Genomic DNA, 57,671 nt, shown 5'->3' with positions numbered 1-57,671 from the left:
GCGCTCCTGGTCGGCCTGGTCGACTACCGGCTGCTGTACGGGGTGATCGGCGCGCTGCTGGTGGCCGCGGCCAGCTACCTGCTCACCGGCCGCCGCCTCACCCCGCCCGCCGCCACGCCGCAAGGGGCGACGCCCACGCCGGTCACCGTCGGCTCGCCGTCCGGGGCCGCGGGCTAGCTAGCTCCACTGCGGGTCGGCGAGATGGCGGTGCCCGGACGGCCTGGACACCGCCACCTCGGCGATTCCGCGCCGGCCACCTCGCGGCGGCCTGCGGGGCGGCGGCGTCAGCCGCCGAAGCCGACCCGGTGGCCGTTGGTGGCGTCGAGGCCGCGGATGGCCAGGGCGGCGTCCAACGCCGCGACCGTGGCCGCCCAGCCCTTGTCCTCCGCCGAGCCGGGCAGCCCGGCCCGATCCCGGGCCTGCTCGATGGTCTCCACGGTGAGCACCCCGTGCGCCACCGGCCTGCCCTCGTCGAGCGCGACCCGGGTCAGCCCCTCCGTCACCGACTTGCAGACGTAGTCGAAGTGCGCCGTGGCGCCCCGGACCACCACGCCGAGGGCGACCACCACGTCGTACCGGCGGGCCATCGCCTGGGCCACCACGGGCAGCTCCACCGATCCGGCCACCCGGGCCACCACGGCCCGCGCGCCGCACGCCTCGGCGGCGGCGACCGCCCGGTCGACCATGTGGTCGGTGAGGTCGCCGTGCCAGCGCGCGGCCACGATGCCGACGGTGAGCCCGGCCGCGTCCACCGAGGTGACGCCCGGTTCCCCGAAACCCGCCATGCCTACGCTCCGATCTCGTCACCGGCGACCGGGCGGCCCATCGGCGCCTCGGTCACCTCGTCCAGCCCCTCCAGGAGGTGGCCCATCCGGTCCCGCTTGGTCCGCAGGTAACGCACGTTCTCCGGGTTGGACCGCACGGGCAGCCCCTCGCGGCCGCTCACCGTGAGGCCGTACCCCTCCAGGCCGGCCCGCTTGGCCGGGTTGTTGGTCAGCAGCCGCATCGAGCGGACGCCGAGGTCGTAGAGGATCTGCGCGCCGGTCCCGTAATCTCGGGCATCGGCGGGCAACCCCAGCTCGAGGTTCGCGTCCACGGTGTCCCGGCCCTGGTCCTGGAGCTGGTACGCGCGCAGCTTGTGCAGCAGGCCGATGCCGCGCCCCTCGTGCCCGCGCACGTAGAGCACCACCCCGCGGCCCTCCTGGGCCACCCGGGCCAGGGCAGCCTGCAACTGCGGGCCGCAGTCGCAGCGCAGCGAGCCGAAGACGTCCCCGGTGAGGCACTCGGAGTGCACCCGGACCAGCACGTCCCGCCCGTCGCCGAGGTCGCCCATGACCAGCGCGACATGCTCGGCCGGGTCGTGCTCGCTGCGGTAGCCGTACGCCCGGAACACCCCGTACGGGGTGGGCATCCGCGCCACGGCAACCTGCTCTACCTGCTTCTCGGTACGCCGCCGGTGGGCGATCAGGTCGGCGATGGTGACCAGGGCCAGCCCGTGCTCGGCGCAGAACTTCTCCAGGTCGGGCAGGCGCATCATGGTGCCGTCGTCGTTGACCAGCTCGCACAGCACCCCGGCCGGGCGCAGCCCGGCGAGCCGGGTCAGGTCGACCGCCGCCTCGGTGTGCCCGGCCCGGCGCAGCACCCCGCCTTCGCGGGCCCGCAGCGGCACCACGTGCCCCGGACGGGCCAGGTCGGTCGGGTCGGTCGCCGCGTCGGCGAGCAGGCGGATGGTGTGCGACCGGTCGGCCGCGGAGATCCCCGTGCTGACCCCCTCCCGGGCGTCCACGGTCACCGTGTACGCGGTGCCCCGCCGGTCCTGGTTGGTGTGGTGCATGGGCGGCAGGTCCAGCCGGTCGCACTCGCTCTCGGTCAGCGGTACGCAGATGTAACCGGACGTGTAACGGACCATGAACGCGACCAGCTCCGGCGTGGCCAGCTCGGCCGCGAAGATCAGGTCGCCCTCGTTCTCCCGGTCCTCGTCGTCGACCACGACGACCGGCCGGCCGGCGGCGATGTCCGCCACCGCCTGCTCGATGCTCCCAAAGCTGGTCATGCGACGGCCTCCGAATACCTCGGCGGGATCGGGGTGCGGGCGGGCGGGGCGGCCCGGGAGGCGCGCCACCAGGCGGCCAGGCCGGCCACGCAGAACCCGCCGTAGACCAGGTACATGGCGGCCGACGGGTAGAAGCCGCCGCGCAGCAGCAGCGGTACGCCGACCGCGTCGACGGCGATCCAGACCAGCCAGAACTCCACCCAGCCGCGGGCCATGCCGTACGTGGCGAGCAGGCTGCCGACCAGGATCCAGGCGTCCGGCAGCGGCCCCCACGAGCCGAGCGCGGCCAGCACCGGGTACGCGGCTGCCGTGCCGACCAGCGCGGCGGCGAGCAGACCGAGCCGCTCCCGGCCGGTGGCCCAACGCGGGGCGACCGCCGGCTGCTCCCCGCCGCCGGCCCGGCGGTTGCGCGACCAGCGCCACCAGCCGTACAGGCTCACCGCGAAGAAGAAGACCTGCCGGCCGGCCTGGCCGTAGAGGTCGTGCGCCTGCGGCGTGACGAAGACCCCGCCGAGGAAGACGGTGAACAGCAGGGCGTTGCCGATCATGCCGATCGGCCAGGCCCATACCAGCCGGCGCAGCCCGAGCAGCGCCGAGGCGAGGCCGAAGACGTTGCCGACGATCTCCCGGACCAGCACCGGCGAACCGGCGACCTGGAGCTGCGCGTCGAGCAGCCAGCCGAGCGGGCCCATCAGCGGTCACCGCCCGGGCCGGGCGCGCCACCGGCGAGCAGCCGCTCGACGTACTTGGCCAGCACGTCCACCTCGAGGTTCACCGGGTCGCCAGGCCCCTTGGCGCCGAGCGTGGTGAGTTTGAGGGTGGTGGGGATCAGCCCGACCGCGAACCAGTCCTCACCGACGTCGGCGACGGTCAGCGAGACCCCGTCGACGGTGATCGAGCCCTTCTCCACCACGTACTGGGAGAGCGCGGCGGGGAGCCGGAAGCGGACCGTCTCCCACTGGGCGGCCGGCTCCCGGGAGACGATCTCGCCCACCCCGTCGACGTGCCCCTGCACCAGGTGTCCGCCGAGCCGGCTGCCGAGCGCGGCGGCCCGCTCCAGGTTGACCGGGTCGCCCGGGCGCAACGCGCCGAGCGCGGTGCGCCGCAGGGTCTCCCCCATCACGTCGGCGGTGAAGACGCCGCCGTCGACGTCGACCACGGTCAGACAGACGCCGTTGACGGCGATGGAGTCGCCGTGCCGGGCGTCCGAGGTGACCAGCGGGCCACGGATGGCGACCAGTGCGGAGTCGCCCCCGGTCTCGGTGGTCCGGACCACCTCACCCAGCTCCTCGACGATGCCGGTGAACATTCAGCCCTCCCTCTTTCGGGGCAGCGCGGTGATCCGCAGGTCGGGGCCGACCTGCGTAACGTCGGTGATCTCCAGATCGATGGCGTCGGCGATGGTCGTCACGCCCGCGTCGAGCAACGCGGTCGGCCCGGCGCCGAGCAGCTTCGGCGCGACGTACCCGACGACCTTGTCGACCAGGCCGGCGGCGAGGAACGCGCCGGCCAGCCGTGGACCGCCCTCCAGCAGGGCGGCCCGCACGCCGCGGTGGTGCAGCTCGGCGAGCAGCGCCGGCAGGTCGACCCGGCCGTCCGGGCCGGCCCCGACCTCCGCGGCGGTGGCGATCCAGGTCCGGGCGGCGCCGTCGCGGACCCGGGAGTCGGCCGGGGTACGCCCCGAGCTGTCCACCACCACGCGCAGCGGCTGCCGGATGGCGAGGGTGCCGTCGCGCAGGTTGCGGGCGGTGAGCCGGGGGTCGTCGGCGAGCACGGTGCCCACTCCGGCGATCACCGCGTCGACGGTGCCGCGCAGCGCGTGAACGTCGATCCGGGCCGCCTCGGAGGTGATCCACATGCTGGTGCCGTCGGCCGCCGCCGAGCGCCCGTCCAACGTGGCGGCGTACTTCCAGATCAGGTAGGGCCAGCCGCGGCGCATCGAGGTGAGCCAGGCGACGTTGCCGGCCTCGGCCTCCTCTGCGCGTACCCTCATCTCGACCTGGATCCCGGCGGCGCGCAGGCTGGCCGCGCCGCCGGAGGCGACCGGGTTGGGGTCCGGGACGGCGACCACCACCCGGGCGACCCCGGCGGCGATGAGCGCGTGGCTGCACGGGCCGGTGCGGCCGGTGTGGTCGCAGGGTTCCAGGGTGACCACGGCGGTGCCGCCGCGGGCCCGCGTGCCGGCCTGGGCGAGGGCGACGATCTCGGCGTGCGGGCCGCCCGCGTACGCGTGGAATCCCTCGCCGACGATCTCGCCGTCCGCGTCGAGGAGCACGCAGCCGACGACCGGGTTGGGGCTGGTGGTGCCGAGACCGCGGGCGGCCAGCACGATCGCACGACGCATCGCCTCGTCGACGGAGACGCTCGCCATCGCCTGCCCCTGCCCTCTCGCTCGCCGGTCGCGCGCGGGCGGGGCTGGGAGTCGGCACGGATGCCGCGGACAGGCGGCGGCGAGGATCCGGGGACGGCAGCGCCGACCCCGGGAAGCCCACGCGCCGGCTGAAGGTGTCAGCGGCCGGCAGGGGCCTCCCCGTCCCGCGCGCTGTCTCCCATCCGGACTGTCTGGGGGCGGACGAGCCGCGCCCCAACCGTCGGCCCCGGATTCTCACCAGGTCCACCGGGCGGCAGAGCCGTCCGGGTCGCGGGCTTACCACGGTCGGACCGTGGATCACCGCCGGTTCGGAATTTCACCGAGCCCCGCCAGCGCGTGGTGGGTACATCGGAAGTCTTACACGGCGGGTGGGGGGCCGCGCCACATAGGCGAGGTACCTCACAGGGAAGACCGCACGATCACGTAACGCCGCGCCTGCGGTCGACCGCGACGTACGACCCGGGTTGGCTCTTGGCGACCGTCTTCATCTCCGAGGCGACGGCGATCGCCTCCAGGGGGTTGGTGAAGCGCTTCCCGGGATCGGAGAGGGAGACGCCGATGGAGAGGGTGACCAGGGCGGCCCGGCGGATGTTGCCCCGCCGGTCCTTCAGCTCGACGAAGCCGCGCTCCCGGTCGATCGGGTCGTAGAGGGCGTCGGCGCCCTTCTCGAAGTCCTCCACCGCCCGGAAGGTCAGCGGGCGGACCTGCTCGGGGGTGCAGACGATGACGAAGTCGTCACCGCCGACGTGGCCGAGGAAGGCCGGCGGCAGGCCGATCGACACCACCGCCCGGTGCAGGCTGCGGGCCAGCGCCGAGATGAACTCGTCGCCGCGGACGAAGCCGTACCGGTCGTTGACGCTCTTGAACCGGTCGATGTCGATGTACCCGACGGCGTAGTCGGCGCCGTTGCGCACCCGGTCGCTGATCTCCCGCCGGATCCGGCTGTTGCCGGGCAGCCCGGTCAGCGGGGAGACCTCGCGGAACTCCTTGTTGCGGCGCAGCGTGGAGCTCACCCGGGCGACCAGTTCAGCGGTGTCGAAGGGTTTGACCAGGTAGTCGTCGGCGCCCGCGCTGAGGCCGTTGACCTTGTCGGAGGTCATTCCCTTGGCGGTCAGCATGATCACCGGGAGGGCCGAGGTCATCGGGTCGGCGCGTAGCCGCCGGGTCAGCTCCAGGCCGTCGATCCGGGGCATCATGAGATCCACCACGGCCAGGTCCGGCCGCTGCTGCTCGATGACGTCCAGGGCCTCCTGGCCGTCGCTGGCGTGCAGCACCTCGAAACCGTGCAGGCGCAGGTTGAATTCGACGAAACGGGCGATGTCCTCGTCGTCGTCGACGACCAGGATGACGTCGGGTCGCTCGCCGGCCGGGTCCACGTCAGGCCCCGGGGACCGCGCGTTCCGCCAGGGCGCGCAGGCGGCGTACCGCCTCCGCGGGATCGTCGGCGCCGTAGACCGCGGTGCCCGCGACGAAGGCGTCGGCACCCGCCGCGGCGGCCTGCTCGATGGTGTCGGCGGCGATCCCGCCGTCGACCTCGATCCGCAGCTCCAGGTGGCCGCTGTCGACGTGCTGCCGGGCGGTGCGCACCTTGTCGAGCAGTTGCGGGATGAACCGCTGGCCGCCGAAGCCGGCCTTGATCGTCATGATCAGCAACGTGTCGAAGCTGGGCAGCAGCTCCAGGTACGGCTCGATCGGGGTGTCCCGGTCGATGGCCAGCCCCGCCTTCGCGCCGGCCGAGCGGAGGTCCTTGGCCAGCGCCACCGGGTCGTCGCACGCCTCGGCGTGGAAGGTGACGTTGTACGCGCCGGCGTCGGCGTACCCGGGGGCCCAGCGGCGCGGGTCCTCGATCATCAGGTGCACGTCGAAGGGCAGCTCGGTCACCGCGCGCAGGCTCTGCACCACCGGCAGCCCGATGGTCAGGTTCGGCACGAAGTGGTTGTCCATCACGTCCACGTGCAACCAGTCGGCGGCGTGCTCGACGGCGCGGACCTCGTCGGCGAGGCGGGCGAAATCGGCGGCCAGGATGCTGGGCGCGACGATCGGCGGCGGTACGGTCACGGGGCCAGTGTACGAACGCGGTCACCCGCCGTTCGCAGCGCGGCACCGACGGAGACACGCTGTGATCCAGCCGTGACCCCTGGTGCGGCACCAACGCGTCGAATGCGGGAACTTGGCACGAAAGCCATCCGCCACTGGCCGAACGACCGGAAGCCGGCAACACTCCAACAGGGACGGTCACGACTGCCGGCCCGGAGGGATTCCCCGTGAGCTGAGCGCCGGTGCCGTATGCTGCACCGCCGTGGCAGTCGACCGTTCCGGGGTCGCGGCGCGGCGCGCGCCGAGCCGGAAACGGTCGAAGCAGGCGGTCGGCGACGGGGAGGTCGGTGCGCGATGCGGCGATGGGGGACGGCGCTCGCCGTCGGCATGACGGTGGCACTGGCGCTCGCCGGATGCGGCGCGCCGGCGGGGGTGGACCGGGACCTGACCGACGACTGGCCCGCCGTTCCGGCGGCCAAGGCCTTCGTGCCGGAGGCCGGGGTCTGCCATCCCACGATCCAGGACATCGGCTACCTCAGCGGCTACAACCCGGTCGACTGCACCGCGTCGCACCGCGGCGAGACGCTGCACGTGGGCACGCTGACCGGCCCGGACGCCGACCGGGGGGCACCCCCACGCGCCGGGTCCACCGGGATGCGGACCGCGCACGCGGAGTGTGACGGGCGGGTCAGCAAGGTGGTCGGGGCCGACTGGCGGTCGGGACGGCTGCAACTCTCCGTCGTCTTCCCGTCGCCGCCGGCCTGGGCCGGCGGGTCCCGCTGGTTCCGCTGCGACCTCTCCGAGGTGACCAGCCTGGACGACCGCAGCGTGACCGCCCGCTCCGCCAGCCTGCGCGGCGCCCTGGCGCCGGGATCCCCGCTGACCCTCGGCTGCTACAACCCGAAGCTCAAGAAGGACGACATCGAGCAGATGCAGCCGGTCGCCTGCACGGCCAAGCACCACGCCGAGTTCGTCGGGGTCTACCAGTTCCCCGACATCACGTACGCCGAGTTCGAGCGCACCTCGCTGCGGGCGCACAAGGCGTGCCAGGGGCTGATCGCGAAGTACGTCAAGGTGCCGAACAACAGCGACATGCGGTACCGGTCCGGCACGATCATCTACCACCCCTTCGAGGAGGAGTGGACGAACGGCGACCGGGGCGTGCAGTGCTTCCTCTGGGTGTCGGACCGCACGCTGACGAAATCGCTGAAGGGCGCCGGCAGCAAGGCCCTGCCGGTCCGGTGAGCCGCGCGGGGCGGGGCCGACCCCGGTCGGTCCCGCCCCGTCGACCGGTCAGCCGACCTGCAGCGTCACGTCGTCCACGACGAAGCTGGTCTGCAGGGAGGCATCCTCCACGCCGGTCCACTTCAGCGTCACCGTCTGCCCGGCGTACCCGGCCAGGTTGAAAGTCCGCTGCTGGTAGCCGCCGGCGGCGTTCAGGTTCGAGTACGTCGCCAGCGTGGTCGTGCCGACCTGCACGGTCAGCTTGTCGTACGCCGTGGTCGTGGTGGTCTCGGCGGTGTCGATGTGCAGCCAGAAGGCCAGCGTGTAGCTGGCGCAGCCGGTCGGGAGGGTCACCGACTGCGAGAGCGTGTCGGTGTGGCTGGTGCCGTACCCGTCCAGCCACGCCTTGTACGACCCGGTGCGCGCCGGCTGGCTCGACGAGCTGGTGATCACGCCCGAGCTGGCGGTCCACGGGGTGGTGCCCGACTCGAAGCTGCTGTTGCCGATGAGCTGCCCGCCGGCGCAGCCGCCGGTGCCGGTCACGGTGAGGGTGTAGCTGGCGCTGTGGGTGACCGAGCCGGTGCCGGTCACCGTGATGGTCCAGGTGCCGGTGGCGGCGGTCGACGAGGCGGAGACCGTCATCGTGGCCGAGCCGCCCGAGGTCACCGAGGACGGGCTGAACGAGACGGTGACCCCGCTCGGTGCGCCGGTGGCGGAGAGGCCGACCGTCTGGGCGCCGCCGCTGGTGGTGGCGGTGCTGACGGTCGCGGTGGTGGTACCGCCCCGGGCCACGCTGCCCGAGGTCGGGCTCACCGCGACGGAGAAGTCGTTGGTCGGGGTGCCGCCGACCGCGAGCTGCCAGATCGCGTACGCGACCCCGTCCGCGGCGCGGTTGAGGATGGTCGCGTTGATGTTGCTCGTGGTGTCGCAGGAGCGGTGGTAGCAGCCGTCGTACGCCGCCCCCGCGGTGCCGCCCCACTTGCTGGCCTGCGCCGCGGTCTTGGTGTAGCTGGCGCCCGCCGCGTAGCCGGAGGTGGGGATGCCGGCGTTGGCGAACGAGTAGTCGTCGGACCGGCCCTGCCCCTCGGTGTTCTCCTCCGGCTGGAGGTTGAGCGAGTCCCAGTACGCCTTCAGCGGGGCGGCCGTGGTGGAGGTGACCCGGTTGATGAAGTAGCCGCCGTTGGGCGAGGCGACCATGTCGAAGTTGTAGTAGCCCTTGATGTAGCCCCGCTGGGTGGTGGTCAACTGGTTGACGTAGTGCTTCGAGCCCTGCAGGCCCTGCTCCTCGCCGTTCCACCAGGCGAACCGGACCCGCTTGGTCATGGTCGGGTTCTGCGCGGCGAGCACCAGCGCGTTCTCCAGCAGGGTCGCCGAGCCGGAGCCGTTGTCGTTGATCCCCGGGCCGGCGGAGACGCCGTCCAGGTGGGCGCCGAACATGACCACCTGGTCGGTGGGGCCCTGCGGCCACTCGGCGATCAGGTTGCTGCCGGGGTAGGTGCAGGTGGTGCAGGTCTGCTCGGTGACGGTGTAGCCGGCGGCCTGGAGCTTGCCCTTCACGTAGCCGACCGAGGCGGTGTAGCCGGCCGAGCCGGCCCGCCGGTTGCCCCCGTTGCTGGTGGCGATGGTGTTGAACTGGGTGAGGTGGGCCTGCACGTTGGTCACCGAGATGTCCGGCGCGGCGAGGGCGAGGGCCGGCGCGGCGGCCATCGGCGCAGCGGCCACCGGCGCGGGGGCGGCGGAGGCGGGGGCACCGGCCAGGGTCGCCGTCACGGCGGCGAAGAGGGCGAGCGTGAGGCCCGCGGTCGGGGTGCGGCGTCTCATGTGGACTCCTCGTGGGGGTCGGCGGGGCGGGGTGGGCGCGACGCGTGGGCTCCGGTGCGACCCTCAGCGTCGACGGACCGGTGATCGGAACAGTTACATGTGTCGATCAGATAGTCAACGGGGTGTCACATCCCGCATGCCCACTCCCCCAGCCGGGATGCCCCACCCCCGCGCGGCGGGTGGGGGCCCGCGCCGACGGACGACAACCGCAGTCCGCCTTTGGCGCTGACATCACAACGACTCACCGGCCAGGCCACGTCCGGCACCCCACCTGACGAACCGGCTGAGCCGTTGACGACATCAGCTCCCAGAGCCCGTCAAGGAACTGCCGCCCGGCACGGCCAGATGGCTTCGCCGTGCGTACGAACTTGATGACGCAGATGACTCACGTCAGCCGCCAGCCCGCGTCACACCGCCCTGAATCGTTCACGTCATCAAGTTCGTAGCGCGCAAAAGAGACACGCGACCGGGCAGCCGGCGGGTGGCACCGCGCCGGTCCAGCAGCCAACAGCTGCCGGGCCGCAGCGGCCCTGCGGGTGGCAGGCACGGGGCAGAGGTCGGTCAGGGCCTGCTCCAGGCGGCACCAGACGTGGCTGCTCAACCCCGCCGCAGCACCGCCAGGAACATCGCGTCGGTGCCGTGCCGCTGCGGCCACAGCTGCACGGTCGGCCCGTCCCCGAGCCCCGGCATACCCGCCGGCAGCAGCGGCCGGGCGTCGACGAAGTCGACCGGGAACCCCGCCCGGCGGGACGCCTCGGTCACCGTCACGTGGGTCTCCACGATGTGCGGCGAGCAGGTCACGTACGCGACCAGCCCGCCTGGACGGACCGCGCGCAGCGCCGCGGTGAGCAGTTCCCGCTGCAGGCGGGTCAGCGGCGGCAGGTCGGACGGCTGCCGGCGCCAGCGGGACTCGGGTCGCCGGCGCAGCGAACCGAGCCCGGTGCACGGGGCGTCGACCAGCACCCGGTCGAAGTGGTCCTCGGGCAGCTTCGGATCCGAGCCGACCGTCCGCCCGTCGGTGTTCAGCACGTTCACCGGCAGGCCCCGGGTGGCCTGCGCGACCAGCCGCGCCCGGTGCTCGGCCACCTCGACCGCGGTGAGCCGGGCGCCGCGCTGCGCGGCGAGGGCGCCGAGCAGGCCGGCCTTGCCGCCGGGCCCGGCGCACAGGTCCAGCCAGCGGCCGTCCGGGCCGTCCAGCGGCGCGACCGCCAGGGCGTTCGCCACCAGCTGGGAGCCCTCGTCCTGGACGTGGGCGCGTCCCTCGGCCACGGCCGGCAGCTCCCCCGGCGCACCGCCGGGCAGATAGACGGCGTACGGCGAGAAGGCACCCGGCGCCCCGCCGACCTCGTCGGCCAGCTCGATCGGATCGATCAGGCCGGGCCGGGCGCACAGGTGCACAGGGGGACGCTCGTTGTCCTCGATGAGCAGCCGCCTCGTCTCACCCAGATCACCGCCGAGCGCCTCGGCGAAGGCCCGGACGATCCACTGCGGATGGCTGTACGCCAGTGCCAGGTGCCCGATCGGGTCGGTCTGCTCCGACGGGGCGAGCTTCGCCACCCAGCCGTCGAGGTCGCGGGTGGCCACCTCACGGAGCACCGCGTTGGCGAAGCCGGTGGCACCCGGGCCGACCGCCCGGACCAGGTCCACGGTCGAGGAGACCGCCGCGTGCGCCGGGACCCGGGTGTGCAGCAGCTGGTACGCCCCGAGCCGCAGCGCGTCCCGCACCGGCGGGTCGATCCGCTGCACGTCCCGGCCGGCGGCGTCGGTGATGATCGCGTCCAGGGTGCCGGTGTGCCGCAGCGTGCCGTAGGTCAACTCGGTGGCGAAGGCGGCGTCCCGGCCGGCCATCCCCTCGTCGCGCAGCATGGCCGGCAGCACCAGGTTGGCGTACGCGTCGTCCCGGTGCACCGCCGCGATCGCCTGGTACGCCACGTGCCGCGGCAGGTCGACGGCTGGCCGGCCGGGCCGGCGACCGGCGCCGAAGCGCCCCTCACGAGGCGACCGCTCCCCCGGCCGGGCCGGGCGCTCGGCCCGCTCCCCGCCGACGGGCCGGCGGCCCTCTCGGGAGCGCTCGGGACCGGCGTACCGCCCCGCGCCGCGCCCACCGCCGGAGCGGCCGGCGTCGTCGGACGCGTACCGCGGACCGCCGGCGGAGAAGCGCTCGTCCCGGGGCTCGGACGGCCCCGTCACGCGAACTCCTCGCCGGCGACGACCCGGGCACCGCGCGCCCAGTCGCTCGCCGACATGGCCTTCTTGCCGGCCGCCCGCACCTCATCGAGCCGCACCGGGACGGTGGCCGTGCCGGCCAACACGCGGGACTTCTCGACCAGCAGTTCGCCGGGCTTCAGCTCCGGGCCACCGGCCACCGGGGTGACCGGGCCGAGCTTCACCCGGTCGCCGCGGAAGGTCGTCCACGGGCCGGGGGCCGGGGTGCAGGCGCGGATCCGCCGGTCCACGGCGAACGCCGGGTCGGCCCAGCGGATCCGAGCGTCCTCGACAGTCAGCTTCGGCGCGAGGGACACCCCATCGGCGGGCTGCGGCTCGGCCCGGGCGGTCCCGTCCTCGAGCGCGTCGAGGACGGCCACCAGCAGACCCGCGCCCGTGTGGGCGAGCCGCTCCAGCAGATCCCCGGAGGTGTCGGTGGGGCGGATCTCGTCGGTAAGCGTGCCGTACACCGGGCCGGTGTCCAGCCCCGCCTCCAACTGGAACACGCTGGCGCCGGTCACCTCGTCGCCGTGCAGCACCGCGTGCTGTACGGGGGCCGCGCCCCGCCAGGCGGGGAGCAGCGAGAAGTGCAGGTTGATCCAGCCGTGCCGGGGGATCTCCAGCGCCACCGGCGGCACCAGCGCCCCGTACGCGACCACCGGCACGCAGTCCGGGGCCAGTTCGCGGAGCCGGTCCAGGAACTCGGGCTCGCGCGGCTTCGCCGGGGTGAGCACCTCGACGCCGTGCGCGTCGGCCCAGGCGCCGACCGGCGAGCGGACCAGGCCGCGGCCACGGCCGGCGGGCGCGTCGGGACGGGTCACCACGGCCAGCAGCTCGTGACGGGACGCGGCGACGGCGTCCAGGGCGGGAACGGCGACGGCCGGCGTGCCGGCGAAGATCAGACGCACCCGGTCACCGCCCGAGGCCGAACGGGTTGCCGGCGGCGTGCGGGCTGAGCTTGACGGTCGGCGGGGCACCCGCGTCATACCACTCGGCCTGGCGGATCGCCTTCATGGCCGCCTTCCGGCCGGCCGGGTCGAGGCGGTCGACGAAGAGCACCCCGTCGAGGTGGTCGGTCTCGTGCTGCACACACCGGGCCATCAGGCCGGTGCCGACGATCTGCAGCGGATCCCCGTAGCCGTTGAAGCCCTTGGCGATGACGTTCTGCCGGCGCTTCGTGTCGAAGTAGAGCCCGGGGATGGACAGGCAGCCCTCCGGGCCGTCCTGCTCCTCCTCGTCGGGAAACTCCAGCACCGGGTTCACCAGGTGCCCGAGGACGTCGTCGACGTCGAAGGTGAACACCCGCAGGCCCACCCCGAGCTGCGGCGCGGCCAGGCCGGCACCGTTCTGCTCGCGCATCGTGTCGGTCAGGTCGGCGATCAGCTTGCGCAGCTCGGCGTCGAAGTCGACGACCCGGTCGGCCGGCGTGCGCAGCACCGGATCCCCGAACAGACGGATGGGCTGAACGGTCACGCGGAGTGGCTCCTTGTTTGAAACGAGTGGTGCCGTACCAGTCTACGGAGTCGTTCCTGCCGCCCCAGCCGGCTCACCCGGGGCGCCCGGGCGGCCCGGCCAGGACGTCCCCTGCTCAGGCGCCGGCGCCCGGCTCCCCGGCCAGCACCGCGTCCCCGCCGAGCAGGGCGTGCTCGGGCAGCGGCAGCGCGATCCCGTGGGCGGCCGCCCAGTCGTGGATCAGGCTGGGGTTGACCTGGGCGGCGAAGTAGTCGACCGCGCTCATCCCGCCGACCACCGGCTCGTCGACCTCGGCGACCAGCTTGGCGGGCACCAGCGGAAAGCCGTTCTGCAGGGCGGCGCTGAGCCGGCGGTGTCCGTCGACCACGAAGAAGTACTCCCCGGTGTAGCCGATGGTGAGCGGCTCCAGGGCCTCGTCGCCGGCCTCGGCCACGTCACCGACGAACTCGGAGTCCCAGAGGCCCCGCAGTGTGGCGATGTCCTCGGTCGGGTAGACCCGGGCCGGGTCCAGCAGCAGCAACGGCTGGCCCTCACGCAGCACGTTCTCGCCGAGCCGTCCCTCGAACACGTCGATGACGCGCTGGATCACCTGCTCCGGGGTGGCCCGGGTGGTGTCGCAGATCAGGTCGTAGTTGCGCAGCCGCGCCTTGTCGACGCCGTACCGGACCAGGAACCGGCCGCGCTCGCTCTCGCTGCGCTCCCGGAGCTTGGCCCGGGCCTCCTCCAGCGAGGTGTAGCTCTCGGCCGGGCCGGACGGGCGGGCCAGCACCCGCCGGGCCGCCTCGGTCGGCTCGGTGATCATGTGCACCTTGAGCGCCTCGGTGAAGAAGTGCCAGGCCAGCCGGGAGTCCATCACTAGGCGCTCGCCGGAGGCGGCGATGTCCCGCTGGAGCTGGTCGACGTACCCGTCGACGGCCTGGTCCAGCTCGGCGTGCAGGTTGAGTTGGAGGGCGGTCATCTGCCGCTCCTGGGCCATCTGCCGGTAGAGGTCACCGACGCTGACCCGGCGCAGCCCCAGCCGCTTGGCGATCTCGACGGAGACGGTGCTCTTGCCGCTGCCGAGGTCACCGTTGAAGACGATCGATTGACGGACGGTCACGACTGGTCCACCCCTGCTCACCGGCTGATTGACATCATCGATTTGGCGTCGCCCCCGACAACCCCAAGCTCGGCACGCCTGACGCCGCGCCGCGACCTGGCTCCGTCGTCAACGCGCTCCCGCCTGCGTCGCGCCCCTGGGCATGACGGGCGATGCTATCACGCAGTCTCTACCCATTTGCCGGACGAGGTGTGCGGCACGCCTTCCCGGACCTGCCGAAACACCCGAAGATTCCCGGAAAGCGTGGCCATCCGACGCCGGACGGCCACGCTTCCCCCTGGAGGCGTGCCTCGGTCTGCCTCGTGGCGAGCGGCGCGGCCGGCGGCGCGCGGGGCGGTGGGAGGCGGGGTGCGGGGTGATCAGAAGAGGCTGAGGGGGTCGACCTGGAGGCGGACCGGGTCGGCGGCCTTGCGGGCGCTGCGTTGTCCGGCCGCCGCGTGCAGCGCCTCGGCGAGCGCGGCCGCCCGGGCCCGGGGCACCCGGACCAGCATCCGCTCCCGCCCCTCGTCGGCGGGGACCGGACCGAGCACCTCCGCGCCGTCCGGCAGCCGGGCTCCGGCGAGCAGGTCCGCCACCGCGTCCGCCACACCGGTGACGCTGGCCATCCGCACCGCCGGGGGGAAACCCAGCTCACGGCGCTCGGCCAGTTCCCGGACGGCGAACCAGGCCGCGTCCCAGCGCAGCAGGGCCTGCACCGGGGCGAGGGCGCCGTCAGCGACCACCACCACCCGGCCGCCGGTCGCGCCCGGGCGGGCCAGCGCGGCCGCGGCCAGCCAGCGGCGCAGCGCCTCCTCCCCGGCCCGCAGGTCGGCCCGGGTGAGCAGCGCCCACGAGTCGAGCAGCAGCACCGCCCCGTAGCCACCCTCGGCGGCCGGCTCCGCGCCCGGCGTGGCGACCACCAGGCCCGCCCCGCCCGGCACCGTGCTCAGCACCTCCTCCCGCCCGGAGGTGCGGACCGGCACCCCCGGGAAGGCGCGCCCCAGCTCCTCGGCGGTCCGCCGGGCGCCGGTGACCGCGGCGCGCAGCCGCCGTCCACCGCACTCCGGGCAGGCGTACGCGGCGGCGACCCGGCCGCACCAGCGGCAGGCGGGCAGCCCGTCGGCGGCCGGCAACGCGAGCGGCCCGGCGCAGTGCGGGCAGCGGGCCGGCGTCCGGCAGTCGGCACAGGCGACCGAGGGCAGGTAGCCCCGGCGGGGCACCTGGACCAGCACCGGCAGGTCGGCGCGGAGCGCGTCCCGGGCGGTGGTCCAGGCCAGGCTGGGCAGCCGGGCGGAGGCCGCGCCGGGGTCCCGGGCCAGCTGCGGGTCGTCCCCGGTCGGCGCGATCGCCGGCACCCGGGCGCGTACGGTCGCCCGGTCGGCGACCACCTCACGGGCCCAGCCGGTCTCCACCAGCTGCTGCGCCTCCGCGGTGCGCGCGTACCCGCCGACCAGCGCCGCCGCCGCGCCGAACTGGGCCCGGGTGAGCAGCACCTCCCGGGCGTGCGGGTACGGCGCCCGGGGCTCGGCGTGCAGGTCGTCGCCGTCGTCCCAGATCGCCACGAGGCCGAGCCGGCCGGCCGGGGCGAACATCGCCGCCCGGGTGCCGATCACCACGGGCACGTCGCCCCGCAGGGCGGCGAGGAAGGCCCGGTAGCGCCGGGCCGGGCCGAGCGCGGCGGAGAGACAGACGTGCCGGCCCGGCCCGAGGGTGCCGGTCAGGGCGGCGTCGAGGCGGTCCTGGTCCCGGGCGTCGGCCACCACGACCAGCGCGCCCCGGCCACCGGCCACGGTGGCGGCGACCGCGTCCGCGTACCGGGCCGCCCAGTCCTCCCCGGGCAGCGCGGACCAGACCGCGCGCGGCGCCCGCCCGTCGGTGAGCGCCCGCAGGAAGGCCGGCCCGGCCGGGTAGTCCCGCCACCCGCGCGGGTCCACGCTGGTCCGGTCGCCGCCGGCCGGGTGTCCGGCGTCGCCGGGCGGCGCGCTTGCGGTGACCTCCTTCTCGACCCGGGCGTGCCGGGGCGGCACGGCGAGCCGGAGCACGTCGGCGAGGCTGCCGGCGTACCGGTCGGCGACCGCGCGGGCCAGCCGGGCGACCTCCGGTGCCAGCACCGGCACCGGCGAGACCACCTTCTCCAGGTACGCCAGCCGGGGGTGGTCGGACTCCGCCACCCGGTCCAGCAGCCAGCCGTCGACGAGCTGGCCGGCGAAGCGCACCTTTACCCGCACCCCCGGCCGCGCCTGGGTGTCCAGCTCGGCGGGGACCAGGTAGTCGAACGGCCGGTCGAGATGGGCCAGGGGCAGGTCCACGCAGACGCGAGCGACCGGCGACCCGTCGGCGGGTCGCCGGTCGCTGCGCCTGGTCGCGGTCAGGCTCCCGCAGCCGACTTGAGGTCGGCGGCCCGGTCGGTGCTCTCCCAGGTCAGGTCCGGCAGCTCCCGGCCGAAGTGGCCGTACGCGGCGGTCTGCTGGTAGATCGGGCGGAGCAGGTTGAGGTCCCGGATGATCGCGGCCGGACGCAGGTCGAACACCTCGGCGACGGCCTTCTCGATCGAGGCGACCGGCACGGTCTCGGTGCCGAAGGTCTCGATGAAGAGGCTGACCGGGTGGGCCTTGCCGATCGCGTACGCGACCTGCGCCTCGCAGCGCTCGGCGAGGCCGGCGGCGACCACGTTCTTGGCCACCCAGCGCATCGCGTACGCGGCCGAGCGGTCCACCTTGGACGGGTCCTTGCCGGAGAAGGCGCCACCACCGTGCCGGGCGTAGCCGCCGTACGTGTCGACAATGATCTTGCGGCCGGTGAGGCCGGCGTCACCCATCGGGCCGCCGATCTCGAAGCGCCCGGTCGGGTTGACCAGCAGCCGGTAGCCGTCGATGTCGAGACCGAGGCCCTCCAGCTCGGGAGTGATCACGTGGTCCCGGATGTCCGGGGTGAGCAGCGAGTCGAGTGAGATGTCGGCCGCGTGCTGGCTGGAGACCACGACGGTGTCGAGCCGGACCGGGCGCAGCCCGTCGTACTCGATGGTCACCTGGGTCTTGCCGTCCGGTCGCAGGTACGGGATCGTGCCGTCCTTGCGCACCGTGGCGAGGCGGCGGGCCAGCCGGTGGGCGAGCGCGATCGGCAGCGGCATCAGCTCGGGCGTCTCCGAGCAGGCGAAGCCGAACATCATGCCCTGGTCGCCGGCGCCCTGCGCGTCGAGCGCGCTCTCCGACGAGCCGGTACGCAGCTCGAACGCGTTGTCCACGCCCTGCGCGATGTCCGGCGACTGGGCGCCGATGGAGACGCTGACACCGCAGGAGGCGCCGTCGAAGCCCTTCTTCGACGAGTCGTACCCGATCTCCAGGATGGTGTCCCGGACGATGGTCGGGATGTCCGCGTACGCCTTGGTGGTCACCTCGCCGGCGACGTGGACCTGGCCCGTGGTGATCAGGGTCTCGACCGCGACCCGGCTGTGCGGGTCCTGGGTGAGCAGCGCGTCGAGAATGCCGTCACTGATCTGGTCGGCGATCTTGTCCGGGTGGCCTTCCGTGACCGATTCGGACGTGAAGAGACGTGTCACGGCACTCCTAAGCATGTGAAAACTCTTTGAAAAGGTCGCTCGGCGGCAGTTTAGTCACCTGTCTCCCAGGGTGACCCCTGGAATGCGCGGTGACCAACCGTCAGGATTGCTCAATCAGCCGGGCGACCACGAGCTCCCAGACCGCGTCGGCCAGGTCCTCCTTGGGCTGCTCGGGCAGTCGGTGCACCGCACCGTCCGCCCCGATCACCGTGGCGGCGTTGGTCTCGGCGCCGAAGACCTTGTCCACGCCCACCTCGTTGATGACGATCAGGTCGGCCCGCTTGCGGGCGAGCTTGGCCCGGCCGTTCGCCTCGGCGTCGCCGGTCTCGGCGGCGAAGACGACCAGCACCTGCTCCGGCCGGCGACGCCGGCCCAGCTCCGCCGCGATGTCGGGGTTGGTGACCAGCTCGATGGTGGGGGCGCTGCCGTCGTCCGCCTTCTTGATCTTTCCGGGCGCGTAGGTCGCCGGCCGGAAGTCGGCGGGGGCGGCGGCCATCACCACGGCGTCCGCGTCCGCGGCCGCCTCGAGGGTCGCCTTGCGCAGCTCCTCGGTGGTGCCGACCCGGACCAGGTCCACGCCGGCCGGCTCGGCGAGCGTGACGTTGGCCGAGACCAGGGTGACCCGGGCGCCCCGGGCGACGGCGGCGCGGGCGAACGCGTAGCCCTGCTTGCCGGAGGAGCGGTTGCCGAGGAAGCGGACCGGGTCGAGCGGCTCGCGGGTGCCGCCGGCGGTGACCACCACGTGCCGGCCGGCCAGGTCGGCCGGGGCGGCGACGCCCCGGGCGAGGGCCCGCCGGGCGACCGCGAAGATCTCCGCCGGGTCGGGCAGCCGGCCCTTGCCGGTGTCCTTGCCGGTCAGCCGGCCGACCGCCGGCTCGATCACCCGCACGCCCCGCGACCGCAGGGTCGCCACGTTGGCGACGGTGGCCGGGTGCTCCCACATCTCGGTGTGCATGGCCGGGGCGAGCACCACCGGGCAGCGGGCGGTCAGCAGGGTGTTGGTGAGCAGGTCGTCGGCGAGCCCGTGGGCGGCCTTGGCGAGCAGGTCGGCGGTGGCGGGAGCCACGACGACCAGATCGGCGTGCTGACCGAGGCGCACGTGCGGCACCTCGTGCACGTCCGACCAGACGTCGTCGGCGACCGGCTGGCCGGAGAGCGCGGCCCAGGTCGGCGCCCCGACGAACCGGAGCGCCGACGCGGTCGGCACGACGCGGACCCGGTGACCCGACTCGGTGAAGAGCCGGAGCAGCTCACACGCCTTGTAGGCGGCGATGCCGCCGCCGACCCCGAGGACGATCTCGGCGGACATCGACGCGGGCGGGTGCTACGGCTGGTCGGTCGGCTCGGCGGTGAGCAGGCCCGCGTTGATCTCGCGCATGGCGATGGAGAGCGGCTTCTCCTGGGGGGTGGTCTCCACGAGCGGGCCGACGTACTCCAGCAGGCCCTCACCGAGCTGGCTGTAGTAGGCGTTGACCTGGCGTGCGCGCTTGGCGGCGAAGATCACCAGCGCGTACTTCGAGGTCGTCTTCTCGAGGAGCTCGTCGATCGGCGGGTTGGTGATGCCCTCGGGGTTGGTGGCGATGGATCCCACGAATAAACCTCTGCGTCTTGATGCACCGCCCGGAGGCGGTGGCCTCTCAACCGCTCGGGCGCGGTTGGGCCGGAGCCAGGAAGGAAGAACCGAGCAAGCCTACCAGCTCGTTCGCCGCACGCTCGGTCCGGTCGTGCGCCACGGCGTGTGTGAGGGCGGCGGCCACGGCCGGGTCTGGCCGGTGTCCGGGCGGGGCGAGGAGCACCAGCTGCGGGTCCGGCACGGCGGCCCGGACGGCGAGCGCACCGGGCAGGTCCAGCGGGAGCAGCACCGGCCGGCCCTCGGCGAGCCGGGACCGGACACCCTCCCGCGGCACGCCCCGCCGGTACGGCCCGATCCGGCTCCACTCCAGCAGTTCGTCCGCGGCGATCATCCGGTCGAACCCGGCCGGGTCGAGGAAGAGCCGGTCGACGCCGTCCACCTCACCGGGGCACGGGGGGCGGGTGGTGGCGACCACCGGCACCCACACCAACGGAAAGCGCGCCCGGACCTGCTCGACGACACTGCACCGCCCGGCACCCGAAGGTCCGGTCAGGACAGTGAGCCGAGCCGCCGGGCGCGCCTCGTCATCCGTGCTCACCGCTTGTTTCTACACGCCTACGGCGTTCAGTTGGCGGCGAACTCTCCAAGCAGAGCCTTGCGCTGCTGCTCGCCCAGGCCGCGCAGGCGACGGCTGTCGGCGATCTTGAGCTTCTCCATGATCTGGGTGGCCCGGATCTTGCCGATGCCCGGCATCGCCTGGAGGACGGCCGACACCTTCAGCTTGCCGACGACGTCGTTGGACTCGGCCTGCTCGAGGACGGTGGCGAGGCTGGTCTTGCCCTGCTTGAGGTCCTCCTTCAGCTTCGCACGGGCCTTGCGGATCTCCGCGGCCTTCTCCAGCGCGGCAGCGCGCTGCTCGGGGGTCAGTGACGGGAGCGGCACCAGTTCTCCTCAGGTCCCTAGCGCGACGGGCGGAGCGCACCGTCGCTTCTGTGAAACGTGGTGTCGCTGGCAACCAAAGGGGTCCGTGGTTCCCAGCGCGGGGAAAACTAGCGGGCAACGGAGTTTTCGGCAACGTGGGCGCGCGAAGATCAACGTAAAGTGACCGAGCCGTCAGTCAGTCATGAGGTGGCGAGGGTCGTCCGGCACTCCGCCAGCACCCGCTCGGCGGCGGCCCGCAGGGCGGCCACCTCGGGCCCGGCGTGCAGCACCTCGCGGGAGTACGACGGCAGCACCGAGGGCAGGCTGGACCCGAACACGGTGCGCAGGTCGGCGGCCGTGGCACCCTGCGCGCCGAGCCCCGGGGCGAGCAGGGGACCGTGCACGGCGGAGAGGTCGTGACCGGTGTCCCCGATGGTCGCGCCGACCACCAGCCCGAGGCTGCCGAGCGGCTCGGCACCCCGGTTGAGCTGGGAAATCTCGTCGATCACGGTCTGCGCCACGGTGCGCCCGTCGGCCGCGACGGCCCGCTGCACGGCGGCGCCCTCGGGATTCGAGGTGAGCGCCAGGACGAAGACGCCGCCACCGTGCGCGGCGGCCAGCTCGAACATCGGCGCGAGTGACCCCACCCCCAGGTACGGGCTCGCCGTGACCGCATCGACATACATCGGGCTGGATGGATCGAGGTACGCCGCGGCGTACGCGCTGACCGTGGAACCGATGTCGCCCCGCTTGACGTCGAGGAGGACGAGCGCGCCCGCCTCCCGCAACTGTCGGATAGTTGACTCAAGCACGGCGATCCCGCGGGACCCGAAACGCTCGAAGAAGGCGGACTGCGGCTTGACCACCGCGACCCGGTCACCGATCGCCTCCACCACCGTCCGGCTGAACCGGTCGAGGCCCGCGACGTCGTCAGACAGCCCCCAGCGGGCCAGCAGCCCGGGGTGCGGGTCGATACCCACGCAGAGCGGTCCCCGCTCGGCCACGGCCCGGTACAGGCGGGCGCCGAAGGTCTCCATCGCGTCTCTCCCTCTCCGTCGCGCGGCATTGCGCCGCGGCGTGCGTCGGTGTCACCCTGTCGCCGCCCGTCCCCGGGTCGGCCGTCCGTGCTGTGCGCCGCCGCCGGGCCGCCCACGCGTCCCGTCGAGGGCCGCCCGAGATGTGCCGGCGCGTGTCCTTGGCGGGCCGCCGGGGCGCGGCCAGCGGGCCGGCTCAGCCCGCCTTGACCGCCGCCTCGATGCCGGCCACGATCCGCGCCACGTCCGCGTCGTCGGTGACGTACGGCGGCATGGTGTAGACGAGGTCCCGGAACGGCCGCAGCCACACGCCCTGCGCCACCGCGGCGGCGGTCGCCCGGGGGATGTCCACCTCGTGGTCGAGCTGGACCACGCCGATCGCGCCGAGCACCCGGACGTCGGCCACGCCCGGGGCGTCGCGCAGCGGGGCCAGGCCGGCCCGCAGCCCGGCGGAGATCCTCGCCACCTGCCCGGCCCAGTCCCCGGCCGCCAGCAGGCCCAGGGAGGCGTTGGCGACCGCGCAGGCGAGCGGGTTGCCCATGAACGTCGGACCGTGCGCCAGCACCCCGTCGGCCGAGATGCCGTGGGCCACCTCGGGGGTGCAGAGCGCGGCGGCCAGGGTGAGGTAGCCGCCGGTGAGCGCCTTGCCGACGCAGAGCACGTCCGGAGCGACCCCGGCGTGCTCGGCGGCGAACATCGTCCCGGTCCGGCCGAACCCGGTGGCGATCTCGTCGAAGACCAGCAGGATGCCGTGCGCCCGGGTCACCTCGCGCAGCACCCGCAGGTAGTGCGGGTGGTGGAAGCGCATCCCGCCGGCCCCCTGCACCACCGGCTCCACGATCACCGCGGCCAGTTCGTCGGCGTGCCGTTCCACCGCGTCGACCAGGGCCGCCTCGTACGCCGGGTCGGGCGGGGTGTCGAAGCCACCCGGCGGCACCGGCGCGAAGACCTGCCGGGGCAGCACGTCCCCCCAGAGGTGGTGCATGCCGCCCTCCGGGTCGCAGACGCTCATCGGGTGGAACGTGTCGCCGTGGTAGCCGCCCCGCCAGGTGCCCAGCCGGCGGCGCCGCGGCCGCCCGGTGGCCCGCTGGTACTGGAGGCACATCTTCACCGCCACTTCCACGCTGACCGAGCCGGAATCGGCCAGGAAGACGTGCTCCAGGCCGTCCGGGGCCAGCTCGACCAGGGTCCGCGCGAGGCGTACCGCGGGCTCGTGGGTGAGGCCGCCGAACATCACGTGGCTCATCCGGCCGAGTTGGTCGGTGACGGCCGCGTCCAGCACCGGGTGCCGGTAGCCGTGGATCGCCGCCCACCAGGACGACATCCCGTCCACCAGCTCCCGGCCGTCGGCCAGCCGCAGCCGTACGCCCCGGGCGCTCTCCACCAAGTAGGGCGGGCTGGCCGGCGGCAGCGCCGCGTACGGGTGCCAGACGTGCCTGCGGTCGGTGGCGAGGATCTCCTCGGGCGTCATCGGCCTCTCCTTCGTCTCCGCGCGGCCGGGCCGCGCGTCGGGCCGGGCGCAGCTTCCCCCGCCCGGCCTGCGCCTCACCGGTGGCCGGCCGGCACCGTCGCCGGCCCGGCTGCCCGAGCGACCGACCGGACCAAGGCCGGACCCCGGTAGATGAAACCGGTGTAGAGCTGGACCAGGCTCGCGCCGGCGTCGAACATCCGGGTCGCGTCGTCCGGGTCGAGGACGCCGCCGACCCCGATCACCGGCAGCCGGCCGCCGGTCTCCCGGTGCACGAAGGCGACCACCTCGCGGGCCCGCCCGGCCAGTGGCCGGCCGGACAGGCCGCCGGTCTCCGCACCCCGCGCCCGGTCGGCCGGGGCGAGCCCGCCGCGGGCCAGGGTGGTGTTGGTGGCGATCACCCCGGCCGCGCCCCGCTCGAGACAGACCCCCAGCAACTCGGCGATGGCCGGCTCGGTCAGGTCGGGGGCGATCTTCACCAGCACCGGCTTCTCCCCCACCAGCGCCGCCAGCAGCGCGTCCAGGTGGGACCGGTCCTGCAGGGACCGCAGGCCGGGGGTGTTCGGCGAGGACACGTTGACCGCGAAGTAGTCGCCGTGCTCCCGCAACGCCCGGTAGGACGCCAGGTAGTCCTCGACCGCCTCGTCCAGCGGGGTCACCTTGGACTTCCCGAGCGAGATCCCCAGGGGTACGCCGATCGGGCGCGGCAGCGCCGCCAGCCGGGCCGCGAGGGCCGCCGCGCCGGCGTTGTTGAAGCCCATCCGGTTGACCACGGCCTCGCTGTCCCGCAGCCGGAACAGCCGGGGTCGGGGGTTGCCCGGCTGGGCGTGCGCGGTGACGGTGCCGACCTCGACGAAGCCGAAGCCGAGTGCCGGCCAGGCCGGCAACGCGACTCCATTCTTGTCCATTCCGGCCGCCAGCCCGACCGGGTTCGGGAAGTCCACTCCGAACACGGTGCGTGGCGCGGACCGGAGGTAGCGGGCCCGCAGCGCCGCCAGCACGGCCGGCCGCCGCGACACGGAGGCCAGCCGTTCCAACGTCCACTCGTGCGCCCGCTCGGCGTCCCCACCCCCGATCCGGAACAACCGCGGCCGCACCACCCGCTCGAAGATCACCCCGCGCCTCCCCGGCCCCGGGCCCCGTCGATCATGAGGTTGACGGCGATGTCGATCTCCCCGACCGCCGCCACCCTCATGATCACCGCGAGGGTGCCGGCGGTCACTGGGCGGCTCGCAGGGTGGCGTGGAGGTCCTGCAGGGGGCGGACGCGCATGTCGCCCCGGATGCGGGCCTCGATGCCCATGACCGCGGCCGCGGCGCCGGGGACCGTGGTGATGCAGGGGATGTCCGCGGTCACCGCGGCGCTGCGGATCTCGTACCCGTCGGAGCGGGCGCTCGCGCCCGAGCCCTGCGGGGTGTTCACCACCAGAGCCACGTCGCCGCCGAGGATCAGCGACACCGCGTCCTCGCCCGCACCGGCCTCGAAATGCTTGCGGATCTGCTCGCAGGCGATCCCGTGCCGGCGCAGCACCTCGGCGGTGCCGGTGGTGGCGACGATCTCGAAGCCCAGGTCGGCCAGGCGCTTGATCGGGAAGACCATCCCGCGCTTGTCCCGGTTCGCCACCGAGACGAAGATCTTGCCGGCGGTCGGCAGCGACCCGTACGCGGCGGACTGCGACTTGGCGAAGGCGTGCCCGAAGTTGGTGTCGATGCCCATCACCTCGCCGGTGGACTTCATCTCCGGACCGAGCAGCACATCGATCCCCTTGCCGGCCGGCGTACGGAACCGCTTGAACGGCAGCACCGCCTCCTTGACCGCGATCGGGGCGTCGGCCGGCATGGTGCCGCCGTCCCCGGTCGGCGGGAGCATCCCCTCGGCGCGCAGCTCGGCGATGGTGGCGCCGAGCGCGATCCGGGCCGCCGCCTTGGCCAGCGGCACCGCGGTCGCCTTGGAGACGAACGGGACCGTCCGGGACGCCCGCGGGTTCGCCTCCAGCACGTAGAGCATGTCGCCCTGCAGGGCGTACTGGACGTTCAGCAGGCCGCGCACGCCGACCCCGCGGGCGATCGCCTCGGTGTAGCGGCGTACCTGGGCCAGGTGCGATCCGGCCAGGGTGATCGGCGGCAGCGCGCAGGACGAGTCGCCGGAGTGGATGCCGGCCTCCTCGATGTGCTCCATCACGCCGCCCAGGTAGACTTCGCCGTCGGCGTCGCAGAGCGCGTCCACGTCGATCTCGATGGCGTCGTCGAGGAAGCGGTCCACCAGCACCGGGTGGTCGGGCGAGATGTCGGTGGCCCGGCCGATGTAGTCGCGCAGGGTGGCGTCGTCGTAGACGATCTCCATGCCCCGCCCGCCGAGCACGTACGACGGGCGGACCAGCACCGGGTAGCCGATCTCGTCGGCGATCGCCTTCGCCTCGTCGTAGGAGGTGGCCGTGCCGTGCGCCGGAGCGCGCAGCCCGGCCCGGGCCAGCACCGCGCCGAACGCGCCCCGCTCCTCGGCCAGGTGGATCGATTCCGGCGAGGTGCCGACCACCGGGACCCCGGCGTTCTTGAGCCGCCGGGCCAGGCCGAGCGGGGTCTGCCCGCCGAGCTGCACGATCACGCCGACCACGCCAGGGCCGCCGGCCGCCCGGCCGGACGAGTCCTCGGCGTGCCAGACCTCCAGGACGTCCTCGAAGGTCAGCGGCTCGAAGTAGAGCCGGTCGGCGGTGTCGTAGTCGGTGGAGACGGTCTCCGGGTTGCAGTTGACCATCACGGTCTCGTAGCCGGCGCCTTCTGCGCTGGAACCGGATGCGGGGGCGGTGCCGATGGGCGCGCTGCGCAGCGCCTGGACGGCGTGCACGCAGGAGTAGTCGAACTCGATACCCTGCCCGATCCGGTTCGGCCCGGAGCCCAGGATGATCACCTTGGGCCGGTCCGAGGGCGCGACCTCGGTCTCCTGGTCGTACGTCGAGTAGTGGTAGGGCGTGGTCGCCTCGAACTCGGCGGCGCAGGTGTCGACCGTCTTGTAGACCGGGCGTACCTCCAGGCGGTGGCGCAGGGCCCGGACGCCGTCCTCGCCGGCCAGCTCGGGGCGGAGCGCGGCGAGCTGCCGGTCGGACAGCCCGGCCCGCTTGGCCCGGCGCAGCAGGTTGGCGTCGAGCACCGGGGCGTCGACGATCTCGGCGCGCAGCTCGACCAGCGCCGCGATCTGGTCCAGGAACCAGGGGTCCATCCCGCCGGACGCCTCGGCGACCTCCGCGATCGAGGCGCCGAGCCGCAGCGCCCGCTCCACCGTGTAGAGCCGGCCGTCGTGCGGCATGCGCAGCGCGGCGAGCGTGCTCTCCCGGGTCGCGTCGGCCGGGTCGGGTCGGGTCCAGAATCCGGCTGCTTTTGTCTCCATCGAGCGCATCGCCTTGTTCAGCGCCTCGGTGAAGTTGCGGCCGAGGCTCATCGCCTCGCCGACCGACTTCATGGTGGTGGTCAGCTCCTGGTCCGCGCCGGGGAACTTCTCGAACGCGAACCGGGGGATCTTCACCACCACGTAGTCCAGCGTCGGCTCGAACGCCGCCGGGGTCTTCAGGGTGATGTCGTTGGGAATCTCGTCCAGGGTGTAGCCGATGGCCAGCTTCGCCGCGATCTTGGCGATCGGGAAGCCGGTGGCCTTCGAGGCCAGCGCCGAGGAACGGGACACCCGGGGATTCATCTCGATCACGACGATCCGGCCGTCGGCCGGGTTCACCGCGAACTGGATGTTGCAGCCGCCGGTTTCCACCCCGACCTCGCGCAGCACCGCGATGCCGAGGTCGCGCAGCCGCTGGTACTCCCGGTCGGTCAGGGTCATCGCCGGGGCCACGGTGACGCTGTCGCCGGTGTGCACACCCATCGGGTCGAGGTTCTCGATCGAGCAGACCACCACCACGTTGTCGTGGCGGTCGCGCATCAGCTCGAGCTCGTACTCCTTCCAGCCGAGCACGCTCTCCTCGATGAGCACCTCGTGCACCGGGCTGGCGGCCAGGCCGGCCCCGGCGATCCGCCGCAGGTCCTCGTCGGTGTGCGCCATGCCGGAGCCGAGGCCGCCCATGGTGAACGACGGCCGGATCACCACCGGCAGGCCCAGCTCGGCGGCGGTCTCCTCGACCTCGGCCATGGAGTGGCAGACCCGGGAACGGGGCACCAGCGAGGACGGGTCGTCGAGGCCGATCCGGACGCCGGCCTTGGCGACGATGTCCTTGAACAGCTGCCGGTCCTCACCACGCCGGATCGCCTCGATGTCGGCGCCGATCAGCTCGACGCCGTACTTCTCCAGGACCCCGGCCTCGTGCAGGGCGACCGCGGTGTTCAGCGCGGTCTGGCCGCCCAGGGTGGGCAGCAGCGCGTCGGGACGCTCCTTGGCGATGACCAGCTCGACGAACTCCGGGGTGATCGGCTCGACGTACGTGGCGTCGGCGAACTCGGGGTCCGTCATGATCGTCGCCGGGTTTGAGTTGACCAGGCTGACCCGGATCCCCTCGCTGCGCAGCACCCGGCAGGCCTGGGTGCCGGAGTAGTCGAACTCGCAGGCCTGCCCGATCACGATCGGCCCGGAGCCGATCACCAGGACGTGCTTGAGGTCGGTCCGCTTAGGCATTCTTTCCGCCTTCGATGAGCTCGGCGAAGCGGTCGAAGAGGTAGTCCGCGTCGTGCGGGCCGGCCGCCGCCTCCGGGTGGTACTGGACGGTGAAGGCGGGCACATCCTTGGCCCGCAGCCCCTCGACCACGTTGTCATTGAGGCAGACGTGCGACACCTGGACGCCGCCGAAGGCGGTGTCGATCACCTGGTCGGGGACCACCGCCCCGGCCCGCGCACCGGGCACCTCGACGGCGAAGCCGTGGTTGTGGCTGGTCACCTCGACCTTGCCGGTGGCCCGGTCGAGCACCGGCTGGTTGATGCCGCGGTGCCCGTAGCCCAGCTTGTAGGTGCCGAAGCCGAGTGCCCGACCCAGGATCTGGCTGCCGAAGCAGATGCCGAAGAGCGGGATCCGCCGGGTCAGCACCTCCCGGGCCAGCGCCACCGGACCGTCGGCGGTGGCCGGGTCGCCCGGGCCCGGGGAGAAGAACACCGCGTCCGCGCCGGTGGCGAGCAGGTCCTCGATGCTGGCGGTGGCGGGCAGCACGTGGGTGGTCACCCCGCGCGCCGCCAGCCGGCGGGGCACGTTGCGCTTGATGCCCAGGTCCAGCGCGGCGACGGTGAACCGGTGCGGGCCCTGCGCCTCGACCACGTACGGCTTGGCGGTGGTCACCTCGGCGGAGAGGTCCGCGCCGACCATCTGCGGCGACCGGCGCACCCGGTCGAGGAGGGCGGCCGGGTCGTCGTCGACGCTGGAGATGCCCACCCGCATGGCGCCCCGCTCGCGCAGGTGCCGGGTGAGCGCCCGGGTGTCCACGCCGCTGATGCCGACCACGCCCTCGGCGGCGAGCCGGTCCTCCAGGCCACCGGTGGCCCGCCAGTTGGAGCCGATCCGGGCCGGGTCCCGCACCACGTACCCGGCGACCCAGATCCGGCCGGACTCGTCGTCCTCGTCGTTGACGCCGGTGTTACCGATGTGCGGCGCGGTCTGCACCACCACCTGCCGGTGGTACGAGGGGTCGGTCAGGGTCTCCTGATAGCCGGTCATACCGGTGTTGAAGACCGCCTCACCGAAGGTCTCCCCGACGCTGCCGTACGCCTCGCCGTGGAAGGTGCGCCCGTCCTCGAGGACGAGGATCGCGGGCCTGCGCTTGGTCACTTGACTGCCTTTCCGTCCAGGACCGTCGGCTCGCCGCGCAGGAAGGTCGCCACGATGCGACCTGGCAGCGTCATGCGGGCGTACGGGGTGTTGCGACTGCGACTGGCCAGCTCCGCCGGTTCGATGACGCGGCGGACCGCCGGGTCGACCAGGGTCAGGTTGGCCGGCACGCCGGGGGCCGGATCGAGGCCGTGTCCGTCCAGCCCGGCGATCCGGGCCGGGGCGCGGGACATCCGCTCGGCGATCAGGTCCCACTGCGGGCCGACCACGTCGAGGGCGATCGACAGCGCCGTCTCCAGGCCGAGCATGCCCGGCCGGGCGTACGCCCACTCGCACTCCTTGTCCTCCACCGCGTGCGGGGCGTGGTCGGTGGCGATGATGTCGATCACGCCCTCGGCCAGCGCGGCCCGCAGCGCGGCGACGTCGGCTGCGGTCCGCAGCGGCGGGTTGACCTTGTAGACCGGGTCGTAGGGAGCCACGGGGCTCCAGTTGTTCGCGAGTGCGGGGCTCGCAAGCTCACTCCGCCCGCTCACGACCTCGTCGGTGAGCAGCAGGTGATGCGGGGTTACCTCGGCGGTCACCTTCACCCCACGCGCCTTGGCGTGCCGCAGCACCTCCACGCTGCCGGCGGTGGAGACGTGGCAGACGTGCAGCCGGCTGCCGACGTGCTCGGCCAGCAGCACGTCCCGGGCGATGATCGCCTCCTCGGCGACCGCGGGCCAGCCGGTCAGCCCGAGCCGGGTGGAGACCTCGCCCTCGTGCATCTGCGCGCCCTCGGTGAGCCGCGGCTCCTCGGCGTGCTGGGCGATCACCCCGTCGAACGCCTTGACGTACTCCAGGGCCCGGCGCATCAGCTTCGGGTCGGCGACGCAGTGCCCGTCGTCGGAGAAGATCCGGACCCGGGCCGCCGAGTCGGCCATCGCGCCCAGCTCGGCCAGGCGCTCGCCGGCCAGGCCGACGGTGACCGCGCCGATCGGCTGCACGTCGACCAGCCCGGCCTCCCGGCCGAGCCGCCAGACCTGCTCGACCACGCCGGCCGTGTCGGCGACCGGCGAGGTGTTGGCCATCGCGCAGACCGCGGTGTAGCCGCCGAGGGCCGCGGCCCGGGACCCGGACTCGACGGTCTCGGCGTCCTCCCGGCCGGGCTCGCGCAGGTGGGTGTGCAGGTCGACCAGGCCGGGCAGGGCGACCAGGCCGGTGGCGTCGATCACCGTGGCGTCCGGGGCGGTCAGCCCCGCGCCGGTCTCCGCCACGACGCCGTCGCGGATCAGCAGGTCGGTCGGCGCGCTGCCGACCACACTCACGTTCCGGATCAGGTACGCGGTCACCGGTTGTTCCCTCCGAGCAGCAGGTAGAGGACGGCCATCCGCACGGAGACCCCGTTGGCGACCTGTTCGACGATGGTGGAGCGGGGTGAGTCGGCGACCTCGGGTGTGATCTCCATGCCCCGGTTCATCGGGCCGGGGTGCATGACGATCGCGTGCTCGGGCAGCCGGCGCAGGCGTGGCCCGTCGAGCCCGTAACGGCGGGCGTACTCGCGGGCCGAGGGGAAGTAGGAGTCGTTCATCCGCTCCCGCTGCACCCGCAGCATCATCACCACGTCCACACCGGGTAGAACGGCGTCGAGGTCGTAGGAGACGTCGGTGCCTGGCGCGAGCGCCGGCGAGATGTCGACCGGGATGAGGGTGGGCGGGCCGACCAGGGTGACCTTGGCGCCGAGGGTGGAGAGCAGCAGCACGTTGGAGCGGGCCACCCGGGAGTGCAGCACGTCGCCGACGATCGCCACGTGCAGGCCGGCGAGCCGGCCAAGCCGGGAGCGCATCGTGTACGCGTCGAGCAACGCCTGGGTGGGGTGCTCGTGGGTGCCGTCGCCGGCGTTGACCACCGACCCGTCCACCCAGTTCGCCAGCCGGTGCGGGGCGCCGGAGGCCGGGTGCCGGACGACCACCGCGTCGGCCCCCATGGCCTGCAGGGTGAGGGCGGTGTCCTTCAGGCTCTCGCCCTTGGTGACGCTGGAACCCTTCGCGGAAAAGTTGATCACATCGGCGCTGAGCCGCTTGGCGGCCGCCTCGAACGAGATCCGGGTCCGGGTGGAGTCCTCGTAGAAGAGGTTCACCACGGTCCGGCCGCGCAGCGCGGGTAGCTTCTTGACCTCGCGACCGGCGACGGTGGCCATCTCGGTCGCGGTGTCCAGAATCTGGGTGGCGGTGGCCGCGTCCAGGTCGCCGCCGGAGAGCAGGTGCCTGATCATGCGACGAGCCACCCTTCGTTCGCGACTGCGGGGCTCCGCTTCGCTGCACTCCTCGCGCTCACTGGCCACCCCCGTAGAGCTTGACCTCGTCGGCGCCGTCGGTCTCGGCGAGGGTGACTTTGACGCTCTCGGCGAGCGCGGTCGGGATGTTCTTGCCGACGTAGTCGGCGCGGATCGGTAGTTGCCGGTGGCCGCGGTCGACCAGGACAGCGAGCTGCACGGAGGCCGGGCGGCCGACGTCGCTCAGCGCGTCGAGGGCGGCCCGCACGGTACGGCCGGAGAAGAGCACGTCGTCGACGAGGATCACCCGTCGGCCGTCGATCCCGCCCGGGGGCAGGTCGGTCGGGCCGACCGCGCGGGTGGCATGCCGGCGCAGGTCGTCGCGGTAGAGCGTGATGTCGAGCACGCCGACCGGGACGGTCACGTCCTCGAAGGTGCTGATCCGGGCGGCGAGGCGCCTCGCCAGCGGGACGCCGCGGGTGGGAATGCCGAGCAGCACGGTCTCGGCGGCGCCCTGGGTCTTCTCCAGGATCTGGTGGGCGATGCGGTCGACCACCCGCGACACGTCGGCGGCGGTGAGGATGACCTTCACCGAGGGTTGTCGCGGCGGCGACGTTCGGGCAGCCGGTGGGTAGGCCACGGCGGACCTCCTTCCCCGCCTCACGGGACGGGTCGTTAAAGGATGTCTGGTCTTCCGGCGGGCCGCAGGCGGCCCGGACCGGGGCTTCACGCCACGTTACCAGCGGTCACCGGGCGGACCGTCGGCGGTACTGACCCCCGGGTCAGGCCGGCGAAACCGGGACAAGTCCCCCGCCTGCCCCAACGGTAACGTCACGAGCACTTGACCCGGTGTCCCAATCCCCGTACCGTCACGCTCCGTAGCGATAGCTGGGAGAACCCCGAGCAGCACTGGGAGTGTCCGAATGCCCTCTGAATACGCCAAGTCGCTGGGCGCCCGCCTGCGCTCCATCCGCCAGCAGCAGGGCCTGTCCCTGCAGGGGGTGGAGGAGAAGTCGAACGGGCGGTGGAAGGCTGTGGTGGTCGGCTCGTACGAGCGTGGCGACCGGGCCGTCACCGTGTCCCGCCTGGCGGAGCTGGCCGACTTCTACCGCGTTCCCGTCTCGGAGCTGCTGCCCGACGGCAGCGGGGTGCGCCACGAACCCACCAGCAAGATCGTCCTGGACCTGGAGCGGCTCTACGACGAGGCCTCCGAGGACCTCGCGTACGTCGCCCGGTACGCCCGCGCCATCCAGCAGCAGCGCGGCGACTACAACGGCCGGGTGCTCTCCATCCGCGCCGACGACCTGCGGGCCCTCGCGATCGTCTACGACGCCTCGCCGTCGGGTCTGATCGAGCGGCTCACCGAGCACGGCGTGCTGGTCGCCGACCCGCGCGCGTTCTTCGCGTCCTGACCCGCTGTCGCCACGACGAGGGCCCGTGCCGGACGGCACGGGCCCTTCGTCGTCGGTGGTGACGCCGCCGGTCAGCGGGTGGCGTACTCGGCGATCCGGCCGAGGATGCCGTTGAGGAAGCGCGGCGAGTCGTCGGTCGACATCTGCCGGGCCAGCTCGACGGCCTCGCTGATCGCCACCGCGTCGTCGATCTCGTCGACGTAGAGCAGCTCGTAGACCGCGATCCGGGCCAGGTTACGGTCGACCACCGGCATCCGGTCGAGCGTCCAGCCCTCGGCGTAGCTGGCGATCAGCTCGTCGATCCGGTCGAGGTGCGCCGCGACGCCCTCGACCAGGCCCACCGCGTAGCCCAGGTGCTCGGGGCGGGGCTTCTCGATCCGCTCGATGTACCCGGCCAGCACCTCGACCGGCGGGCGGTCCCGCAAGTCGGCCTCGAAGAGCACGTCCAGCGCCCGCTTGCGCGCCTTGCGGCGCGCCGGCATCTGCTGCTTGGGAGCCTCGGCCATCAGGCGCGGCCGAGGTAACGGCCGTCGCGGGTGTCGACCTTGATCTTCTCGCCGGTGGTGATGAAGAGCGGCACCTGGACAGTCGCGCCGGTCTCGACGGTGGCCGGCTTGTTGCCGCCGGTCGACCGGTCGCCCTGCAGACCGGGCTCGGTGTAGGTGATCTCGAGCACGACCGAGGTCGGCAGCTCGATGTACAGCGGCACACCCTCGTGGGTGGCGACGGTCGCCTCGGCCTCGGGGAGGAGGTAGTTGGCGGCCTCGCCGACGGTGCCGCCGGGGACGGTGATCTGGTCGAACGTCTCCAGGTCCATGAAGACGTAGTCCTCGCCGTCGGCGTACAGGTACTGCATGGTGCGCTTGTCGACGGTCGCGGTGTCGACCTTGGTGCCCGCGTTGAAGGTCTTGTCGACCACCTTGCCGGACAGCACGTTCTTGAGCGTGGTACGCACGAACGCGCCGCCCTTACCGGGCTTGACGTGCTGGAACTCGACGACGGCCCACAGCTCGCCGTCGAGGTTGAGGACCAGGCCGTTCTTGAGGTCGTTGGTGGTGGCCATTTCCTGCCTTGATCATCAATTGGCGGACAGACCCAAGAAGTCTACTAGCTGTGTCGAACCGGGTCCGCCGCGCTGCTCGCGGGGCCGGCCGGGTGCCCGCCCGGCGGGCGACCGAACGTGCCGAACATCACTCAGAGCGACAGCCGGGTCCACCGGAGGCACCGACCGCACCCGCCTTTGCTCTGCAGCCATCGGCGCAACACACACGCTCCGTGACGAACCCGGGCGACGATCCGGGCGGGGCCGGGGCCGGTCGTTGCAGCTCAGCCGGGTGATGCGCGGATGGCTGCAGAGCAAAGGGCGGTGACCACCCGCAGCAGTGCACAGACGCGGCAACCGGACGTGACGAAGATGACGAACACGGAGAGTCACTGCCGGCGCACGGGCGCGGGCCAATCGTGCTCGGACGGGCGCGCCGACGCGGGCGGCAGGGGGCGAGCCGCCGGGACGGGTCAGGCGTCGCCGGCCAGCCGGGTGGCCAGGTGGCGCAGGGCGAGCCGGTAGCCGTCCACGCCCAGGCCGCAGATCACCCCGGTCGCCACCGCGGAGACCACCGAGTGGTGCCGGAACTCCTCGCGGGCGTGGATGTTGGAGATGTGCACCTCGACCAGAGGGCCGCGGAGCATGGCGCAGGCGTCCCGGACCGCGATGGAGTAGTGCGACCAGGCGGCCGGGTTGAGCACCACCGCCGCCCCCTCGTCGGCCGCCGCATGCAGCCAGCCCAGCAGCTCGTGCTCGGCGTCGGTCTGCCGGACGACCACGTCCAGCCCCAGCTCCCGGCCGGTGTCCACGCACAGGGCCACCAGGTCGGCGTAGCTGGTGACGCCGTACACGTCGACCTGACGGGTGCCGAGCCGCCCCAGGTTCGGCCCGTTGAGCACATACACCCTCATGAGCTGATCTCCCGGTAGGCGGCGTGCAGCAGCTCGTCGTCCGGGCCCTCCAGGATGGCCGGGCGGGCCAGCCCGTCCAGCACCACGAAGCGCAGCGTGTTCCCGCGGGCCTTCTTGTCCACCCGCATGGTCGCCAGCAGGCGCTGCCAGGCGTCGGCCCGGTAGCTGGTGGGCAGGCCGAGCAGGCCCAGCACCGCGCGGTGCCGCTCGGCGGTGGCCGGGTCCAGCCGGCCGGCGAGCCGGGCCAGGGTGGCCGCGTAGACCAGGCCCACCGCGACGGCGTGACCGTGCCGCCAGCGGTATCCCTCGACCTTTTCGATCGCGTGGGCCAGGGTGTGCCCGTAGTTGAGCACCTCGCGTACCCCGGACTCGCGCAGGTCCCCGGAGACCACGTCGGCCTTGACCCGGATCGCCCGTTCGATCAGCTCACGGGCCACCGGTCCGGCCGGGTCGACGGCGGCGGAAGGGTCCCGCTCGACGAGGTCGAGGATCACCGGGTCGGCGATGAAACCGCACTTGACCACCTCGGCCATCCCGGCGGCCAGGTCGACCGGGGGCAGGGTGTCCAGGGTCGCCAGGTCGCAGATCACCCCGGCGGGCGGATGGAAGGCGCCGACCAGGTTCTTGCCGGCCGCGGTGTTGATCCCGGTCTTGCCGCCCACCGCGGCGTCGACCATGCCCAGCAGCGAGGTCGCCACGGGCACCCAACGCACCCCGCGCAGCCAGCAGGCCGCCACGAAACCGGCCAGGTCGGTGACGGCGCCGCCGCCCACCCCCACCACGGCGTCGGTACGGGTGAAGCCGGCCTCGCCAAGCCGGTCCCAGCAGGCGGCGGCCACGTCGATGTGCTTGCCCGCCTCGGCGTCCGGCACCTCGATCAGCAGCGGCGCGACACCGGCCGCCCGCACCCGTTCCGCGATCCCCTCGGCCAGGCCCTTCAACGCCGGCGCGTGCAGGAAGGCCACCCGTTCCGCGCCGGGCAGCAGCCGCGGCGGCGGGGTGAGCAGGTCACGACCCACGAGCACCTCGTACGGCCGCTCGCCGCCGACCGGGATCCGCGTCACCCCGTCCGTCATCGCGCCGCCCGCCCGTCGGCCGTGAGCAGGGCGGCGAGTTCGACGGCGAGCTCCTCCGGGGTACGCCCGTCGGTGACCACGGTGGCGGTCGCCACCTCGGCGTAGAGCGGCCGGCGCTGCTCCATCAGGTGCTTCAGGGTGGCCCGGGGGTTGAGCGCCAGCAGTGGCCGGCCGGCGCCCAGGCCGACCCGCTTCACCGCGTCGGGCAGCTCCACCGACAGGTGCACGACGGTGTGCCCGATCAGCGCGGCGCGGTTCTCCTCGGCGAGGACCGCGCCCCCGCCGAGGGCGAGCACCCCGGGGTGCGACGCCAGCGCCGCCGCCACCGCCGCCCGTTCGAGGGTACGGAAGTGGTCCTCCCCCTCGTCGACGAAGATCTCCGGGATCGGCTTGCCGGCGAGCTGCTCGATGTCGGTGTCGGTGTCCCGGAACGCCACGCCGAGCGCGGCGGCGAGCGCCAGCCCCACCGTGGTCTTGCCGGACCCGGGCGCCCCGACCAGCACGCAGACCGGCCGGATCACCGGATCACCAGGGCATCGAGGTAGCCGGCCAGGTTGCGGCGCATCTCGGCGACCGAGTCGCCGCCGAACTTCTCCACCGCGGCCTCGGCGAGCACCAGGGCCACCATCGCCTCGGCCACCACCGCCGCGGCCGGCACCGCGCAGACGTCGGAGCGCTGGTTGATCGCGGTGGCCGGCTCCCCGGTGGCGACGTCGACCGTGGACAGGGCCCGGTTCAGCGAGGAGATCGGCTTCATCGCGGCCTTCACCCGCAGCGGTTCACCGGTGGTGATGCCGCCCTCCAGGCCGCCGGCCCGGTCGGTCACCCGGCGTACCCCGGCGGCCGTGGGCAGGATCTCGTCGTGCGCCTCCGAGCCGCGCGAGCGGGCCTGCTGCCAGCCGTCGCCGATCTCCACGCCCTTGATGGCCTGGATGGACATCAGCGCGGTGGCCAGCCGGGCGTCGAGCTTCCGGTCCCACTGCACGTGGCTGCCCAGGCCCGGCGGCACCCCGTACGCGAGTACCTCGACCACGCCGCCCAGGGTGTCGGCGGCCTTCTTCGCGGCGTCGACCTCGGCGACCATCCGGGCGCTGGCCTCCGGATCGAGGCAGCGCAGCGGGTCGGCGTCGATCCGCGCGGCATCCTCCGGGGTCGGACGCAGGCCGGGCTTCACCGCGACCGGGCCGAGCTCCACCACGTGGGAGACGATCTCCACGCCGAGCGCCTGCTTCACCAGGGCCTTGGCGACCGTGCCCACGGCGACCCGGGCGGCGGTCTCCCGGGCGCTGGCCCGCTCCAGGATCGGCCGGGCGTCGACGTGGCCGTACTTCTGCATCCCGGCCAGGTCGGCGTGGCCCGGTCGGGGACGGGTGAGCGGGGCGTTGCGGGCCTGCCCGGCGAGCTCCACCGGGTCGACCGGGTTGGCGGCCATCACGGTGCGCCATTTCGACCACTCGGAGTTGCCGACCCGGATCGCCACCGGGCTGCCCAGCGTCACGCCGTGCCGCAGGCCGCCGATGATCTCGACCTCGTCCTGCTCGAACGACATCCGAGCGCCCCGGCCATAGCCGAGCCGGCGGCGGGCCAGCTCACCGGAGATCTCCGCGGTGGTCAGCTCGACGCCGGCGGGCACCCCGTCCAGCATCGCGACGAGGGCGGGTCCGTGCGATTCACCTGCAGTCAGCCAGCGCAACACAGCGGTCAGTCTGTCACGCCCGGTGTCCGCCCCGATGCTCCGCCCACCGCGTCCCGCCCTGCGGACGGTCAGCGTCCCCAGTCGAAGGTAAGGCCCAGGCGGTCGGCGAGGGCCCCGTCGTACGGCGCGTAGTACCGGGTCAGTTCGTCGCGCACCGCGGCGTCCATGGCGCTGCTGCGCCGGTCGTTGAACACCTCGTACCGGTCGAGCTGGTACGGCGGCAGCCCGAGGAAGTCCAGCACCCGCGCGTACGCGGCGGCCGGCTCCCGGTAGAACGTCTCGCTGGGCAGGATGAGCAGCTGCTCCCGGTCGAACCGGTCCAGCCACGGCTCCAGGTGCTCCAGGTACCGGCCCCGGGCCCGATAGCTGTACCAGTCGTAGGCGTTGCTGACGTACGTCGGGTCGGCGATCAGCTTCTCCCGCTCCCCCGCCGTGCGCTCCTCCTCGGCCGCGAGGGCCTCGGCGAAGCCGAGCGGCTCCACGCCTTCGGTGCGCCGCTCCTTCCAGTGCGAGTACGCCCGCTCCACCGGGTCACGCAGGAGCACGATGAGCTTCACCGCCGGGATCAGCTCGGCCACCCGGGCCGGAGCGAGGGGATGGAACATGTACAGCGGCGCGGCCTCCCCCACCCGGGTCGGCCCGCCGTGCCGGCGTTCCAGGGCCCGCCGCTGCCGCTCGGTCGGGAAGTGCGAGCGGTACCAGGCCTCGCCCCGGGAGTAGGTGTCCTCGAAGTAGTGGGAGGTCTTGGTGTTCCATGCCGGGAAGAGGCGTGGCACCAGGGGGTGCTCCAGCAGGTACCGCCAGAGCGACGTCGTCCCGCCGCGCTTGGTGCCGATGACCAGGAAGTCCGGCAGCGGCCTCCGGTCGCTGGTCCGTTCCCCGTAGCGCACCAGCGAGCTGCGCACCCCGCTTAGCACCGGGGCGGGCACCAGCGTCTTCACCCGGTCCCGCAGCGTCGTCATCCTGTCCTCCTCGTCATCGGGGTGGCCGCCCCAACAGGGTGGGCACGGTGGTGCGCGTCCGCTGGCGTACCTCGGGGTGCAGCAGCAGCGCGACGGCGAGCAGCGCCACCACCCCGAGGGTGAGGAACAGGCCGGCCGCGCCCCGACCGGCGACCGCCGCCCCTGTCCCGGCCACGACGGCGGTGCCCGGCACGGCGGCGACCGCCGCGCGCAGCACCTCCCGTGTGAGCAGCGGCTCACCGACCACCCGGCGGGCGGCCGCCGTGGCGATCACGTTCTCCACCACGATGCCGGCCGTCCAGGCCGCCGCCGCGCCAAGCGCACCGTAGGGGGGAATCAGCACCAGGGCCAGCCCGACGTTGAGCACCAGGCCGGTCGCAGCGGCGAGCAGGTGCAGCTTGCTGCTGCCGCTCATCAGCAGCAGGGTCTGCACGATGCCGGTGCCGGAGTTGACCATCATGGCGCCCGCAAGGACCGCCATGGCGGACGCGCCGGCGGTGAACTCCGCGCCGAACAGCCAGAGGAAACCCGGGGCGAATATCGCCAGCAGCAGGTACCCCGGCCAGGACAGCGCGATGATCCAGCTGGTGATCCGCCGGTAGACCATGACCGCCTCGACCCGGCGGCCCTGTCCGAGCAACCGGGACAGCTGCGGCGCGACGGCCACCCGCAGGCCCTGCATGACGAGCAGTCCGGCGAGGGCGTACCGGCCGACCGCGCCGATCACGCCGGCCTCGGTCTGGTCGGCGAGGGCGGCGGTGAGCAGCACGGTGAGCCACATGCTGCTGGCGTCGATGGCCGCCGACGCAGCCCGGGGCAGGGCGAAGCCCCAGAGCGCGCGCCAGTCCTCGCCGACCGGGCTCAGCGCAGCACCGGCAGCGAGGCCGAGCGGGCGGACCAGCAGCGCCGCGCCGACCAGCCCGGCCAGCAGCACCGGGGCGAGCCAGCCGGCGAAGACGGCGGTCACCCCCGCCCCGGCGGCGACCGCGGCGAGCACCAGCGCGGGACGGGCCGCGGGCAGCAGGACGTACTGCACGGCGACCAGGGCCGCGACCGGGCGGACCGCGCGGACGGCGGCGAGCAGCAGGGTCATCGCCACCACGAACGGCAGACCGGCGAAGGCCAGCCGGAGCAACTCCTCGCCCCCGGTCGTGCCGGGATCGAAGAACACCGGCGCGAGCAGCCCGGGCAGGGCGACGCCGGCCGCCGCCAGACCGACGGTGAACAGCAGCGCCGGCAACAGCGCGACCGGCAACAGGCGGGCCGCGTCGCCGGTTCGGCCCGCCGTGCGCCGGGGCAGGGCCCAGACCAGCGCTGTGTCCGCGCCCGCGCAGCAGAGCGCACCCAGGACGGTGACGACGCCGATCGCGGTGAACATCGCGCCGGAGCCGGCGGGTCCGAGTCCGCGGACGATCACCACGGTCAGCACGAAACCGAGCAGGCCGTTGGCGGCCGCCCCGGCCAGTCCGACCATCCCGCTGCGCGTGCTGCGGCGGACCTCCCGCTCGCCGGCGGTCGCGGGCGCGCCCGGCACGGCCGTCGTACCGGTCACGGCGTCCCTCCCTGCTGCGGCGCCTCGGGCGCCGGACGATCCACGGCGGTGTCGGGCGGTGGCGAAACGACCGGGTCGGCCGGCGCCCGGGGCTCTGGCACGACCGGCGACGGCGCGTGTTCGGCCGGGTCGGGCGCGCCGGTTGCCGGGACGGCGGTACGCAGCGGCACGCTGGCCACCCCGGCCCGCGCGGACGGCTTCCGCCTGCCTGGCACCGCCGCCCGGCCGAAGCCCCTGGTCCGCCACCGCAACGGCGCCGGGCGGGACATGGCGGACGGGCCGAGCGCGGCCCGGTTGACCGGCCCGGCGACCGCGGCCAGCCCGGCGCCGACGGCGAAGAAGATCACTGACAGGTTCGGGTCGATGTACGCGTACACCGGAATGACCACCAGGGCGATCACCGGGACCGTGCTCAGCCAGAAGCCGGCCGGCGATACCGCAGCGGCCAGCCGTCGGGCGGCCAGCAGCAGCCAGGACAGGAAGACGACCAACGCCGGGATGCCGTGGCTGTAGAGGATCTGCCAGATCAGCCCCTGGGTGCCGAGTGGCTCCTCGGCCAGCGTGGTGTCGACGCTCTTCGGCGCGCCGTAGCCGAGCAGCGGCGAACGCTCGACCGCCTGCCAGGTACGCAGGTACAGGTCCATCCGGTCGACGTTGGTGTCGGTGGTGCTGACCCGCGCATTGATCATGTCCTGGACCGGGACCACGAGGCTGACGATCCAGACCAGCAACACCAGCCCGGCGATGGAGAGGATGAGGCGGGCGTTGCCCCGGAGCAGCGCGCGCAGGGCGAGATAGAGCAGGCCGGCGCCGAGGCCGAGGAACATGCCGCGGTTGAGCGTCAGGAACGCCGGGACCACCGACAGCGGCAGCGAGAGCCAGAGCACCCGCCGGAACCGGCCGGTGCGCACCGAGGTCAGGTACGCCAGCACGCACGGCACCAGCAGGGCGTACGCGGTGCCCCAGTTGTTCGTGTACGGGTACGGCGCGGCCGTGCGGTAGATCGGTGCCCGGGAGACCGGGTTGAACTCGTTGAGCCGCACGTGGGTCAGCGCCTGGATGTACCGCTGCCCGCTGACGGCGTACGGCAGCGCCAGTTCCACCGGCGTGGTCAGCGCGAAGGTGGGGGCGAGCACGGCCAGCCAGCCCAGCGCCACGATGCCGAGCCAGTACCAGCCCAGCGGGCGCAGCACCCGCTCCCAGGCGGCGCCCTCCCGCACCAGGGTGTGCACGTACACGCCGACGATCAGGGCGGTCACCAGGAAGCCGAAGCGCAGCCCGAAGGTGAGGTAGGCGGTGGCCCGGTCCAGCCGGCTGGCGCTGAGCAGCACCAGGGCGAGGAACAGCAGCCAGCAGGCGCTGCCGGCGGGCAGCGGGACGCGGCCGCGCGCGACGAGCAGGGCGAGCAGCAACACGCCGAACACCGACCAGCCGAGATAGAACGCGCCGAGCGCCCACCACAGCGGCATCAGGGCGAACATCAGGGTCAGCGGCCAGACCGGCAGCGGCGCGGCAGGCATCGGCCGCGACCCGGACGCGCCGCCGCCCGCCGGTCGCGAGGCGCTCACCGGCGGGAGGATCCCGGCCGGCCGGTCAGACACCCCGTCCCGTCCGCTGGGCCAGCCGGAGCACCCGCTCCCCGGACAGCAGACCGAGCACCACGGGGACGGTCACCAGCACTCGCTTCTCGCGCGGGTTGAGCCGGAGCACCCGGCCCAACTCCCGGACCGCCTCCCGGCGGCACCGCCCGGAGGCGAGGGCGAAGGCGATCTGCCCGTGCAGCCGGGCCAGCCCGGTCCGACTCCGGGCCAGTTCGGGGTGCTTGTCGATGAGGTATCGGGTCGCCTCGACGATCATCGCCCAGCGGCCGAAGAAGAACGAACCCCCATGCCAGTCCACCACCACCAGGACCTCAGGCACGATGACCACCGGACCGTGCGCGGCGATCCGCAACAGCCACTCGTAGTCCTCGCCGTAGCCGCCGGGCAGGTCCTCGTCGACCGGGCCGACGGCGTCCCAGGTGGAGCGCGGCAGCAGGATGGTGCTGGAGTGCACCTCCATGATCCGGTCCTCAACGAAGTCGGACAGGGTCACCTCGGTGGCGTCGAGCCGCCGTTGCTTGGCGATGCCCGGGCCCTCCAGCCGGATGCCACAGCTGACCGCGGCGGCGTCCGGCCGGACGGCCAGCAGCTCCGCCTGGCGGCGCAGCTTGCCCGGCAGCCAGTGGTCGTCGTCGTCGCAGAAGGCCAGCAGGTCGTGGGCCGCCTCCTCCGCACCGGTGTTGCGGCCACCCGGCAGGCCCCGCGAATGGGAGTTGTTGACGTAGCGAAGTGCCCGGCCGTCCGGCACCGGCAGGTCCAGCGGGCGGATGTCGGTGTGGTCGTAGACGACCAGGCATTCCACCGGCCCGGGATAGTCCTGTTCGAGCACCGCGCCCACGGCTCGCTCCAACAGCCCCGGGCGGTCCCGGGTGGCCACCACCACGGTCACCGGCGGGTACGCCTCGCCCGCCGGGACGGCCGGCTGGTCGTGGTCAGTCACGCCCATCTCCCGTCAGTACGAATCCGAACGGCTCCACGCCCACCGCACGCAGCCGCTCGACCAGGCGGACCAGCTCGGCGATGCGGGTCCGGTCCCGGGCCGCCACCACCACCGCACGGCCCTCCCGGGCGGCCCGCACGCCCCGCTCGTCGTGCAGTGCGGGCGGTGCGTCGAGCACCGTGAGGCCGTCCCCGGGCAGGGCGTTCAGCTCGACCAGCCGGACCGTGCCGGAGCCGATCCGCAGCTCCTGCCCGTCGGTCCGGGTGCCCGCGCCGGCCGCCGCGGGCCGGCTGGCGGGGATGGCCTGGGTCTTCTCCTCGTTGGTGGCGGACCGATACACCTCGCCGTTCGGCCCGTCCGCGGTCGGGTAGGGGCGCGGCTTCCGCACGGCGGGGATGACGACCGTCTCTTCGGGTCCGGCGGTGCCGCCGGCAGCCGCCGCCGGTGCGGTCGCCGGCTGCCGCTGCCGGACGACGCGCGCCGGCTCCACCGGCGGGTTGCGGCGCTGCGCGTCCAGCATCAACGGCCGGATCCGGTCCAGACTCTCCGGCGTGACGCCGAGCTGCACCTCGTGACCGGCGACGGCGAGCGTGGCGGCCAGCCCGCCGGTCACCTGCTCGCGTCCGTCGTTCGCCGACGAGGACAGCAGCACCAGCGGGCCGCGGTGCGGGCCGTCCACCCAGCGGGCCAGCGCGAGCGCGAGGTACCGCAGGTCCGGCTCGTCGGGGTGCCCACCGCGGCTGCGGCGGACCGTGCCAAGCAGCGGCGCACCGATCGCCGCCACCGCCTCGGCCGTGGTGCGCAGCCGTCGGTCCAGGGATTCCCGCGCGAAGGCCACCAGCGCGCCGAGCAGCAAGCCGCCGAGCAGGCCCGCGACGAGGATCACCGGCGCGGCGTCCCGGCTGGACGGGATCGGCTCGCGGGCCGCGCTCGTGATCGACCCGGGGCTGAGGTCCGCGGAGGCGATCTTGGACCGCTGCTCGGCGAGCGTGGCGAGCTGGTCGTTCAGCGCCCGCAGCTGGTCCAGCAGGGCGCTGGTGCGCGGCGACGGGCTGTCCGCGGCCTGGCTCGGCAGGGACCGCTGGGTGGTGGTGCGCTGCGCCGTGACCACCGCGATCGTGTCGTCATAGGACTTCAGCACCGCCGCGCGCTGGTTCTCGTAGATACCCCGGCGCAGGTCCAGGTACGCCTGGCCCGCCCCGTTGGCGCCCTGGACCGCCTCCCGCTCGCTGTGCGCGGCGTAGTTGAAGCGCATCACCTGGCCGCCGACCGGGGTCTCCACCTCCAGCGCGTCGGCCACCTCCTTGGTGTCCCGGCCGGTGATGGCGGCGACCTTGTCGATGACGTCGTTGCTGGTCGCGATGCCGCTCTCGGCCGTCATGTTCACCGCGCGGTCGGCGCCGCCGGAGGGCACCGAGAACGGGTCGGTGACCACTGGGCGGATCACCACGGCTGTCGTCGCGGTGTACGTCGCCGGCAGCACGAACAGGTACACCAGCACGGCCAGCAGCACCGCCGCCGCCACGCCGAGCACGGTCCGCCACCGGCGGAGCGGAACCCGGGCCAGCTCGACGAGGCCGACCGGGTGCTGTCGGGCGAGGGCGACGTCGGTCACGTCCATCAGTCAGGTCCTTGCGCGATGAGGAATGGGAACCGCCTCGGGCCGGAGCGGGACCACCCGCGGTGACTGTCTCATTGTCACCGGCCGGGTACCGGTTGCGGCAGTGCGGCCCGAGCCGTCCCGGGCGGTCCGCCATGCCACGAGGTGGCGGGACCGCCCGGTCGGATCGGACCGTCAGGAGGTGGCGAAAAAGAGCGTCCTGCTCGACCAGTTCACGCCGCCGCCCGCCGCCGCGAGCTGGACCGAGGCGGCGCCGTCGACGGCCGTCCCGTCGAACGGCACCGCGCGCAGCGAGCCGTCCTGATTGCCGTAGACGAGCTTGCCGCTGACCCAGGCCAGGCCGCGCACCCCACCCCAGGCCAGGCCGGTGCTGGGCAGGGTGAACTCGGTGCAGCCGACGATGTAGCCGTCCGGCTCCAGATACCGGTAGAACAGCCTGTTCGTACCGGACTTGGTGTAGTACATCCGGCCGTCGAGGTAGAACGCCCCGGTCATCGTCGCCGCGTTGAACCAGTCGTTGTAGCCGCTGCTCACCCAGGGCGCGCCCACCGAACCGCCCGAGAAGATCGACACATCGAGGTAGCTGCCGCTCGGCGCGCTCGCATCGGTCTTCGACCAGTAGAGCTTGTTGCCGATCGAGAAGGACGCTCCGGCAGCGGTGAGGTTCGGCTGGCTGGTGCTGACCGGGGTGCCGAGCGTGGTGCCGTCGAACGGGACCTTGGTCGCCTGCCCGTTGGCGGAGGAGACGTAGAGGAAGCCCGACGCGGCGGACGGGGCGTTGACCGCCGCCACCGTACGCCCGCCGGCCAGCGGGAACAGCCCCATCCGGCCGTGGTACTCGTTGCCGACGCCATCGGAGTCGAAGCCGGCGTACAGGCCGGTGCTGCCGCGCCACAGCTCCCACATGATCGGGCCCCAGGTGGTGGTGCCCGCCGGGGCGCCCGAGCGGCCCGGGTTCCAGACCAGCGGCATGCCGTTGATCGGGTCCAGCGCGCCCAGGCCGAACCGGTTGATCGCGCCGGCACCGGCCGAGTCGTTGCCGTTGGCGTTGTTCAGCCAGCGGAAGTGCCCGCCCACGTAGACCACGTTGTCGGTGACCTCGACCGAGGTCACCGAGTCGGTGCCGGTGTAGTTGACCCAGGTGGCGTCGATGCCGGCACCCCGATCCACGGTCTCGAACCGGGCGATCGCGTCGCAGTACGCCCCGTCGCCCCGTCCGCCGTCGGCGATGACGACGAAGTACGTGCCGTCGTCGGAGAAGTCGACATCCCGGGCGTAGAACGGGAACGACCAGTCGTAGCAGGGCGCCACGTACCGCTGGGTGCTCCAGTTCGCCACGACCGGAGTGCCGGCCAGGTCGACCACCACGACCTGGTTACGGGCCTGCCCGTTGACCTGGGTGAAGTTGCCGACCGCCACCAGGGTACGGCCGTCCGGCGACACCGCCAGACCCCAGACCAGCTCGCTGCTGGCCCGGGCCACGCTGGCGTCGATCTGGAAGGTCGGGTCGATCGCGCCGGTGGTGGCGTCCAGTCGGGCGAGCAGCGAGTGCTGGGTGCCGTTGACCCAGTGGAACGCTCCGGCGATGTAGAGCTTGTTGCCGACCACAATGGTGCGCCGGACAAGACCGCCGTCGCTGCGCCCGGCCCAGCTGGCCACGGTCGCGCCGCTGGTCGGGTCCAGCTCGACCAGGTTCTTGCGGCTGACCCCGTTCACGTTCACGAAGGCGCCGCCGACGATGAGCTTGCCGTCGGGGCTGACCGCCAGGGCGTGCACGGCGCCGTCCAGCACCGGGTTGAAGCCGGTCTTCAGCGCGCCCGTGGTGCGGTCGTACGCGAAGAGGTAGTTGCGGGTGGTCCACGCGCCGCCCGTCGCCTTCACGGAGGTGAACGATCCGCCGACGTACACGGTGGTGCCGATCTCGGCGAACGCCTTGGTGTCGCCGTTCTGGGCGTGCGGTGTTTCGTCCGCTGGATTCGCCGACGTGAGCGTGCTGGTGACCGGCGTGAGGCCCGCCGCGCGGGCCGGCGCGGCGAGCAGCCCGACGGCGAGCACCGGCGCGGCGAGCACGGCGAGCCACCGCCACACCTGTCGAGACGTTCTGTGAAGCACTGGCGCCCCCAATGAGGTAGTGAGAACACGACTAGTTTGCTGGAAACGGACATTCGGCACCATCAACCGACCGGTCCGCCCGGTCACCGGCTCGGTCCGGTCCCGACGTACGAGTCGCGTCCCGAGCCTCCGGTGTGGACGTGGCTCCGTTGTCGACCGGTGGAGGCGGGCACGAGGTGGTCCGGCCAGAGCGGCCTCACGCCGGGTCCGTCCACTGGAACGGCGCGACGGCACCGCTCGCCTCGACCGTCCACGATGCCGCCTCCGTCAGGTCCTCGAACGTCACGGCGTCGGCTTCCCGGGCCAGGACCAGGCCGCGGCGGTTCAGGTCCCAGGCCAGCTCGACCTGATGGTCGTCGATGTGCTCGTCGTGGCAGCGCCGGCGCGGCACGTAGACGGCCCGACGGCCGGCCCGCATCGCGGCCAGCGCCAAGCCCACGCCGGCGTGGGTCACCACCACGTCGGCCTCCCGCATCGCCTGCTGCATCTCCGCGTACGGGACCTGCGGGCGCGCGCCGGCCGGCAGCTGGGGGATCCGGGTGGACCCGACCTGCCACAGCACCTCCACCTCCGGCGGCAGCACCTCGACCAGTCGGGCCAGCAGCCGGGGGAAGCCGAAGTGCTGGGTGCCGAGGGCGACGACCACCCGGGACACCGCGCGCGGGGTGGCGAGGCGACTGGCGCGGTAGCCGTCGAAGACGGTGCCGCCGTACCGCCACCGCTCGCCCACCCAGCCCGGGTACTGGGTGTAGAGCCGGGTGCGGGGCACCCAGGCGACCAACCGGCCGGTGAGCGAGGGGCCTTCCGTGCGGGTCGCGCTCTCGATGTAGTGGCAGGCGAGCCCGCGCCGGCTGGCGGGCACGAAGAACGACATGGCCACGCTGGCGCCGGTGCTGACCACCCGGGTGAACCGGCCGCCGCGCAGCACCCGTCGGGCGGCCAGCAGGTTACGCGCCGCTCCCATCGCGTCCCGGGTGGTCGCGGGCGGGATGTGGATGACCTCCTGACCGTCCAGGAGGGAACGGCTCTGCGGCGAGTCGAAGGTCACCCAGACGCAGTCCTCCCGCAGGCCCAGCCTCGGCCGCAGGTCGTACAGCTCGGCGAGATGCCCACCGGTGGAGGCGACGAGAAGGGTGGTCACGTCTTGCCCAACTCCGTTCGAAGGGTGGCGGCAGGGCGGTTCCGGGCCACCGCGGGAGGAGGTCACGGGCGGCCCGGGCTCGGGTCAGGTGCCGATCGTGACGTCGTCGCGCGGGGCCGGGGCGGTGGACCGCTCCGGGGTCCGGACCCGCCCTTCCGCCACCAGGACGGCGAGCACCATCACGCCGGTGAGCAGGGCTCCGAAGATCCAGCCCCCGACGACGTCCGTGAGCCAGTGCTTCTCGGCGTAGACGCGGGTGTAGCCCTCCACGGTGACCAGCATCGCCAGCGCGGTGACCAGGGTGACGCGGACTCGGCGGGGCATCCGCCAGGTGAGCGCGGCCAGCACCAGGATCGTGCCGAAGGTCATCAGCACCCGCGCGCAACCACCGGACGGATAGGTGCCCAGGTCGGTCGGCGGGTGGCCCCGGTCGACCACCAGCTTGAGGATCTCCTGGGTGTACTGCTCCACGACGAACTGGAGCGGCAGCGCGACAAGCGGCATCCACCAGCGCCGACGCTGCCAGGCGACGGCGAGGACGAGGGCGGCGACGACGGTGACCCACTTGAGCGGGTACCGGTCACCGATCGCGGTGACGAACGAGTTGACGTCGGCCCATCCGTCGACCCGCCGCGCGTGCACGTACTCGAACACCGGATGGTCGACATGGGGTTCGAGCCGGGACAGGGCCTCGCCCAGCGGCCAGCAGACGGCGACGACCGCGGCTGAGCCGGCGAGCAGCACGACCGCGGCGGCGCCGAGCCGGCCGAACGCGGCGGTGAGGCCGGCGACGGCGACGCGCAGCCGCCCGGCCGCCCGGCTTCCCGCCACGGCCGGGGCCCAGCGGCTGGCCAGCCACGGAACGAGGATCGCCGGCACGAGTACGGCGAGCACCCCGCAGACGTAGATCAGGATCACCGGCGGTCACCGCCGTCGGGCCGCCGGGCGGGCGAATCGGCGCCCGTCCCGGGCCGCGCGACGCGTGCCCGCCGCTGCCCGCCCTCTGCCATGCCAGCCACCGGCCGGACCTCCCCGTGCCCACGGCCCGGGGCGCCCACGCCACCCGGGCCGGATCGAACCCGCCACCACGTGACAGGTGGTGATCGAGTGCTGACACCCTAGTGGAGCTTCTTCGCCGGCGGTAGCGAGGGCGGCGGCTTCTGCCGCGTTTTGTCCCGTTTGTCAGTCGCCTCCCCGACAACGGGCACCGACCGGCTCAGTCTCGCGGCAGCCCCAACCGGTCGGCGAGCAGGTGCAGCAGGGTGGGGTGCAGTTTGCTGCTCCAGCCGCCGCCCCCGGCCGCGAGTTCCGCGCTACGCAGCCACAACTCGACGAGGTAGGCGTCGGCGACCAGGCGACGGCGCGCCGGGTCGAGACCAAAGGCAGCGCCGTACCGTTCCAGCACCGCCGCCATCTCGCCCGCCGCCTCAGCCACCGGCCGGTCACGCAGCGACAGTGCACTCTGGAACGCCTGGTGGGCGAGGTCGAAGCCGACCGGCCGCCCGATGCCGCTGTTCTCCCAGTCCCAGGCGAAGAGGCGGCCCCGGTGGGTGCCGAGGTTCCAGGGCACCCAGTCACCGTGCCAGTGGCCGAACTCCAATGTGGTCGCCCCGTCCCGGTCGGCGAGAGCCGCCAGCGCCGGGACGACCGGCCCACCGGCGCGTCCGGCGCGGGCGGTGAGGTCGGCCAGGAACGGCGAGTCGGCCAGCGGCCGGGACGCGGCCGGCGGGCCACCGCGCCGGGCGACCGCGAGCATCGCGGCCACCTCCGGCCGTTCCGGACGGGCCAGCCGGCGCACGCCTGCGGGCATCGGCTCGACCAGGGTCACCGCCAGGTCGTCCCAGGCGACCTCCCGCAGCAGCCGGGGCACCTCGGGAAACTCACCGGCGCCCCGCGGCAGCTCCCGCAGCGCGTCGGCCTCCGCGCGGACCATCGCCCGGGTCGCCTCGTTCCAGCCGACCTTCGCGTACGCCCGCGCGGCGCCCCGGTCGTCGAAGAGCTGCAGCGTCGGCTTGTGGTGCGGATCGGGTGGGCGGATGCCGATCGCGGCGTGCAGGGGGCGGCCCTCGATCCGGGCGAGGTACGCGGTGAGCAGCAGCTCGGCTGGATCGGCGGTGGCCGGGACGGCGACGGTCAGCACCGGCATCCGGGCCAGCTGGGTGGCCCCGAGACCGGCCAGCACGCCGACGGCGAACCGGTTGACGCGGACCCGGGGCGGCCGCAGGGCGTTGTACGCCAGCGTCGACGCCGCCCCGACCCGGCGCGACGGCAACGGCAGCAGGAACTTGGCCCGCTCCATCGAGGGCACCACCGCGTACCGGGCGACGACCCGGTGTCCCGGGGGCGGCACGGCGGAGCCGGGGTCGACCCCGAGCCACAGCCGCGCCTCCCCGAAGATCGCCCGGCTCACCCAGCCGAGGCCGTCCTGGCGGATCCGTGGGTCCTCCACCACGTCATGTCCTCCCCTGTGCCAGCCCTGCGCCCGGCACGCTGGCGGTCACGATATTGGCGACGGGCAACGGTCCGGGCGCGGCGGCGCCGGTGTTGACGGTCAGCGCTGCCAGACGCGTACGTGGTCGACCCGGAAGTCGGCCGGGAAACGGGTGGCCGCGTCGGGATCGCCGAGCCAGCCCCCGACCTGGAAGTTCAGCCGCAGGTTGAACGGCTTGTCGAAGGCCTCGTCGAACCACGGCGTGGTGCCGCGGTCCCGCTGCCAGACCTGCCGGCCGTCGATGTACCAGCGGATCACCCCGGGCTCCCACTCCGTGGTGTAGGTGTGGAAGCCATCGCCCGGATGCCCGCTCGGGAACTCCCAGCGCTGGTCCTGCTTGACGGGGGTGTAGTCGTAGAAGATGGCCTGGGTGGCGGCCCGGTGGTACGCCGCACCGCCGGGCAGCTCGACCACGTCGATCTCACCCTTGCCGCCGTCGTCCGGCCGCAGCCAGAACGCCGGCCACAGCCCCTGCGAGTCGGCCGGCCCGTTCGGGGACTCGGCGCGCACCTCGAAGCGGCCGTAGCGGAACGAGGCCTTGCCGATGGTGTCCAGGTAGCTCTCGGTGTACTGCCGGAGCTGCGAGCCGCACACCGTGGTCTTCCGCTGCGCCCGGAGGGTCAGCACGCCGCCCGAGACGATCACGTTCTCCGCGTCGTCGACGTTGCAGCCGAGGTCGATGTCGCGCGCCTCGCCATTCCGGACGTTCCACCTGGCCCGGTCGACCGTCGACCCGTCGAACTCGTCCGACCAGACCAGCCGCCAGCCCGGTACGTCCGTACCGGGGCGGTCGGCCGGGGCTGGCGCGGACGGACGAGCCGCCGGCAGCACCTCGGCGGCAACCCGGGGCAGCGCCAGGGCAACGAGCCCGGCGACCAGGGCGGCACCGAGGACGGCGAGCACCACGGGCCGGCGGGATCCGCGAATGGCCGGACGGTCGTGCTGGGACGGGTGCCCGGTCACAAGCACTCCCTGGTTCGGCGACGGTTGTCGCAGCAGCGTATCGACCTGCCGCACTCCGGTCGGGCCGGTCGGGCGCCCGGCCGGAATCAGACGCGTGCCGCAGCCAGCGCCGCACGCATCGCGTCGACCGGCGCGTCGACGCCAGTGAACTGCTCAAACTGGCCAACGGCCTGGGCCAGCAACAGGTCCAGCCCGGAGACCACCCGGCAGCCGGCGGCGAGCGCAGTCGTGGCGAGCGGGGTGGGCCAAGGATCGTAGAGCGCGTCGAAGAAGACGGACCCCGGCCGCCAGTCGAAGTGCCCGGCGAGCGGGTCGGCCACCCCCTTCGGCACGGTCGAGATCACCAGATCGGCGCGGGCGTGCGCCGGGGCGCCGTCCCAGTCGGCGCCGGCCAGGGGCACCCCGACCGCGCGGGCCACCGGGCGCAGCTCGTCGATCGCCTCCGGCCGGCGGGCCACCACCGTCACGTCGGCCGCGCCGATCCGGGCCGCCGCCGCGATCGCCGCCCGGGCGGTGCCGCCCGCGCCGAGCACGGTCACCGTGGCGCCGGCCGCGCAGCCGGCCGTGGTCAGCACGTCGACCATGCCGGTGACGTCGGTGTTGTCCGCATACCAGGTGCCGTCGGGGCGGCGTACCAGGGTGTTGGCGGCACCCACGGCGGCGGCGACCGGCGAGGCCTCGTCGGCCACCGCGAGCGCCGCCTCCTTGCCCGGCATGGTCACCGACAGCCCCGCCCACTCCGGGCCCAGGCCGGCGACCAGGCCGGCCAACTCCTCGGCCGCGCACTCGATCCGGGTGTACGACCACCCGGTCAGCCCGGCCGCCCCGTACCCGGCGTTGTGGATCACCGGGGAGAGCGAATGGGCGATCGGCTTCCCCACCACCGCCGCCCGTCGTGTCACCAACCCGGTCCCCTTCGGAGAAGTCACTGCCCTCGGGGAGGCTACCAACCGCTCGCCGACCGCTCGCGTACGAAGACCTGGAACGGCCGCCGGACCCGGCTCCCGCCCGCCTGCTCGCCTCCCGGGCCGTCGCAGAGGAACCGGTACAGCGGCGCTCAGAATCGGCAGTTCGACCCGGTCAACACCTTGTTCTGGCACATAGTCTTCCTGAGCTGCAGATACTCGGCGTCGTTGGAGCCGTAGCCCATCGTGCCCTTCTTGTCGATCGTCATGAAGTAGATCCAGTCCCCGTTCGGCGGCTCCAGCGCGCCCTTGAGCGCGGCCTCACCTGGATTGCTGATTGGGGTGATCGGCAGGCCGGCCACATCGTGCGTGTTGTACGGATTCTTCAGGTCGTTGATCTCGCTCTGCAGCAGGTCGTCAGAGTCCTTCGGGTCCCTGCCCTGCAGGCGGAACCAGTAGTTGATGCCGCTGTCGATGCCGAGGCACTTGCAGCCGATCTTGCCGCGGTAGACCCGGTTGTAGATCACCTGGGAGACCTTGGACAGATCCTTCGGATCGACCGCCTCGGCCTGGGCGATCGAGGCGGTGATCAGCGCCTCGTACGGGGAGATCTGCCGCTCCTTCTGCACCCGATCGACGAAGTCGAGCTGCTGGGTGACCCTGAGGAACTCGTCCACCATCATCTTCAGGATCTGTTCGGCGGTGGCCTTCGGCGGGATCTCGTAGGTGGACGGGTAGAGGAAGCCCTCAATGCTCTTCTGGACCTTCTTGCCGTCCTCGCGCTTGAACCAGAAGGCCGGCACGCCCAGCTTCTCCGGGTCCGCCGCGGCCTTCTTGAACTCGGCGACCGGGATCTTGGTCTCCTTGGAGAGGATCGCGTAGATGTTCAGGCTGATGGTGCCCTCGGGGATGGTCACCCCGTTGACCACCCGGCTCTTCGGATCCAGCAGCAGGGTGACCACGTCGGCGGCCTTCATCTGCTTGCGGACCTTGTAGCTGCCGACCTGGATGTTCTTGCTGCGCGAGTTCGCCTCGGCGGCCTCGATGAACGCCTTGGTGCTCTTCACGACCCCGGCGTCGTAGAGGGTGTTGCCGATGTCGGTGAGGGTGTCGCCGGCCTTGACCTGCACCAGCACCTCGCCGGAGCCCGGGCCGTCGTAGTCGGGGGTGACGAGGTAGCTGCGGATCCGGTCGAAACCGACGTAGGCGCCGCCGCCGATGCCGCCCAGCAGCACGAGCGCCATCAGGAGGGCGAAGACCGTCTTGCCCCGGCCGCCGCGCGAGCCGCCGTTGCGCTTCCGTACCGCGCTGCGCCGGTGCCGGCCCTTCTCCCCCCTCTCCTGCTCGTCGAACACCACGTCAAGATCGTCGATCATTGCGTCCGCCTCCGCTGTGCGTCCAGCCAGCTCTGCAGAATCTCCACCGCGGCGGCCTGATCGACCACCGCCCGTTGGCGCTTTCCCCGGACGCCCCGTTCGGCCAGCCTACGGCTCGCGACCACGGTCGACATCCTCTCGTCCGTCAGCGTCACCGGAATCGACCCCATTACATCGGCCAAACGGGCAGCGTACGCCGATACGTTCATCGCCGCCGGGCCATGCTTTCCGGCGAGGTTGACCGGCAGTCCGACGACGATCTCGACCGCCTCGTGCTCCGCGGCGAGCCGGACCAGCTCGGCCATGTCGGTCGGCACCGCGTCCGGCGCCGCGGTCAGGTCACGGGCGAGGGTGACCAGCGGGGTGGCCAGGATGCCGTGCGGATCCGACCGGGCCACCCCCACCCGGACCTGCCCGACATCCACCCCAAGTCGAACCCCGCGGGTCGGTTCAGCCATCTACCGGACACCTTCCCGCCGGTACAGGTCAGGGCGGACCGTTCGGTCCGCCCTGACCTCGATCGATGCGACCATCACGCCTCGGCGATCGCCTTCTCCACCGTCTGGAGCAGGTTCGGCGCCTCCGCGGCGGGCAGACCACCGCCCTGGGCCAGCTCGTCGCTGCCGCCGCCCCGGCCGGAGAAGGCCGCCTTCACCAGATCCTTCGCACTCAGGCCCCGAGCCCGGGCGGCCTGGTTGACTGCCACCACCAGGGACGCCTTGCCGTTCGCCCGGGCGGCCACGGCGACCACCGCCGGCCGGGCCGGGTCGATCCGGCCCCGGACCTCCTGGGCCAGGGTCCGCACATCGTTGGCCGCCGCGCCCTCGGGCGCCTCGGTCCCGACGTACGCGACGCCCCGCACGTCCCGGGCCTGCGCGGCCAGTGCCGCCGCCCCGCCCAGCACCAGCTGGGCGCGGAGCTTCTCCAGCTCCTTCTCCGCGTCGCGGAGCTGGGTGACGGTCTGCTCCACCCGGTCGGCGACTTGGTCGCCGGGGACCCGGAACAGCTCGGCCAGCCGGGAGACCAGCAGGTGCTCGCGGGCCAGGAAGCCGAACGCGTCCATGCCCACGAGGGCCTCGATCCGGCGCACACCGGAACCGACCGACGCCTCGGAGAGGATCTTGACCAGGCCAAGCTGGGCCGAGCGGGCCACGTGGGTACCGCCGCACAGCTCCCGGGCGTAGTCGCCCACCTCGACGACCCGGACCCGCTCGCCGTACTTCTCGCCGAACAGCGCCATCGCGCCGATCCGGCGCGCCTCCTCCTGGGTGGTGATGAAGGCGTGCACCTCCAGGTCGGCCAGGAGCACCTCGTTGACCTGCTGCTCGACGTCGTGCAGCACGCTCGGCGCCACCCCGGTCGGGGTGTTGAAGTCGAACCGCAGCCGGCCCGGCGCGTTCAGCGAACCCGCCTGGGTGGCCGACTCGCCGAGGAAGTTGCGCATGGTCTGGTGCACCAGGTGGGTGGCCGTGTGCGAGCGGGAGATCGCCCGCCGGCGGGACACGTCGATCTCGGCGTACCCGGTCTCCCCGGCGCGCACCTCGCCCCGGACCACCTTGGCCCGGTGCACGATCAACCCCGGCACCGGCTGCTGCACGTCGAAGACCTCGAGCTGGCCGCCGCCGACCGTGATGAGGCCCTGGTCGGGCTGCTGGCCGCCACCCTCGGCGTAGAACGGGGTGGTGTCGAGCACCAGCTCGACGGTGTCCCCCTCGACCGCCGCCGCCACCTCGGCACCGCCGGCGAGCACGGCGCGTACCCGGGACTCGCGGTTCAGCTCGGTGTAGCCGGTGAACTCCACCGGGCCGCCGCCGTCGAGCACCGACCGGTACGCCGACACGTCGGTGTGGCCGGTCTTTCGCGCCTGCGCGTCCGCCTTGGCCCGGTTGCGCTGGTCGGCCATCAGCCGGCGGAAGCCCTCCGCGTCGACCTGCAGGCCCTGCTCGGCCGCGATCTCCAGGGTCAGGTCGATCGGGAAGCCGTACGTGTCGTGCAGCTGGAACGCCTTGTCACCGGAGATCGAGGCCTGCCCGGCGGACTTGGTATCCGCGATCGCGGTGTCCAGGATCGTGGTGCCGGCACGCAGCGTGGCGAGGAAGGCGTCCTCCTCCGCGTACGCGTACTGGGAGATCCGGCCGAACTCCGCGGTCAGCTCCGGGTACGACGGGGCCATGCAGTCCCGGGCCACCGGCAGCAGCTCCGGCAGCGCCCGGTCCTGGTAGCCGAGGAGGCGGACGGCGCGGATGGCCCGGCGCATGATCCGCCGCAGCACGTAGCCGCGCCCCTCGTTGGACGGGGTCACCCCGTCGCCGATCAGCATCAGCGCGGTGCGCACGTGGTCGGCGATCACCCGCAGCCGGACGTCGTCCGGGTGCGACTCGCTGGCCGCGTGGCCGGAGCGGGCACCGTACCGCTTGCCGGTCAGCTCGGCGGCCTTGTCCAGGATCGGCTTGACCTCGTCGATCTCGTAGAGGTTGTCCACGCCCTGGAGAATGGACGACATCCGCTCCAGGCCCATGCCGGTGTCGATGTTCTTCGCCGGCAGATCGCCCAGGATCGGGAAGTCCTCCTTGCCGACGCCGGGACCCCGCTCGAACTGCATGAAGACGAGGTTCCAGAACTCCAGGTAGCGGTCCTCGTCGACCTCCGGGCCGCCCTCTCGCCCGTAGGCGGGGCCCCGGTCGTAGTAGAGCTCCGAGCAGGGGCCGCACGGGCCGGGGATTCCCATCGACCAGAAGTTGTCCGCCTTGCCGCGCCGCACGATCCGCTCGACCGGCACGCCGGTCCGCCGCCAGATCTCGTACGCCTCGTCGTCGTCCAGGTAGACCGTGGCCCAGATCCGCTCGGGGTCGAGCCCGAAGCCGCCCTGGTCGACCGGCTTGGTGGCCAGGTCCCAGGCGAACGGGATCGCCCCCTCCTTGAAGTAGTCACCGAACGAGAAGTTGCCGTTCATCTGGAAGAACGTGCCGTGCCGGCTGGTCTTGCCGACCTCGTCGATGTCCGGCGTACGGATGCACTTCTGGACGCTGACCGCGCGGGAGAACGGCGGGGTCTGCTGACCCAGGAAGTAGGGGACGAACTGCACCATGCCGGCGTTGACGAACAGCAGGTTCGGGTCGCTGATGGCGGGCAGCGGAGCGGACGGCACCACGGCATGGCCGTTCGCCTCGAAGTGGGCGAGGTACCGCCGCTTGATCTCCGCCGTCTTCATCGCTGGTGCTCCTCCGGGAAAATCTCTCGGTCGCCGATCCGCGGGTCCTCCCGCAACTCGGCGAACTGGTCGTCGTACACCTCGCCGCGGGCGAAGGCCTCGTGGATCTCCTGCTCGCGCTCGGCCATCCCGATCCGGACGTCCTCGACGAAGCCGCGGACCGACTCGACGAGACTGCCGGCGGATTCGGACAGGCCGCTGGCGATGCCGGCCGGCGTGTACGCCTGCGCGGTGCGGGTCGCCTTGCGGACCACCAGCACCCCCACGGCCAGCCCGATGCCGAGCCAGAACAACCGCTTCATGTCACAGCCCTCCCGCTCGCCGGGTCACCGGTTGGCGCGCTTCTCGGCGCGGCGCCGCTGCTTGATGATGTCCCGGGCCTCCCGCTCGTTCTCCGCGTGCCGGCGGGCGGCCGCGGCCCGGCGCACGCCGTAGCCGAAGGCGGCCACCTTGACCAGCGGGTTCGCGGCGGCGGCGGAGACCACGGCGGCGAGGTTCGCCACGTTGGCGGTGACGTTCTGCGCGTGGCTGGTCATGGTGTCCACCTTGGCGAGCTGGAGGTTGACCCCGTCGAGGGAGGTCTGCACCTGCTCGAGGGCGGTGTTGACGTTCTTCACCGTGGTGTTGACGTCACCCAGCAGCGGTGCGGAACGGTCGTTGAGGTCGTTGATCATCCGGGTGGCGGCGTCCACGGTGTGCCGCAGCCGCAGGATGGGCAGCGTCAGGATCAACACGAGCATCGCAAATGCGATTGCCGCGACCAGCGCCGCGACCTCCATAGGTTCCACGCCTGTCCTCCTCGACCAGGGTCCCGGGGCCCGACGCCCCGAGACGCGCGACCGTCCTGTCCACTCCGCCTCGGCCCGGCCCGTCATGACCGACCGCAGCGCCGGACCCGCCAGCCCCAGACCCTACCGTCCGTGATGGAGAGGTGCTCACGACGGTGAGGGTGTCAACTCGCCGAGTGGATCGTCGGTGAGCGTCGGGAAGGGATCCTCACCGGTGAGTGACGGATCAGTGCTCGGCTGCGGCCCAGTCCGCTCGTCGTCGATCGCGTTGCGGACCTTCACCGACACCAACGACCCGGTGCACGTCTCCGCTGCGGGCGAGGGGGCCGGAGACGGCGCGGGCGCCCCGTCCACCGGCGGCGGCACACAGGCCGGCTCGCGTACCCAGAGGTCGAGGGTGAGTTCGTCCCGGCGCCAGCAGGTGTAGCTGCCCTTGGCCGGCTGGTCCGGGAGCTGCTCCGGGCAACGGGCGACCTTCCAGCGCTGCCAGCCGTCCCTGGCGAGGGCCTGCTCGTACGCCTGCGCGGTCTCCTTCGGCCCCTGCTGCGACTCGATGGTCCGTTCCCGCAGCCGGCAGTCCTGCAGGCACCAACGGCTGCCGCTGACGTTGTCGACGGTCTTCACCGCCGCCCACGAGGGCACGTCCAGCCCGTCGAGGGTGTCGAAGACCGGGTCGTGGCTGAGCGTGCGCACCCCGAAGTAGAGCGGGACCGCACCGAGCAGCACCAGGCTGACCAGGACGAGGATGCCCAACCGCAGGCGCCGCCGTTCGCGCATCTGCCGGCGCAGCTCGGAGCGGGCGCCGCGCAGGCCGCTGCCGGCGGTGGCCGCCTCGGCCGGCTCCGTCTCGGCTCGCCGCAGCGCAGGTCCGGCTCCGTCTCCCGGTCCCGGTCGCGCGGGCTCCTGCGTCGGTACGACCGCGGCCGCCCGGGCCACCGCCGGCTCGCCGGTCCGCCCCGGCGGGGGCACGGCCGGACCGGGCCGGTGCGGCTCGGCGGCGGGCGGGGTCGCCCGGCCGGCCGGGCGCTCGTCCGGGTCGGCGGGCCGGGCC

52 protein-coding genes and 1 riboswitch (1 of these 53 running past the window's edge) are annotated in these 57,671 nt (G+C 73.2%); of the genes, 3 read left to right on the top strand and 49 right to left on the bottom strand.

The genetic code is table 11. From position 1 onward, the window contains the following. Positions 1–177, top strand: partial view of an MFS transporter gene (locus A6A27_RS15325; RefSeq protein ID WP_073835285.1) — the final stretch only. The gene continues 1,158 nt to the left of window position 1, outside the view; the window shows 177 of its 1,335 coding nt (coding positions 1,159–1,335); the start codon falls outside the window, past its left edge; its stop codon occupies positions 175–177. A 107-nt stretch (positions 178–284) separates the two neighbouring features. Here the strand turns inward: A6A27_RS15325 and ribH are convergent, their stop codons facing one another. The 7 genes from ribH to rpe form a co-directional block, all read right to left on the bottom strand. Continuing rightward, complete coding sequence (ribH, locus tag A6A27_RS15320; RefSeq protein WP_073835284.1) at positions 285–785, bottom strand: 6,7-dimethyl-8-ribityllumazine synthase; 501 nt, start codon at positions 783–785, stop codon at positions 285–287. A 2-nt stretch (positions 786–787) separates the two neighbouring features. Next, positions 788–2,053, bottom strand: coding sequence for a bifunctional 3,4-dihydroxy-2-butanone-4-phosphate synthase/GTP cyclohydrolase II (locus A6A27_RS15315; protein ID WP_073835283.1), 1,266 nt, complete (start codon positions 2,051–2,053; stop codon positions 788–790). Continuing rightward, positions 2,050–2,745, bottom strand: coding sequence for a nicotinamide riboside transporter PnuC (gene pnuC, locus A6A27_RS15310; RefSeq protein WP_073835282.1), 696 nt, complete (start codon positions 2,743–2,745; stop codon positions 2,050–2,052). The genes A6A27_RS15315 and pnuC overlap by 4 nt, the downstream gene beginning before the upstream one ends. Beyond that, positions 2,745–3,362 carry a riboflavin synthase gene (locus tag A6A27_RS15305; protein ID WP_073835281.1) on the bottom strand — a complete coding sequence of 206 codons (618 nt, stop codon included), beginning with the start codon at positions 3,360–3,362 and terminating at the stop codon, positions 2,745–2,747. The genes pnuC and A6A27_RS15305 overlap by 1 nt, the downstream gene beginning before the upstream one ends. Further along, positions 3,363–4,424: a bifunctional diaminohydroxyphosphoribosylaminopyrimidine deaminase/5-amino-6-(5-phosphoribosylamino)uracil reductase RibD gene (gene ribD / locus A6A27_RS15300; protein ID WP_073835280.1), complete on the bottom strand. Its 1,062-nt coding sequence runs from the start codon at positions 4,422–4,424 to the stop codon at positions 3,363–3,365. 166 nt (positions 4,425–4,590) lie between these two features. Beyond that, positions 4,591–4,762, bottom strand: a riboswitch (FMN riboswitch). An 81-nt stretch (positions 4,763–4,843) separates the two neighbouring features. Beyond that, positions 4,844–5,800 (bottom strand): GGDEF domain-containing response regulator, encoded by a 957-nt coding sequence (locus A6A27_RS15295; protein ID WP_073835279.1) that lies wholly within the window; start codon positions 5,798–5,800, stop codon positions 4,844–4,846. A 1-nt stretch (position 5,801) separates the two neighbouring features. Beyond that, positions 5,802–6,482 (bottom strand): ribulose-phosphate 3-epimerase, encoded by a 681-nt coding sequence (rpe, locus tag A6A27_RS15290; RefSeq protein WP_073835278.1) that lies wholly within the window; start codon positions 6,480–6,482, stop codon positions 5,802–5,804. A 333-nt stretch (positions 6,483–6,815) separates the two neighbouring features. On the opposite strand from rpe, the gene A6A27_RS15285 reads away from it, so the two are divergent. Further along, positions 6,816–7,706, top strand: coding sequence for a septum formation family protein (locus A6A27_RS15285; RefSeq protein WP_073835277.1), 891 nt, complete (start codon positions 6,816–6,818; stop codon positions 7,704–7,706). 48 nt (positions 7,707–7,754) lie between these two features. Here A6A27_RS15285 and A6A27_RS15280 read toward each other — a convergent pair whose 3' ends face one another. From A6A27_RS15280 to pyrR, 19 genes are all read right to left on the bottom strand, one after another. Next, positions 7,755–9,506: a M28 family metallopeptidase gene (locus A6A27_RS15280; RefSeq protein ID WP_073835276.1), complete on the bottom strand. Its 1,752-nt coding sequence runs from the start codon at positions 9,504–9,506 to the stop codon at positions 7,755–7,757. A gap of 597 nt (positions 9,507–10,103) precedes the next feature. Next, positions 10,104–11,696 carry an RsmB/NOP family class I SAM-dependent RNA methyltransferase gene (locus A6A27_RS15275; protein WP_083672621.1) on the bottom strand — a complete coding sequence of 531 codons (1,593 nt, stop codon included), beginning with the start codon at positions 11,694–11,696 and terminating at the stop codon, positions 10,104–10,106. After that, complete coding sequence (gene fmt, locus A6A27_RS15270) at positions 11,693–12,619, bottom strand: methionyl-tRNA formyltransferase (RefSeq protein WP_073835275.1); 927 nt, start codon at positions 12,617–12,619, stop codon at positions 11,693–11,695. Before fmt ends, A6A27_RS15275 begins: the two co-directional genes overlap by 4 nt. A 4-nt stretch (positions 12,620–12,623) precedes the next feature. After that, complete coding sequence (gene def / locus A6A27_RS15265; RefSeq protein ID WP_073835274.1) at positions 12,624–13,184, bottom strand: peptide deformylase; 561 nt, start codon at positions 13,182–13,184, stop codon at positions 12,624–12,626. A 115-nt stretch (positions 13,185–13,299) separates the two neighbouring features. Continuing rightward, positions 13,300–14,283 carry an AAA family ATPase gene (locus A6A27_RS15260; RefSeq protein WP_073835273.1) on the bottom strand — a complete coding sequence of 328 codons (984 nt, stop codon included), beginning with the start codon at positions 14,281–14,283 and terminating at the stop codon, positions 13,300–13,302. A 359-nt stretch (positions 14,284–14,642) separates the two neighbouring features. Beyond that, positions 14,643–16,571 (bottom strand): primosomal protein N', encoded by a 1,929-nt coding sequence (locus A6A27_RS15255; protein ID WP_073835272.1) that lies wholly within the window; start codon positions 16,569–16,571, stop codon positions 14,643–14,645. Positions 16,572–16,630: 59 nt separating this feature from the next. Next, the gene (gene metK / locus A6A27_RS15250; protein ID WP_073835271.1) at positions 16,631–17,836 is read right to left on the bottom strand and encodes a methionine adenosyltransferase; all 1,206 of its coding nucleotides are present in this window, start codon (positions 17,834–17,836) and stop codon (positions 16,631–16,633) included. An 85-nt stretch (positions 17,837–17,921) separates the two neighbouring features. Further along, positions 17,922–19,130 carry a bifunctional phosphopantothenoylcysteine decarboxylase/phosphopantothenate--cysteine ligase CoaBC gene (coaBC, locus tag A6A27_RS15245; protein WP_073835270.1) on the bottom strand — a complete coding sequence of 403 codons (1,209 nt, stop codon included), beginning with the start codon at positions 19,128–19,130 and terminating at the stop codon, positions 17,922–17,924. A 15-nt stretch (positions 19,131–19,145) separates the two neighbouring features. After that, positions 19,146–19,412, bottom strand: a complete 267-nt coding sequence (rpoZ, locus tag A6A27_RS15240) for a DNA-directed RNA polymerase subunit omega (protein ID WP_013285517.1) — start codon at positions 19,410–19,412, stop codon at positions 19,146–19,148. 46 nt (positions 19,413–19,458) lie between these two features. Then, positions 19,459–19,992 carry a guanylate kinase gene (locus tag A6A27_RS15235; protein ID WP_073835269.1) on the bottom strand — a complete coding sequence of 178 codons (534 nt, stop codon included), beginning with the start codon at positions 19,990–19,992 and terminating at the stop codon, positions 19,459–19,461. A 26-nt stretch (positions 19,993–20,018) separates the two neighbouring features. Beyond that, positions 20,019–20,336, bottom strand: a complete 318-nt coding sequence (gene mihF / locus A6A27_RS15230; protein ID WP_073835268.1) for an integration host factor, actinobacterial type — start codon at positions 20,334–20,336, stop codon at positions 20,019–20,021. Positions 20,337–20,515: 179 nt separating this feature from the next. After that, positions 20,516–21,352, bottom strand: a complete 837-nt coding sequence (pyrF, locus tag A6A27_RS15225; protein WP_073835267.1) for an orotidine-5'-phosphate decarboxylase — start codon at positions 21,350–21,352, stop codon at positions 20,516–20,518. Positions 21,353–21,545: 193 nt separating this feature from the next. Then, positions 21,546–22,820 carry an adenosylmethionine--8-amino-7-oxononanoate transaminase gene (locus tag A6A27_RS15220; protein WP_073835266.1) on the bottom strand — a complete coding sequence of 425 codons (1,275 nt, stop codon included), beginning with the start codon at positions 22,818–22,820 and terminating at the stop codon, positions 21,546–21,548. Between the two features lie 74 nt (positions 22,821–22,894). Beyond that, positions 22,895–23,932 carry a quinone-dependent dihydroorotate dehydrogenase gene (locus A6A27_RS15215; protein WP_073835265.1) on the bottom strand — a complete coding sequence of 346 codons (1,038 nt, stop codon included), beginning with the start codon at positions 23,930–23,932 and terminating at the stop codon, positions 22,895–22,897. Between the two features lie 103 nt (positions 23,933–24,035). Beyond that, entirely contained in the window at positions 24,036–27,428 is a 3,393-nt protein-coding gene (carB, locus tag A6A27_RS15210; protein WP_073835264.1) for a carbamoyl-phosphate synthase large subunit, read from the bottom strand. Beyond that, positions 27,421–28,566, bottom strand: a complete 1,146-nt coding sequence (gene carA, locus A6A27_RS15205) for a glutamine-hydrolyzing carbamoyl-phosphate synthase small subunit (protein ID WP_073835263.1) — start codon at positions 28,564–28,566, stop codon at positions 27,421–27,423. The genes carB and carA overlap by 8 nt, the downstream gene beginning before the upstream one ends. After that, complete coding sequence (locus A6A27_RS15200) at positions 28,563–29,894, bottom strand: dihydroorotase (RefSeq protein ID WP_073835262.1); 1,332 nt, start codon at positions 29,892–29,894, stop codon at positions 28,563–28,565. Before A6A27_RS15200 ends, carA begins: the two co-directional genes overlap by 4 nt. Continuing rightward, positions 29,891–30,817 carry an aspartate carbamoyltransferase catalytic subunit gene (locus A6A27_RS15195; protein WP_073835261.1) on the bottom strand — a complete coding sequence of 309 codons (927 nt, stop codon included), beginning with the start codon at positions 30,815–30,817 and terminating at the stop codon, positions 29,891–29,893. The genes A6A27_RS15200 and A6A27_RS15195 overlap by 4 nt, the downstream gene beginning before the upstream one ends. Before the next feature lie 58 nt (positions 30,818–30,875). Beyond that, entirely contained in the window at positions 30,876–31,457 is a 582-nt protein-coding gene (pyrR, locus tag A6A27_RS15190) for a bifunctional pyr operon transcriptional regulator/uracil phosphoribosyltransferase PyrR (protein ID WP_073835260.1), read from the bottom strand. A 283-nt stretch (positions 31,458–31,740) separates the two neighbouring features. Between pyrR and bldD the strand changes: the two genes are divergently transcribed. Beyond that, the gene (gene bldD / locus A6A27_RS15185) at positions 31,741–32,229 is read left to right on the top strand and encodes a transcriptional regulator BldD (RefSeq protein WP_013285505.1); all 489 of its coding nucleotides are present in this window, start codon (positions 31,741–31,743) and stop codon (positions 32,227–32,229) included. A 71-nt stretch (positions 32,230–32,300) separates the two neighbouring features. On the opposite strand, the gene nusB is transcribed toward bldD, so the two are convergent. From nusB to A6A27_RS15070, 23 genes are all read right to left on the bottom strand, one after another. Further along, positions 32,301–32,711: a transcription antitermination factor NusB gene (nusB, locus tag A6A27_RS15180; RefSeq protein WP_187413655.1), complete on the bottom strand. Its 411-nt coding sequence runs from the start codon at positions 32,709–32,711 to the stop codon at positions 32,301–32,303. A gap of 23 nt (positions 32,712–32,734) precedes the next feature. Beyond that, a complete protein-coding gene (efp, locus tag A6A27_RS15175) occupies positions 32,735–33,292 on the bottom strand; it encodes an elongation factor P (RefSeq protein ID WP_073835258.1) in 558 nt (185 codons plus the stop codon). A gap of 452 nt (positions 33,293–33,744) precedes the next feature. Beyond that, on the bottom strand, positions 33,745–34,185 hold the full coding sequence (gene aroQ / locus A6A27_RS15170; RefSeq protein WP_073835257.1) for a type II 3-dehydroquinate dehydratase: 441 nt from the start codon (positions 34,183–34,185) through the stop codon (positions 33,745–33,747). After that, entirely contained in the window at positions 34,182–35,261 is a 1,080-nt protein-coding gene (gene aroB, locus A6A27_RS15165; RefSeq protein ID WP_073835256.1) for a 3-dehydroquinate synthase, read from the bottom strand. Before aroB ends, aroQ begins: the two co-directional genes overlap by 4 nt. Continuing rightward, positions 35,258–35,779, bottom strand: a complete 522-nt coding sequence (locus A6A27_RS15160; protein WP_073835332.1) for a shikimate kinase — start codon at positions 35,777–35,779, stop codon at positions 35,258–35,260. Before A6A27_RS15160 ends, aroB begins: the two co-directional genes overlap by 4 nt. Further along, on the bottom strand, positions 35,779–36,957 hold the full coding sequence (gene aroC, locus A6A27_RS15155) for a chorismate synthase (RefSeq protein ID WP_073835255.1): 1,179 nt from the start codon (positions 36,955–36,957) through the stop codon (positions 35,779–35,781). The genes A6A27_RS15160 and aroC overlap by 1 nt, the downstream gene beginning before the upstream one ends. A 68-nt stretch (positions 36,958–37,025) precedes the next feature. Further along, entirely contained in the window at positions 37,026–37,919 is an 894-nt protein-coding gene (locus A6A27_RS15150; RefSeq protein ID WP_073835254.1) for a sulfotransferase domain-containing protein, read from the bottom strand. Positions 37,920–37,932: 13 nt separating this feature from the next. Beyond that, positions 37,933–39,471, bottom strand: a complete 1,539-nt coding sequence (locus A6A27_RS15145) for a lipopolysaccharide biosynthesis protein (protein WP_073835253.1) — start codon at positions 39,469–39,471, stop codon at positions 37,933–37,935. Beyond that, positions 39,468–41,039 (bottom strand): O-antigen ligase family protein, encoded by a 1,572-nt coding sequence (locus A6A27_RS15140; protein WP_241825271.1) that lies wholly within the window; start codon positions 41,037–41,039, stop codon positions 39,468–39,470. Before A6A27_RS15140 ends, A6A27_RS15145 begins: the two co-directional genes overlap by 4 nt. A 25-nt stretch (positions 41,040–41,064) precedes the next feature. After that, the gene (locus A6A27_RS15135) at positions 41,065–42,012 is read right to left on the bottom strand and encodes a glycosyltransferase family 2 protein (RefSeq protein ID WP_158073988.1); all 948 of its coding nucleotides are present in this window, start codon (positions 42,010–42,012) and stop codon (positions 41,065–41,067) included. Further along, a complete protein-coding gene (locus tag A6A27_RS15130; protein WP_073835250.1) occupies positions 42,005–43,633 on the bottom strand; it encodes a Wzz/FepE/Etk N-terminal domain-containing protein in 1,629 nt (542 codons plus the stop codon). The genes A6A27_RS15135 and A6A27_RS15130 overlap by 8 nt, the downstream gene beginning before the upstream one ends. Before the next feature lie 174 nt (positions 43,634–43,807). Next, on the bottom strand, positions 43,808–45,703 hold the full coding sequence (locus tag A6A27_RS15125) for a delta-60 repeat domain-containing protein (RefSeq protein ID WP_073835331.1): 1,896 nt from the start codon (positions 45,701–45,703) through the stop codon (positions 43,808–43,810). 238 nt (positions 45,704–45,941) lie between these two features. Beyond that, on the bottom strand, positions 45,942–46,886 hold the full coding sequence (locus A6A27_RS15120) for a glycosyltransferase (protein WP_073835249.1): 945 nt from the start codon (positions 46,884–46,886) through the stop codon (positions 45,942–45,944). Positions 46,887–46,970: 84 nt separating this feature from the next. Continuing rightward, positions 46,971–47,804, bottom strand: a complete 834-nt coding sequence (locus A6A27_RS15115) for a phosphatase PAP2 family protein (protein WP_073835248.1) — start codon at positions 47,802–47,804, stop codon at positions 46,971–46,973. Positions 47,805–48,102: 298 nt separating this feature from the next. Further along, positions 48,103–49,338 (bottom strand): hypothetical protein, encoded by a 1,236-nt coding sequence (locus tag A6A27_RS15110; RefSeq protein ID WP_073835247.1) that lies wholly within the window; start codon positions 49,336–49,338, stop codon positions 48,103–48,105. A gap of 99 nt (positions 49,339–49,437) precedes the next feature. Beyond that, positions 49,438–50,340 carry a glycoside hydrolase family 16 protein gene (locus A6A27_RS46825; protein ID WP_158073987.1) on the bottom strand — a complete coding sequence of 301 codons (903 nt, stop codon included), beginning with the start codon at positions 50,338–50,340 and terminating at the stop codon, positions 49,438–49,440. A gap of 86 nt (positions 50,341–50,426) precedes the next feature. Beyond that, on the bottom strand, positions 50,427–51,245 hold the full coding sequence (locus A6A27_RS15100) for a shikimate dehydrogenase (RefSeq protein ID WP_274534553.1): 819 nt from the start codon (positions 51,243–51,245) through the stop codon (positions 50,427–50,429). Between the two features lie 152 nt (positions 51,246–51,397). Further along, positions 51,398–52,621, bottom strand: a complete 1,224-nt coding sequence (mltG, locus tag A6A27_RS15095; RefSeq protein ID WP_073835244.1) for an endolytic transglycosylase MltG — start codon at positions 52,619–52,621, stop codon at positions 51,398–51,400. Next, on the bottom strand, positions 52,618–53,079 hold the full coding sequence (gene ruvX / locus A6A27_RS15090) for a Holliday junction resolvase RuvX (RefSeq protein WP_073835243.1): 462 nt from the start codon (positions 53,077–53,079) through the stop codon (positions 52,618–52,620). The genes mltG and ruvX overlap by 4 nt, the downstream gene beginning before the upstream one ends. 74 nt (positions 53,080–53,153) lie before the next feature. Continuing rightward, a complete protein-coding gene (alaS, locus tag A6A27_RS15085; RefSeq protein WP_073835242.1) occupies positions 53,154–55,832 on the bottom strand; it encodes an alanine--tRNA ligase in 2,679 nt (892 codons plus the stop codon). Next, positions 55,829–56,134, bottom strand: a complete 306-nt coding sequence (locus A6A27_RS15080; protein ID WP_073835241.1) for a hypothetical protein — start codon at positions 56,132–56,134, stop codon at positions 55,829–55,831. The genes alaS and A6A27_RS15080 overlap by 4 nt, the downstream gene beginning before the upstream one ends. A gap of 24 nt (positions 56,135–56,158) precedes the next feature. Continuing rightward, complete coding sequence (locus A6A27_RS15075; protein WP_073835240.1) at positions 56,159–56,620, bottom strand: DUF948 domain-containing protein; 462 nt, start codon at positions 56,618–56,620, stop codon at positions 56,159–56,161. Positions 56,621–56,767: 147 nt separating this feature from the next. Then, positions 56,768–57,397 carry a hypothetical protein gene (locus A6A27_RS15070; RefSeq protein WP_073835330.1) on the bottom strand — a complete coding sequence of 210 codons (630 nt, stop codon included), beginning with the start codon at positions 57,395–57,397 and terminating at the stop codon, positions 56,768–56,770. Positions 57,398–57,671: the final 274 nt, after the last annotated feature.

This window comes from Micromonospora sp. CB01531 (genome assembly GCF_001905095.1).
Classification (GTDB): Bacteria; Actinomycetota; Actinomycetes; order Mycobacteriales; family Micromonosporaceae; genus Micromonospora.
The sequence above is the reverse complement of the archived record's forward strand: the minus strand, read 5'-3'. Positions and strand labels throughout refer to the sequence as shown.

Bases quoted from the DNA above. Each gene is read 5' to 3' on its own strand.
- alaS (WP_073835242.1), bottom strand. From the start codon at position 55,832: ATGAAGACGGCGGAGATCAAGCGGCGGTACCTCGCCCACTTCGAGGCG.
- aroQ (WP_073835257.1), bottom strand. From the start codon at position 34,185: ATGAGGGTGTATGTGCTCAACGGGCCGAACCTGGGGCGGCTCGGCACC.
- A6A27_RS15150 (WP_073835254.1), bottom strand. From the start codon at position 37,919: ATGACGACGCTGCGGGACCGGGTGAAGACGCTGGTGCCCGCCCCGGTG.
- efp (WP_073835258.1), bottom strand. From the start codon at position 33,292: ATGGCCACCACCAACGACCTCAAGAACGGCCTGGTCCTCAACCTCGAC.
- carB (WP_073835264.1), bottom strand. From the start codon at position 27,428: ATGCCTAAGCGGACCGACCTCAAGCACGTCCTGGTGATCGGCTCCGGG.
- ribD (WP_073835280.1), bottom strand. From the start codon at position 4,424: ATGGCGAGCGTCTCCGTCGACGAGGCGATGCGTCGTGCGATCGTGCTG.
- mltG (WP_073835244.1), bottom strand. From the start codon at position 52,621: ATGATCGACGATCTTGACGTGGTGTTCGACGAGCAGGAGAGGGGGGAG.
- metK (WP_073835271.1), bottom strand. From the start codon at position 17,836: ATGCTTAGGAGTGCCGTGACACGTCTCTTCACGTCCGAATCGGTCACG.
- A6A27_RS15195 (WP_073835261.1), bottom strand. From the start codon at position 30,817: ATGATCAGGCACCTGCTCTCCGGCGGCGACCTGGACGCGGCCACCGCC.
- aroB (WP_073835256.1), bottom strand. From the start codon at position 35,261: ATGACGGACGGGGTGACGCGGATCCCGGTCGGCGGCGAGCGGCCGTAC.
- A6A27_RS15280 (WP_073835276.1), bottom strand. From the start codon at position 9,506: ATGAGACGCCGCACCCCGACCGCGGGCCTCACGCTCGCCCTCTTCGCC.
- bldD (WP_013285505.1), top strand. From the start codon at position 31,741: ATGCCCTCTGAATACGCCAAGTCGCTGGGCGCCCGCCTGCGCTCCATC.
- ribH (WP_073835284.1), bottom strand. From the start codon at position 785: ATGGCGGGTTTCGGGGAACCGGGCGTCACCTCGGTGGACGCGGCCGGG.
- A6A27_RS15130 (WP_073835250.1), bottom strand. From the start codon at position 43,633: ATGGACGTGACCGACGTCGCCCTCGCCCGACAGCACCCGGTCGGCCTC.
- A6A27_RS15070 (WP_073835330.1), bottom strand. From the start codon at position 57,397: ATGCGCGAACGGCGGCGCCTGCGGTTGGGCATCCTCGTCCTGGTCAGC.
- A6A27_RS15305 (WP_073835281.1), bottom strand. From the start codon at position 3,362: ATGTTCACCGGCATCGTCGAGGAGCTGGGTGAGGTGGTCCGGACCACC.
- pyrF (WP_073835267.1), bottom strand. From the start codon at position 21,352: ATGGAGACCTTCGGCGCCCGCCTGTACCGGGCCGTGGCCGAGCGGGGA.
- A6A27_RS15315 (WP_073835283.1), bottom strand. From the start codon at position 2,053: ATGACCAGCTTTGGGAGCATCGAGCAGGCGGTGGCGGACATCGCCGCC.
- A6A27_RS15285 (WP_073835277.1), top strand. From the start codon at position 6,816: ATGCGGCGATGGGGGACGGCGCTCGCCGTCGGCATGACGGTGGCACTG.
- A6A27_RS15220 (WP_073835266.1), bottom strand. From the start codon at position 22,820: ATGACGCCCGAGGAGATCCTCGCCACCGACCGCAGGCACGTCTGGCAC.
- A6A27_RS15080 (WP_073835241.1), bottom strand. From the start codon at position 56,134: ATGAAGCGGTTGTTCTGGCTCGGCATCGGGCTGGCCGTGGGGGTGCTG.
- pnuC (WP_073835282.1), bottom strand. From the start codon at position 2,745: ATGGGCCCGCTCGGCTGGCTGCTCGACGCGCAGCTCCAGGTCGCCGGT.
- coaBC (WP_073835270.1), bottom strand. From the start codon at position 19,130: ATGTCCGCCGAGATCGTCCTCGGGGTCGGCGGCGGCATCGCCGCCTAC.
- nusB (WP_187413655.1), bottom strand. From the start codon at position 32,711: ATGCCGGCGCGCCGCAAGGCGCGCAAGCGGGCGCTGGACGTGCTCTTC.
- ruvX (WP_073835243.1), bottom strand. From the start codon at position 53,079: ATGGCTGAACCGACCCGCGGGGTTCGACTTGGGGTGGATGTCGGGCAG.